Source organism: Xanthomonas populi, assembly GCF_002940065.1.
Taxonomy (GTDB): Bacteria; Pseudomonadota; Gammaproteobacteria; order Xanthomonadales; family Xanthomonadaceae; genus Xanthomonas; species Xanthomonas populi.
In genome coordinates this window covers 1-57,671 of sequence record NZ_MDEJ01000006.1, presented here as the reverse complement: position 1 = coordinate 57,671, position 57,671 = coordinate 1, and the positions used below count along the sequence as shown (strand labels likewise).

34 protein-coding genes, 2 other RNA genes, 10 pseudogenes and 1 riboswitch (1 of these 47 running past the window's edge) are annotated in these 57,671 nt (G+C 64.6%); of the genes and pseudogenes, 23 read left to right on the top strand and 23 right to left on the bottom strand.

The window, feature by feature from the left end; translation table 11 throughout:
* Window positions 1-2,480 carry the 3' portion of an ATP-dependent RNA helicase HrpA gene (hrpA, locus tag XpopCFBP1817_RS02005; RefSeq protein WP_128415759.1) on the top strand. The gene continues 1,642 nt to the left of window position 1, outside the view, so the window shows 2,480 of its 4,122 coding nt (coding positions 1,643-4,122); the start codon falls outside the window, past its left edge; the stop codon is at window positions 2,478-2,480.
* Between the two features lie 32 nt (window positions 2,481-2,512).
* Here hrpA and XpopCFBP1817_RS02000 read toward each other — a convergent pair.
* The 7 genes and pseudogenes from XpopCFBP1817_RS02000 to pqqA form a co-directional block, all read right to left on the bottom strand.
* Window positions 2,513-3,562: pseudogene (locus tag XpopCFBP1817_RS02000) on the bottom strand (glucokinase family protein).
* A 218-nt stretch (window positions 3,563-3,780) separates the two neighbouring features.
* Complete coding sequence (locus tag XpopCFBP1817_RS01995) at window positions 3,781-4,293, bottom strand: hypothetical protein (RefSeq protein WP_128415758.1); 513 nt, start codon at window positions 4,291-4,293, stop codon at window positions 3,781-3,783.
* 62 nt (window positions 4,294-4,355) lie between these two features.
* A pseudogene (gene pqqE / locus XpopCFBP1817_RS01990) lies at window positions 4,356-5,494 on the bottom strand (pyrroloquinoline quinone biosynthesis protein PqqE).
* Window positions 5,491-5,769: a pyrroloquinoline quinone biosynthesis peptide chaperone PqqD gene (pqqD, locus tag XpopCFBP1817_RS01985; protein ID WP_128415757.1), complete on the bottom strand. Its 279-nt coding sequence runs from the start codon at window positions 5,767-5,769 to the stop codon at window positions 5,491-5,493. Before pqqD ends, pqqE begins: the two are co-directional and overlap by 4 nt.
* Window positions 5,766-6,518 carry a pyrroloquinoline-quinone synthase PqqC gene (gene pqqC / locus XpopCFBP1817_RS01980; protein WP_128415756.1) on the bottom strand — a complete coding sequence of 251 codons (753 nt, stop codon included), beginning with the start codon at window positions 6,516-6,518 and terminating at the stop codon, window positions 5,766-5,768. Before pqqC ends, pqqD begins: the two co-directional genes overlap by 4 nt.
* A complete protein-coding gene (gene pqqB, locus XpopCFBP1817_RS01975) occupies window positions 6,515-7,414 on the bottom strand; it encodes a pyrroloquinoline quinone biosynthesis protein PqqB (protein WP_128415755.1) in 900 nt (299 codons plus the stop codon). Before pqqB ends, pqqC begins: the two co-directional genes overlap by 4 nt.
* 66 nt (window positions 7,415-7,480) lie before the next feature.
* Window positions 7,481-7,561, bottom strand: a complete 81-nt coding sequence (gene pqqA / locus XpopCFBP1817_RS01970; protein ID WP_002812057.1) for a pyrroloquinoline quinone precursor peptide PqqA — start codon at window positions 7,559-7,561, stop codon at window positions 7,481-7,483.
* Window positions 7,562-7,836: 275 nt separating this feature from the next.
* Here pqqA and XpopCFBP1817_RS01965 point away from each other — a divergent pair, with 275 nt between their 5' ends.
* Window positions 7,837-10,038, top strand: coding sequence for a RelA/SpoT family protein (locus XpopCFBP1817_RS01965; RefSeq protein ID WP_425479038.1), 2,202 nt, complete (start codon window positions 7,837-7,839; stop codon window positions 10,036-10,038).
* A 301-nt stretch (window positions 10,039-10,339) separates the two neighbouring features.
* Window positions 10,340-11,769, top strand: a pseudogene (locus tag XpopCFBP1817_RS21765) (hypothetical protein).
* A gap of 42 nt (window positions 11,770-11,811) precedes the next feature.
* Here the strand turns inward: XpopCFBP1817_RS21765 and XpopCFBP1817_RS01945 are convergent.
* Together XpopCFBP1817_RS01945 and XpopCFBP1817_RS01940 are read right to left on the bottom strand one after the other, a co-directional pair.
* Window positions 11,812-13,914, bottom strand: a complete 2,103-nt coding sequence (locus XpopCFBP1817_RS01945) for a glycosyltransferase (RefSeq protein WP_128415751.1) — start codon at window positions 13,912-13,914, stop codon at window positions 11,812-11,814.
* 27 nt (window positions 13,915-13,941) lie between these two features.
* A non-coding RNA gene (locus XpopCFBP1817_RS01940) (sX9 sRNA) lies at window positions 13,942-14,015 on the bottom strand.
* Between the two features lie 140 nt (window positions 14,016-14,155).
* Here XpopCFBP1817_RS01940 and mrcB point away from each other — a divergent pair.
* The 4 genes and pseudogenes from mrcB to tsaB all read left to right on the top strand — a co-directional run bounded on the left by mrcB (window position 14,156) and on the right by tsaB (window position 20,183).
* Window positions 14,156-16,602: pseudogene (gene mrcB / locus XpopCFBP1817_RS01935) on the top strand (penicillin-binding protein 1B).
* Between the two features lie 13 nt (window positions 16,603-16,615).
* Window positions 16,616-17,143: a hypothetical protein gene (locus XpopCFBP1817_RS01930; RefSeq protein ID WP_128415750.1), complete on the top strand. Its 528-nt coding sequence runs from the start codon at window positions 16,616-16,618 to the stop codon at window positions 17,141-17,143.
* Between the two features lie 282 nt (window positions 17,144-17,425).
* Window positions 17,426-19,432: a DNA repair helicase YoaA gene (gene yoaA, locus XpopCFBP1817_RS01925; RefSeq protein ID WP_128415749.1), complete on the top strand. Its 2,007-nt coding sequence runs from the start codon at window positions 17,426-17,428 to the stop codon at window positions 19,430-19,432.
* Window positions 19,433-19,460: 28 nt separating this feature from the next.
* Window positions 19,461-20,183 carry a tRNA (adenosine(37)-N6)-threonylcarbamoyltransferase complex dimerization subunit type 1 TsaB gene (gene tsaB, locus XpopCFBP1817_RS01920; RefSeq protein ID WP_128415748.1) on the top strand — a complete coding sequence of 241 codons (723 nt, stop codon included), beginning with the start codon at window positions 19,461-19,463 and terminating at the stop codon, window positions 20,181-20,183.
* A 585-nt stretch (window positions 20,184-20,768) separates the two neighbouring features.
* Here tsaB and XpopCFBP1817_RS01915 read toward each other — a convergent pair.
* Window positions 20,769-21,605: an energy transducer TonB gene (locus XpopCFBP1817_RS01915; RefSeq protein ID WP_128415747.1), complete on the bottom strand. Its 837-nt coding sequence runs from the start codon at window positions 21,603-21,605 to the stop codon at window positions 20,769-20,771.
* Window positions 21,602-22,552 carry a glutathione synthase gene (gene gshB, locus XpopCFBP1817_RS01910; RefSeq protein WP_128415746.1) on the bottom strand — a complete coding sequence of 317 codons (951 nt, stop codon included), beginning with the start codon at window positions 22,550-22,552 and terminating at the stop codon, window positions 21,602-21,604. The genes XpopCFBP1817_RS01915 and gshB overlap by 4 nt, the downstream gene beginning before the upstream one ends.
* Window positions 22,553-22,766: 214 nt before the next feature.
* Here gshB and pilG point away from each other — a divergent pair, with 214 nt between their 5' ends.
* The 9 genes and pseudogenes from pilG (at window position 22,767) to XpopCFBP1817_RS01865 (ending at window position 35,963) form a co-directional block, all read left to right on the top strand.
* Window positions 22,767-23,168, top strand: coding sequence for a twitching motility response regulator PilG (pilG, locus tag XpopCFBP1817_RS01905; protein WP_128415745.1), 402 nt, complete (start codon window positions 22,767-22,769; stop codon window positions 23,166-23,168).
* A 17-nt stretch (window positions 23,169-23,185) separates the two neighbouring features.
* Window positions 23,186-23,548 carry a response regulator gene (locus tag XpopCFBP1817_RS01900; protein WP_128415744.1) on the top strand — a complete coding sequence of 121 codons (363 nt, stop codon included), beginning with the start codon at window positions 23,186-23,188 and terminating at the stop codon, window positions 23,546-23,548.
* Window positions 23,548-24,078: a chemotaxis protein CheW gene (locus tag XpopCFBP1817_RS01895; protein ID WP_128415743.1), complete on the top strand. Its 531-nt coding sequence runs from the start codon at window positions 23,548-23,550 to the stop codon at window positions 24,076-24,078. Before XpopCFBP1817_RS01900 ends, XpopCFBP1817_RS01895 begins: the two co-directional genes overlap by 1 nt.
* A gap of 39 nt (window positions 24,079-24,117) precedes the next feature.
* Window positions 24,118-26,156: pseudogene (locus XpopCFBP1817_RS01890) on the top strand (methyl-accepting chemotaxis protein).
* Between the two features lie 115 nt (window positions 26,157-26,271).
* On the top strand, window positions 26,272-33,375 hold the full coding sequence (locus XpopCFBP1817_RS01885; RefSeq protein ID WP_128415742.1) for an Hpt domain-containing protein: 7,104 nt from the start codon (window positions 26,272-26,274) through the stop codon (window positions 33,373-33,375).
* 7 nt (window positions 33,376-33,382) lie between these two features.
* The gene (locus tag XpopCFBP1817_RS01880) at window positions 33,383-34,633 is read left to right on the top strand and encodes a chemotaxis protein CheB (RefSeq protein WP_128415765.1); all 1,251 of its coding nucleotides are present in this window, start codon (window positions 33,383-33,385) and stop codon (window positions 34,631-34,633) included.
* Window positions 34,634-34,667: 34 nt separating this feature from the next.
* Window positions 34,668-35,144, top strand: a complete 477-nt coding sequence (locus tag XpopCFBP1817_RS01875; RefSeq protein WP_128415741.1) for a chemotaxis protein CheW — start codon at window positions 34,668-34,670, stop codon at window positions 35,142-35,144.
* A gap of 50 nt (window positions 35,145-35,194) precedes the next feature.
* Window positions 35,195-35,767 (top strand): GNAT family N-acetyltransferase, encoded by a 573-nt coding sequence (locus XpopCFBP1817_RS01870; RefSeq protein ID WP_128415740.1) that lies wholly within the window; start codon window positions 35,195-35,197, stop codon window positions 35,765-35,767.
* 119 nt (window positions 35,768-35,886) lie between these two features.
* Window positions 35,887-35,963, top strand: a non-coding RNA gene (locus tag XpopCFBP1817_RS01865) — sX9 sRNA.
* A gap of 17 nt (window positions 35,964-35,980) precedes the next feature.
* On the opposite strand, the pseudogene XpopCFBP1817_RS01860 reads toward XpopCFBP1817_RS01865, so the two are convergent.
* Both XpopCFBP1817_RS01860 and XpopCFBP1817_RS01855 read right to left on the bottom strand, forming a co-directional pair.
* Window positions 35,981-36,730 (bottom strand): annotated as a pseudogene (locus XpopCFBP1817_RS01860) (IS5 family transposase); the annotation flags it as partial.
* A gap of 11 nt (window positions 36,731-36,741) precedes the next feature.
* Window positions 36,742-37,056, bottom strand: a pseudogene (locus XpopCFBP1817_RS01855) (transposase); the annotation flags it as partial.
* 312 nt (window positions 37,057-37,368) lie between these two features.
* Here XpopCFBP1817_RS01855 and XpopCFBP1817_RS01850 point away from each other — a divergent pair.
* Together XpopCFBP1817_RS01850 and XpopCFBP1817_RS01845 are read left to right on the top strand one after the other, a co-directional pair.
* Window positions 37,369-38,433 (top strand): glycosylasparaginase, encoded by a 1,065-nt coding sequence (locus XpopCFBP1817_RS01850; protein ID WP_128415738.1) that lies wholly within the window; start codon window positions 37,369-37,371, stop codon window positions 38,431-38,433.
* Window positions 38,430-39,161 carry a copper homeostasis protein CutC gene (locus XpopCFBP1817_RS01845; protein ID WP_128415737.1) on the top strand — a complete coding sequence of 244 codons (732 nt, stop codon included), beginning with the start codon at window positions 38,430-38,432 and terminating at the stop codon, window positions 39,159-39,161. The genes XpopCFBP1817_RS01850 and XpopCFBP1817_RS01845 overlap by 4 nt, the downstream gene beginning before the upstream one ends.
* Before the next feature lie 261 nt (window positions 39,162-39,422).
* Here the strand turns inward: XpopCFBP1817_RS01845 and XpopCFBP1817_RS23860 are convergent.
* The 5 genes and pseudogenes from XpopCFBP1817_RS23860 to XpopCFBP1817_RS01815 form a co-directional block, all read right to left on the bottom strand.
* A pseudogene (locus XpopCFBP1817_RS23860) lies at window positions 39,423-39,854 on the bottom strand (transposase); the annotation flags it as partial.
* Window positions 39,855-40,315: 461 nt separating this feature from the next.
* Complete coding sequence (locus XpopCFBP1817_RS01830) at window positions 40,316-42,280, bottom strand: AsmA family protein (protein ID WP_128415735.1); 1,965 nt, start codon at window positions 42,278-42,280, stop codon at window positions 40,316-40,318.
* Window positions 42,281-42,329: 49 nt separating this feature from the next.
* Entirely contained in the window at window positions 42,330-42,974 is a 645-nt protein-coding gene (trhA, locus tag XpopCFBP1817_RS01825; RefSeq protein ID WP_128415734.1) for a PAQR family membrane homeostasis protein TrhA, read from the bottom strand.
* Window positions 42,975-43,049: 75 nt separating this feature from the next.
* Window positions 43,050-44,654 (bottom strand): peptide chain release factor 3, encoded by a 1,605-nt coding sequence (locus XpopCFBP1817_RS01820; RefSeq protein ID WP_128415733.1) that lies wholly within the window; start codon window positions 44,652-44,654, stop codon window positions 43,050-43,052.
* 136 nt (window positions 44,655-44,790) lie between these two features.
* Window positions 44,791-45,702, bottom strand: a pseudogene (locus tag XpopCFBP1817_RS01815) (M23 family metallopeptidase).
* 129 nt (window positions 45,703-45,831) lie between these two features.
* A riboswitch (SAM riboswitch) is annotated at window positions 45,832-45,953 on the top strand.
* Window positions 45,954-46,023: 70 nt separating this feature from the next.
* On the opposite strand from XpopCFBP1817_RS01815, the gene metX reads away from it, so the two are divergent.
* Genes metX through XpopCFBP1817_RS01800 form a run of 3 tightly spaced genes read left to right on the top strand, consistent with a single transcriptional unit; the run spans window position 46,024 to window position 49,354 of the window.
* On the top strand, window positions 46,024-47,055 hold the full coding sequence (gene metX / locus XpopCFBP1817_RS01810; protein WP_128415732.1) for a homoserine O-succinyltransferase MetX: 1,032 nt from the start codon (window positions 46,024-46,026) through the stop codon (window positions 47,053-47,055).
* Entirely contained in the window at window positions 47,052-48,269 is a 1,218-nt protein-coding gene (locus XpopCFBP1817_RS01805) for an O-succinylhomoserine (thiol)-lyase (RefSeq protein WP_128415731.1), read from the top strand. Before metX ends, XpopCFBP1817_RS01805 begins: the two co-directional genes overlap by 4 nt.
* On the top strand, window positions 48,266-49,354 hold the full coding sequence (locus XpopCFBP1817_RS01800) for a homoserine dehydrogenase family protein (protein WP_167393785.1): 1,089 nt from the start codon (window positions 48,266-48,268) through the stop codon (window positions 49,352-49,354). The genes XpopCFBP1817_RS01805 and XpopCFBP1817_RS01800 overlap by 4 nt, the downstream gene beginning before the upstream one ends.
* 200 nt (window positions 49,355-49,554) lie before the next feature.
* On the opposite strand, the gene XpopCFBP1817_RS01795 is transcribed toward XpopCFBP1817_RS01800, so the two are convergent.
* The gene (locus tag XpopCFBP1817_RS01795; RefSeq protein ID WP_128415730.1) at window positions 49,555-50,550 is read right to left on the bottom strand and encodes an alpha/beta fold hydrolase; all 996 of its coding nucleotides are present in this window, start codon (window positions 50,548-50,550) and stop codon (window positions 49,555-49,557) included.
* Window positions 50,551-50,748: 198 nt separating this feature from the next.
* Window positions 50,749-52,124: pseudogene (locus XpopCFBP1817_RS01790) on the bottom strand (L-serine ammonia-lyase).
* Window positions 52,125-52,209: 85 nt separating this feature from the next.
* Between XpopCFBP1817_RS01790 and XpopCFBP1817_RS01785 the strand changes: the two are divergent.
* On the top strand, window positions 52,210-52,443 hold the full coding sequence (locus XpopCFBP1817_RS01785) for a glutaredoxin family protein (protein WP_128415729.1): 234 nt from the start codon (window positions 52,210-52,212) through the stop codon (window positions 52,441-52,443).
* Window positions 52,444-52,622: 179 nt separating this feature from the next.
* On the opposite strand, the gene XpopCFBP1817_RS01780 is transcribed toward XpopCFBP1817_RS01785, so the two are convergent.
* From XpopCFBP1817_RS01780 to XpopCFBP1817_RS01770, 3 genes are read right to left on the bottom strand one after another with little or no spacing between them, the layout of a single operon-like run.
* Window positions 52,623-53,192 (bottom strand): YceI family protein, encoded by a 570-nt coding sequence (locus XpopCFBP1817_RS01780; protein ID WP_128415728.1) that lies wholly within the window; start codon window positions 53,190-53,192, stop codon window positions 52,623-52,625.
* An 11-nt stretch (window positions 53,193-53,203) separates the two neighbouring features.
* Window positions 53,204-53,767 (bottom strand): cytochrome b, encoded by a 564-nt coding sequence (locus XpopCFBP1817_RS01775; protein ID WP_128415727.1) that lies wholly within the window; start codon window positions 53,765-53,767, stop codon window positions 53,204-53,206.
* Window positions 53,764-54,432, bottom strand: coding sequence for a YceI family protein (locus XpopCFBP1817_RS01770; protein ID WP_128415726.1), 669 nt, complete (start codon window positions 54,430-54,432; stop codon window positions 53,764-53,766). The genes XpopCFBP1817_RS01775 and XpopCFBP1817_RS01770 overlap by 4 nt, the downstream gene beginning before the upstream one ends.
* 95 nt (window positions 54,433-54,527) lie before the next feature.
* Here XpopCFBP1817_RS01770 and XpopCFBP1817_RS01765 point away from each other — a divergent pair.
* A partial coding sequence (locus XpopCFBP1817_RS01765; RefSeq protein ID WP_244171039.1) for a sensor histidine kinase occupies window positions 54,528-57,671 on the top strand: 3,144 nt, incomplete at its 3' end.

Here is a 57,671-nt window from a genome sequence, read left to right as displayed (position 1 = left end):
CCGATAACGCGCATACGTTGTTTGCCGATGCGCGCTCCGAATTCGTCGGCATCCTGCGCTTGTGGGAGGCGTATCGACAGGTGCACGAAGAGCTCACCCAGTCCAAATTGCGCGACTGGTGCAACCGGCATTTTCTCGGATTTTTGCGTATGCGCGAGTGGCGCGAACTGCATCGGCAGTTGCGCTTGCTGTGCGAAGAGCTCGGTTGGAGCGAAGAGCCGGTCGGCGCGATGATGGGGCCGTTGCTGGCTGGCGCCAGTGCGCCACAGCGCGAGGACGGCCACAACGCCAACCGGCTCACACGCGGGCAGTTGCATCGCGCCGCACGGTTGGCGCGTGAAGGCAAGCCTGATCCAACTGCGCCACCTGCACAAACCACGTCTGCGGCTGCGAAAAAGCAGGCCGATGCCGCTGAGGTGTCGGCACGCACCAGCGAGCGCGAACGCGCTGCGGCGTATCAGGCACTGCATCGCGCGCTGTTGGCGGGCTTGCCCACGCAGATCGGCCATCGCACCGAAAAAGGCGACTTCCTCGCCGCGCGGCAACGCCGGTTCGTGCCGTTCCCCGGGTCTGCGTTGGCACGCAAACCGCCGCCGTGGATTCTTGCCGCTACGCTGTTGGACACGCAAAAAGTGTGGGGCATGACCAATGCTGCGATCGAGCCGGATTGGGCGATCGCCGAGCTTGCGCATCTGCTGGCGCGCAAGCACTTCGACCCGCATTGGTCGCGTGCGCAGGGGCAGGTGGTCGCCTCCGAGCAGATCAGTCTGTTTGGGTTGGTGCTGGCACCGAAAAAGCCGGTGCATTTCGGCAAGATCGACCCGGCCGCCGCGCATGACTTGTTCGTGCGTCAGGGCCTGGTGACCGGCGAAATCAACACGCGTGCAGCGTTCGTTGCCGACAACCTCAAGGTGCTGGAGCAGGCGCGCGAAGAAGAAGCCAAGCTGCGTCGCGCCGGCATCGTGGCCGACGAAGACTGGCAGGCGCGCTGGTATCTGGATCGCATTCCGTCCGAACTGCATTCTGCCAGTGGGCTGGATGCGTGGTGGAAGACCTTGCCGCCGGACAAGCGCCGCAGCCTGCATTGGTCGTTGAACGATCTGCTGCCCGGCGAAGGCAGCGAGGCCGATCGTTTTCCGAAGTATTTCCCGCTCGGCGATGCGCGGCTGCCGTTGCACTATCGCTTCGAGCCGGGCGCCATCGATGACGGCGTCACGTTGGATGTGCCGTTGCATCTGCTCAACGCGCTGGATCCGACGCGGCTGTCGTGGCTGGCGCCCGGTTTTGTTGCAGACAAGGCATCGGCATTGATTCGCAGCCTGCCCAAGGCGCAACGGCGCAACTATGTGCCTGCGCCGGACTTCGCACGCGCGTTCTACGAGGCCTACAGCATTGCGTCTGCCGACGATATTCGTGGCGAGCTGGCGCGTTTTCTGACCAAGGCCACCGGCACGCAAGTAGCGGCTCTGGACTTCGACGAAGAAGCGCTGGACACGCATCTGCTGATGAACCTGCGTTTGCGCGATGACGACGGCAAGGTGCTGGCCGAATCGCGCGATCTGGACGGGCTGCGTGCGCGTTTCGGCGCGCGTGCGGGCCAGGCGTTCGCCGCGCGAGCCGGCCGTGCCTTGGCCGCCGAGGGCTTGCGCGATTTCCCGGACGCCCCGATTCCCGAGCAGGTGTCAGGCGAGGCCGGCGTGCCGGCGTATCCGGCACTGGTGGACCAGGGCGACGATGCAGCGCTACGCATCTTTGCCGACCGTAACGAGGCGGCGCAGGCGCATCCGCGCGGCGTGCGCCGGCTGCTGGAAATCGCGTTGGCCGACAAGATCAAACAGGCACGCAAGCAACTTCCCGTGTCGCCCAAGACCGGGCTGCTGTACGCGGCGATTGAATCGCAGGAGCGTTTGCGCGGCGATCTGGTTGATGCCGCACTCAACGCGGTGTTGGCCGAAGGGCTAGGCGCGATTCGCGACCCGGGCGCGTTTGCGCAACGCCGCGACGATGCGACCAAGCGGCTGTTCGGTGAGGCGATGGAACGGCTGACGCTGGCCGAGAACATTCTTGGCGCAGTAGTCGAACTCAAGCCCTTGCTGGAAGCGCCGTTGATGGGTTGGGCGCGCGGCAATCTGGACGATATGGAACAGCAACTGCGCGCATTGGTGCATGCCGGCTTCCTGCGCGAGACCCCTGCCGAGGCGCTTGCCAACTATCCGCGGTATCTCAAGGCGATGATTCTGCGCACCGAGCGCGCCAAGCGCGATCCGGCCCGCGATCAGACGCGCATGCTCGAACTCAAGCCGTTCGTGGATGCGTTGGGCGATGCGGCCGCACGCGGCTTGCAGCAGCGCCCGGAGTGGGAGTCGCTGCGCTGGGATCTGGAAGAGCTGCGCGTCTCGGTGTTCGCGCAGGAGCTTGGCGCGAAGTCCGGCGTGTCTGCGAAGAAGTTGTCGCAGCGGGTAGCTGCGTTGCGGAGCTGAGTGGCGTGCGTGCGCACACGTGCATGCATCGCTTACGACACCTCGGCACGTTGTTGCAGATACCAGGTGGCCGCGCCGAGCACGCCCAGTTGCCCGCGCTCGACCAGCTTGACCGGGATGCGCTCGAGCACTGCACGCATGTTTCCTTTCGCTAAAAAACGTTCGCGAAACGCGCTGCTGGCCAGAAACTGCCCGATCGTCGGCAGGATCCCGCCGGCCAGATAGATGCCGCGGGCAGCGCCGTAGGCCAGTGCCATATCGCCGACGGCGCTGCCCAATACTGCGCAGAAGGTGTGCAGGCAATCGCGCGCTACCGCATCGTCTTCGTGCAGCGCTGCATGCGTGATCGCGGCAGGCAGGCGATGGCGGGGCGGCACCGCGTGCAGTTCGCATACTGCGTTGTAGAGATTGAGCAGACCGGGGCCGGACAACACATATTCAATCGGGAGATAGTGCCGGCCTCGAAGCAGAATCCGCAGCAGCTGCAGCTTCTTCTCGTCGATGCTTGCCAACGCCACCTGGCCGGCCTCGGTGGCGAGCACGATCGGACGGGGCTTGGCATCGATCCACACCGCAGCGCCAAGCCCGGTGCCGGGGCCGACCACCAGGATCGGGCCTGCGGCCTGCGTATGCCGTGGCGTCGGCCCGCTGAGCTGCAGCACGGCATGGTGTTGCATCTACGGAGCGGCGTAGGCGACCGCTTCGAAATCGTTGACCAGATGCACGCTGCGCACTGCAAGCGCGTTACGGAGAGTGCCGCGCGAAATCGTCCATGGCAGGTTGTTGCTGATGAAGCTGCCATCGTCCACCGCGACACCGGAACTGGCGATCACCACCGCATCGACACCACGCACATGCTGCAAAAAGTCGCCAAGGATCGCATCCAGACTGGCGTGCTCGGCGCACCGATACGTGCGGTAGTGCGACAGCTCGGTCGCTGCAGTGCTCGCGTAGGAATTGCTCGCGTAGGAGGCGTGACCAACACGCACATGCGTAACTCCCACATCGGCCGCGATAAAGCCGGTGGCCGCGGGCACGGCGAGCGAGGGAGACGCATCAGCAGAGCGCGAAGTTGCAGCCACCTTCCATCCTTTGGGTCCGCCGATCGGCCAATGCCGTCAGCGAATACGGGCCTGTGTAGGAGTTAGTGACAATGCTGTCCATGGTTCAGTCGGGTTGGATCTTTCTTGTCGACGTATTCACGCGCACACAGGCGCTTTCGCCGGCATGTGCGCAGTGCGCGCGGCGCTGCGGGAAATACGGCAGCCAGCATTTGCGTCAGCGCCGAGACATGACCTGCTTACTTGACCCGACGCACCTTGGCAGGCGTGTTGTAGCCTTCGATCTGCAGATACCACACGCCGACCAGGCCGGGCTTGATCTTGACCTTGGGCGCGTCCTTGCGAACGCCCGACAAGTTGGCGGTATCGCTCTGCTCCCAGTCCTGACCATTGGCCAGCGTGTACACGCGGCCCTTGGAGAAGCCCTTGAACTCGCCAACAATCGTGCTTTCGATCGGCTCCTTGCTGCCGAAATCGAAGAAGCCGCGGTTCTTGACGATCACTTCCTGGCGGCCGGCTTCCTTGGCCTGTTCGACTACCACGGCGGCTTCTTTGGCGACCTTGCCCTGCAGCCAGTCGTTGAGCGCGGCCAGCTCGCTGGCGTTGAGCTTGTCCAGGCCGGCGGTCTTGAACTGTTCGGTACTCATCTGCGACTGCAGATCGCCTTGCACCACGCGCTGCGCCAGGGCCGGGACAGCGGTCAACGCGAGGGTCAGGCAGGCCATCAGGGCAATGCGGCGCGCAAGCGACATGGAGGCGATCCGGAACAAGGAGGTCGCTAGTGTAGACGCTAGTCAGCGCCTGCCGCAGCTGGCTAGTCCGCCTCGGCCGTCAGCGTGTCTGCGGTGGCCGATGCTGCGCGTTCGGGGCGGCTGGGGCGGCGATAGATGAACTGCGGTGGCGTCGCTGCGGCCTCGCGTTCGGCGGTGGCGCGCACCTCGGCGTGCACCGGCGAGCGTTCGCAGACCGGATCCAGCGTGGCGGCATCGCCGCTGAGCGCCAGGGCCTGGCAGCGGCAGCCGCCCCAGTCGATCTCGCGCTTGGGGCAGCCCTGGCACACCTCCGGCATCCACGCCGTGCCACGGAAGCGCACGAATGCCTCGCCGTTGTTCCAGATATCGGCCAGCGAACGTTCGCGCAGATTGTCGAAGCGCATGCCCTCGATGGTTTCGGCCGCATGGCAGGGCAGCACGTCGCCGCGCGGGGAAATATTGACGAATCGCTGGCCCAGCCGCCCATGCAGGGTTTGGGCTGGCGCGCGTAATAATCGGGGGTAACGAAGTCGATCGCCAGGCGGTCGCCGAGCTCGCGGCGCGCGGTTTCCACTGCGGTAATGGTGGCTATCAGTTGCTCGCGGCTTGGCATCAGCGCGGCGCGATTGCGCAGGCCCCACCCGTAGTACTGGGTGTGGGCCACTTCGATGCGCTCGGCCTGCCATTCCAGCGCCAGCGCGATCATGCCCGGCACGCGTTCGGCGTTATGGCGGTGCAGCACGGCGTTGAGCGTGAGCGGCAGGCCACGCGCACGCACGGCGGCGGCGAACTCACGCTTTTTGGACAGACTGTTGCGATAGCCGGCGATGCGGTCGGCACCGGCCGGGTCGACGTCCTGCACGCTCAGCTGCACATGCTCCAATCCTGCGGCCTGCAATTGATCCAGCATCGGCTCACCGCCGGCCACGCCGGAGGTGATCAGATTGCTGTACAGCCCGAGCCCGCGCGCATGCGCCACCAGTTCGGGCAGGTCCTTGCGCAGCATCGGTTCGCCACCGGAAAAATGCGCTTGCAGCACGCCCATGTCGGCGGCCTGCTGCAGCAGCGAGCGCCAGCCGGCGGTGTCCATTTCTTCGCGCAGCGCTGCCAGTGCGATCGGGTTGGAGCAGTAAGGGCACGCCAACGGGCAGCGGTGGGTCAGCTCCAACAGCGCGGACAGCGGTGGCTGGGCGATGCTCATAGCCGTAACAAACGCTTTTGGTGCAGGGTATGAGTGAGTTCGATCACATCGAGCTCGATATCGGCCGCGTCGGCATCGAATTCGGCAGCCAATTCCTGCGCGATCTGCGCCAGCGAACGCGCGCCGTCGTAGCGCTGCGCCACCACCAGCGCGATCTCGTCCAGCTCGACCACGCGTTCTGGCGCCAGCAGCACCCACTGGTCGCGTGCGCGGTCGTGCTGCAAGCGCACGCCTGCGCGCAAGGCTGGCTGGCTATCGCGGGTGATGCTGCTCACGCAGCGGCCCGGCTGGCGTCGCGGTCGGGCACGAACGCATCCGGCCACACGATGCCAGGAGTGACGTAGGCCACGTGCAACGCATCCAGCTGCGCCCACAACACCGAACACTTGAAGTGCAGCGCGGCCTTGACCAGCTCCTGTTTCTCGAAGGTATCGGCGTGCTGCTTGACGTAGTCGAGCGCGAAATCCGAATCGCGTGGCGCTTCGGTCAGACGATGCTCGAAGTAGGCTAGCGCTTCGGGCGAAACGAAGTCGTAATGCTTGAGCATGCCGGCCACGCGCCGGCCGATGATGTTGGGGGCGAACAACTCGGTGAGCGAAGAGGCGATCGCTTCGATCAGGCTTTTTTCGCGCACGAAATGCAGGTAGGCCTGCACCGCAAAGCGCGTGCCGGGCAGCAGCGCGCGCCCGGATTCGACCAGGCCACGATCCAGGCCTAGCGCATCGGTCAGATGCAGCCAGCGCGCGATTCCGCCATCGGTGGCGCTATTGCCATCGTGATCGAGAATGCGCTGACGCCAGATCCGACGCAGCGCCGGGTCTTCCATGCGCGCCAGAATCGCGGCGTCTTTCAATGGGATGCAGCGCTGATACTCGAAGCGATTCAAGGCCCAGGCCTGGACCTGGCCACGATCGAGTTTGCCGTCGTGCAGCAGCGCGTGAAACGGATGCTGGTCGTGGTACAGACGTGCGCCGATGGCGCGCAATTGCGCTTCCAGCTGGTCGGGTGTGAGCAGGGCGGTCACAGCGTGACCTCCAGCCCGTCGTGCGCGACCTCCCAGCCGCTGGCACGCGCGCTGGCGTACTCCGGCGAGTGGGTGTCGAGCACGGGATTGGTGGTGTTGAGATGGATGAAAATCTTGCGCGCCACATCCAGCGGAGCGAGTGCCGCGATGGTGCCGTCGGGGCCATCGATGCTCATGTGGCCCATGCGCTGGCCGGTCTTCTTGCTGATGCCCAGTTGCACCATTTCATCGTCGCGCCACAGTGTGCCGTCGAAAAACACCAGTTCGGTGCCTTGCAGGCGCGCGCGCAACCCATCAGTCATTGCCGCGCAGCCGGGAATGTAATGCACGCGGTGCTGACCATCTTCGATGGTGAGCCCGAGGGTTTCTTCATTGGAGCCGGCCAGATCGCCGCCGCTGCGCGATTCCATAAACAACGGCACCTTGCCGGGCACCGAAAACGGCGTGAACTGCAACCCCAGCAGCGACAACGGCGTGTCGAGCGCAAACGGTTGGCGCTGCACATACCGCGGATTGACCGCATCGAAGATGGGGTTTTGCGAGAGCAGATCCAGCACGCGACTGCTGGCATGCAGCGAGAAGGCCTGGCTTTCGCGCATCGACAACAGCCCGGCGATGTGGTCGATCTCGCCGCTGGTGAGCAACACGGCTTCGACCGGCGAGTGCCTTAAGCCATGCTGCGGCCAAAGAACGGGGGTTGCGAGAATTTGTTGGCGGAAATCGGGTGAGGCGTTGATCAGCACCCAGCGTTGGCCATCGGCACTGACGGCGATACTGGCCTGGGTACGACGTTGGGCACCGTCTGTTTGTTGCCACGCCCGTTGACTCGCGGGTATGTGGCAATTCCACTGCGGGTGCCCACCGCCGGCCGCCGATCCCACAACGATGATGCGCATGGAGAACTGTTACCTATCTGCCGGCAGCAGCCGGTCATGCATCGGGAGGAAGGGCGGCAGTTGAGCTCAGAATTCGCCGGAGACGTAGCAGTTGATCTCGGCGCCACAATTGACTTCACGAACGACAGGCTTCTTCCAGGTCTTCATCGGCTACCTCGCAGTTGGTTGGACTGACGTTATCGCAGCACTGGGCAGCGACGAGGCCAATGAGCATAGGCAGCCGGTTTGGGCGAGTTGTAAAGAGCATGTAAAAAGCCGCCGATGTGGCCGATTTCATATGCAGTATTGCACGGGAATCAGCGCAGAACGGTTGCGAATCAAGGCGTTGGCGGGTTAACCGAGCGTAAGCGCGACCGTGCCGGATGATTGTAGCTGCGCTGCGATTGCGCGTTGTGGAGAAGGTGACGCGCACGTTACCGTAGCTGTCAGACCCCTGTTATTGCCCAACGCCCGTGTCCACCGCTGTAACCAGTTCCTCATCCGACCGCTTGCATGCCGTGCTGCAGCGTCCTGCTGTCGCGTCGATCGCGCCCGCCTTGCGCGACGCATTGGCGCAGGCCTGGCAGAACGTGCCGCCAGCGCAGGCCGAGAGCGTACTGCGGGCCTTGCTTGCCGACACGCTGGATGCGCTGGCGTTGCTGGCGGCCGATGAGGCCACCTTGATTGCCGCATTGCTGTTCGACCTGCCCGCATTGCGCGGCGTGGTTGCCAGCCTGCCATGGCAACCGGCGGAACGGCGTGCGGTGGTGGAGGGTTTGCTGGACGGCCTGGATGCCGCCGACCAGGTCTGGGCGCTGCATGCCGGGCGCGAGGCCGGGCGCAACAGCGAAGGCTTGCGGCGGCTGCTGCTCTCCATTATCCATGACCTGCGAGTGGTGCCGATTCTGCTGGCGCGGCAGTTGGCGCGCATGCGTGTGGCCGACCGCATGAGCGAAGAACAACGCCGCGCGCTTGCCCAGCTCACCCGCGACATCCACGCGCCGCTGGCCAACCGGCTGGGCATCTGGCAGGTGAAGTGGGAGCTGGAAGACCTGGCGTTCCGGCATCTGGAGCCGGAGACCTACCGCCGCATCGCCCGCGAGGTGGACGAAACCCGCGTGGCGCGCGAGCGCTATCTCGAAGCGGTCAAGCGCACCTTGTCGACGACGCTGACCCAGCAGGGTCTGCGCGCGGAGGTGAGCGGGCGACCGAAGCACATCTACAGCATCTGGCGCAAGATGCAGAAAAAGCGCCTGTCCTTCGACCAGCTGTACGACATCCGCGCGGTGCGGGTGATGGTCGACGACGTGGCGGCCTGCTACGCCGCATTGGGTGCCGTGCATTCGCTATGGGCGCCGGTGCCGAGCGAGTTCGACGATTACATCGCCCGGCCCAAGGCCAACGACTACCGCTCGCTGCATACCGCTGTCTTCGGCCCGGAAGGGCGCACGATCGAAATTCAGATCCGCACCCACGAAATGCATGCGCAGGCCGAGCTCGGCGTGGCCGCGCACTGGAAGTACAAGGAAGGCGGCAAGGGCGGCGAGAAGGCGTTCGACCGCAAGATCCTGTGGATGCGCCAGTTGCTGGAACAGGTGCATGAAGGCGACCACGGCGAGCTGGCCGGGGCGCTGGATGCCGAGCTGATCGAAGACCGCGTGTATGCGCTGACGCCTAAGGGCGAGGTCATCGACTTGCCGCAAGATGCCACCCCGCTGGATTTCGCATATCACGTGCACACCATGGTAGGGCATCGCTGCCGCGGCGCCCGCGTCAACGATCGCATCGTGCCGCTGACGTATCGGCTGCGCAGCGGCGACCGCGTGGAGATTATGACCGCTAAGGAAGCCGACCCGCGCCGCGACTGGTTGCTGGCGTCCAACGGATTTCTGGCCAGTGGGCGCTCACGCGACAAGGTACGCGCGTGGTTCCACAAGCTCGACCGCGCGCGCAACGTGCACGCGGGCAAGGAATTGCTCGATCGCGAGCTCAAGCGCCTGGGGCTGCAGCATGCGGACCTGAGCGTGGCGACGCGCAGATTCCACGCCGAAAATATTGACGATCTGTATATCCAGGTGGCGCTAGGCGATACCGGGCCCAACCAGGTCAGCCGTGCCTTGCTGGAAGCCGAACGTGCCGCCTCGCGGCCTGCCTTACCGCCGCCGCCCCGGCCCACGGCGCGGCGCGAGGGCCTGGGTAAGTCCAAATTCACCGTGCAGGGCGTAGGCAATTTGCTGGTGCAACTAGCGCGCTGCTGCCAGCCGGTGGCGGGCGAGCCGATCGCCGGCTATCTGACCCGCGGCCGTGGCATCACCGTGCATCGCACCGATTGCGCGGGGCTGTCGCGTCTGGCGGCCGCGCATCCGCAGCGCGTGCTGCCGGTGGAATGGGGCCAGGCCGGCAGCGGCTACGAAGTGGATGTGCAGGTCCGCGCGGTGGACCGCCGCTGGCTGCTCAAGGACATCACCAACCTGATCGCGCAGGAAGACGCGCATGTGCTAGAGATCAACAGCGACAACGTGCGCGATACCGGCCGCGCGCAGCTGCGTTTGCGCTTGAGTGTCAGCGATTACGACCAATTGTCCGGCTTGCTTGGCAAGCTGGGTGCCTTGCCGGGAGTGAGCGAGGTGCGTCGGCTCGGTTGAGCGCGGGGCAGCGCAGCTTGCGAACAGGCGCCAGATGAGCGTGGGCGTGTGCGTACGACCCAAAGTTGAGGCGCACAAGCCTGCGCTGGTTCGAGCGTCGGTCGGTCGTGCTGGCTTGGTGCGTGCGATCGTTAGGTGGGTCGCGTCGCAAGCACATCGTCTTTGCGGTAGCCGGCTACCATGGCGGGGTGAATCCGTGCCCGTCAGGTCGCGCCAAGGACGCCACCGCATGTTCCCGCTTCCGCGCTGGGCCAGATCGCCCCGCCTCTGGGCGCCGTTACGTAGCCGCGCGCTATGGCGCGTGGTTCTGGTGCTGTGTGCATGCCTGTCGTTGACCGTGGTGATTCTGCGCAAGCCGGTGGCCGATTGGATGTGGCCGGATACGCGCATTCAGCAGCTGCTGCAGCGTGGCGATGCGGCGTTGTCGCGCGGCAAGCTGAGCGCTGCCGATGGCAATGGCGCGCGCGAATTGTTCGCCGCCGCGCTCGCCCTGGATAGCGACCGCAGCGAAGGATAGCGACCGCAGCGAAGCCCGCGCCGGACTGGCACGTACCGGCGCCGCCGCAGTGGTGCAAGCGCGTGCGGCGATCGCGGCCGGCGATACGATCAATGCGCAACGGACACTGGCGCTCGCCAGCGCGCTAGAAGTGCCGCAGGCGCAGATCGCGCCAGTCACGCTACGCTTGCGCGCGCTGCAGGCACGTCGCGCCGGTCTGGATGCCTTGGTCGCGCAGGCGGTGGCCGCGCAGCAACAAGGACGCCTGGATGGCACCCCGGACAGTGCGCTGCCGTTGTACCAGCGCATCCTGACCCTGGCGCCGGACCGCACCGATGCCTTGGAAGGCCGCGAAGATGCCTTGACCGACCTGCTGGCGCAGGCCCGCCACGCACTCGCGCGCGACGCGCTCGACGATGCGGCGATGTTGCTGGCCGCCGCCAAGCGCTATGACGCCGGGCATGCCGATGTACCGCTGACCGAAGGCCACTACCACCGCGTGCTGGAACAGCGCCGTCAGCGCGCGGAAGGCTTGTTGCGGCGTGGTCGCCCGGCGCCCGCCGCACGTGATTTCAATGCCGTGTTGGCGGCCGAGCCAAAGGATGCCGCAGCGCATCGTGGGCTCGATCAGGTTGCAGGCGAGTACGCCGCGCAGGCCAGCCGGCAGGCGGCGAATTTCCACTTCGACGCTGCATTGCAGTCGCTACAGGAGGCGCGCGCCCTGGTGCCCGGCGCTGCATCGATCGCCCAGGCAGAGCAGGCGATTGCGCGCGCACACGATGCACAGCGCAGTCCCGAAACTGGCTTGTCGCGTGGTGCACGCGAGCGCCGTCTGCGCGCGCTGCTGCAACGGGTGAGAGTTGCCGAAGCGCAGCAACACTGGATGACCCCGCCTGGCACCAGCGCCTACGACGCGGTACGTGCAGCGCAGGCCCTGGCGCCGCGTGGAGCTCGCGAGTCAGCGTTGTTTCGAGGACGAATTGCGCAATAACCGCTTGCGTGCCGCGCGCTGTTGCCTGGATGCCTGGCAGGCACTGACGCCGAATGGTGACGCGCTAGCTGGCGCGCGCCGACGCCTGGCGCAGCGCTGGATTGCGGTGGGCAGCGAACGCTTGGGGCAGGAGGATGCGGCGTTTGCCCGGCGCGCGCAGGACGAGGCGCATCAGCTGGATCCGGGGCTGCCGGAATTGGCCGAGTTCACACGGCGGGTCAAGGCAGTGACGGAGCAGCGTTAGGGCATAGTGCTCTACGCGCGACCAGTGCGCACAGGCGCCTAGTCAATCCTCGATAAACAACTCGCGCACCGTGCCGCGCGCCGCATCCAGCGAAAAATGCTGGGCCACGTTGCGCAATCCGTTGTCGGCCAGGCGCTGCCATAGCGCTGCATCTTGATACAGGCGCACGATCGCATCGGCGAACGCGTCGGCGGTATCTGCCACGCACACGTCCTGGCCATCGCGCAGATGCATGCCTTCCACTGCGCAGGTGGTGCCGACCACCGGCTGCCCATGCGCCATGCTCAGATTGATCTTGCCTTTGACGCCAGCGCCGAAGCGCAATGGGGCCACCGCGATGCGCGCAGCGTCCATATAGGGCACCAAGTCAGGCACATGCCCGTGCAATCGCACGCCCGGGCAGTCGTCGGCCAATAGCTTGAGCGCCTCCTGCATATCGGCGCCGATGCAATGAAAGATCACCTCAGGCAATTGCGCACGCACCTGAGGGAAGATCTCGCTGATGAACCACTGCACCGCATCCACATTGGGCGGATGCCGGAAGCCGCCGACGAACACCAGGTCGCGACGTTGCTCGAAGCTGTTACCGCTGCCGGCCACTTCATGCAGATTGGAGAGCAGCGCGGTGCGGATCTGTGGCGCGTCCGCCTGCAACTGCGCCTGTTCGGCCGCCGACACCAGCAAGGTGACGTCAGTGGCAGCCATGATGTCGAGTTCGCGCAGGCGCGTGCGCGCTGCGGCGCGCAGCAGATTGGCATCGCCGGCCAACGCCGCACCGCGGCGTTCGCGCAGGTAATGCAGATCGACGGTGTCGAACAGGGTGCGCGCCTGCGGTGCGTATTGTTTGAGCAACGGCAGGCAGGCATGCGCAACGTGGTGACGCACCAGCAGCACCACTGCAAAGCGCGGACCGTGCGTGCGCAGCCAGCTGCCGATGCCCTCCAGGAACGGTGCGTACCAGACTTCCACGCCCAGCTGCTGCAGTGCATGCGTATGTCGCTCGGCGTGTTCGCGGCGGGTGGGCACGAACACCACATGCGCGCCTTCTTCATACAGCAGGCGAATCAGATTGAACTGCCGCAACGAGCCTGAATCGCGGTCTGGCTGCGGTACGGATTCGTCCAGGATCAATACCTGGCGTTGGTTGCGATGCAGCAGCGCAGGCGCAGGCACGGTGCCGACCGGCAACTGCGTCGCCACGGCCTGCTGCCATTTTTCGGCGAACACGCCTTGATTGCGGACCTGGTACGCCTTCACCCCGGTGCGGGTGTCGGTGCCGTTGCTGGTGCCTTCATCATGCACCACCACACTGGTCGGCTGCACCAGTACCCGGTACCCGGCTGCATGCACCGCAAACGCCAGATCGGTGTCTTCGTAATACGCAGGCATGTAACGGCGATCCAGCCCGCCCAAGGTCTGCAATAACGCGCGCGGCAGCGCAATTGCTGCGCCCGAGCAATAATCCATCGCACGCACATATGCATAACGCGGGTCGTCGGCCGATTCGAAGCGGCCGTAACTCCACGCGCTGCCATCGGCGAACACCACGCCGCCGGACTCCTGCAACCGCCCATCCGGGTACACCAGTTGCGCGCCGACCAGGCCGGCGGTGGGATGCTGGGCAAAGGTGTCGATCAGCCGATCCAGCCAGCCGGGCTGCGGAATGGTGTCGTTGTTCAGCAACACCAAGAAATCGCCGCGCGCCAGCGCAATGCCGTCGTTGCAGGCAGCAATGAAGCCGCCATTGCTGGCGCGACGGTGGTAGCGCAATCCCTGCACCTGCGGCAACTGCGCTTCGGTGGCATCGCTGCTGCCGTCGTCCACCACGATGATTTCCACGTCCAACTGCGGCGGATGCGCAGCCAGCGCACGCAAGCAGGCCAGCGTATGTGCGATGTGGTTGTAGACCGGAATCACCAGCGTCACGCGCGGCGTGGCGCTATGCGGCACGGCAAACGCGGCAAACGGCGCAGCATCCGGCAACCACAGCGGCGTACCGAGCGCGACCGGCGGCGCCTGCGTGTGCACGCGAATGCGCTGCCAGGTGGCGCGCCAGCCGCGTGTGCGCATGCTCGCCACGCTGCGGTGGATCAGCCCAAGCACGCGATTGAACAGATAGCGCGCATCGGCCAGGGACATCGACATTGCGTTGGAACTCCAGCGTAGAGCGGCGAATAAAAACCTGGCGAACAGTCGTTACATAGGCGTGGACGGCGCGGAGGAACAGCAGGGTACGAGTGGTGCATGCCGGTTCCCAGCATTGTCCGCGCCCGCCTGACGGTCAGCGCGGCAGTTTTGTTAGCCGCTCTTAAGTCAAACGGCCCGGCTGACCACAACCACCACAGCGCTGCGCTAAACTCGCCTGACTCTACATTCTCGCATCACTGTGCCCCGACGCCACGACGACCACGACGCTCCCGACGATTTCGAGGACGACACCAACAAGCAAGGCTCCCGCTGGCAACGCAGACTGATCATCTGGGGCTTTGCAGCGATCGCGCTGGCGCTCGGTTTCCTGATTCCCTATACGGTGTATCTGAACAAGCAGGTCACCCAGCGTTTCGGTGAGTTGCGTTGGCAGATCCCCACCCGCGTGTACGGGCGGCCGTTGGTGTTGGTGCCTGGCGATGCTCTGGATGCGGCCACCTTGAAGACCGAGCTGGATGCGGCCTCGTACCGTGACGATGGTCAAGCCAAACTGGCCGGTACCTATCAGCAGGACGGCAGCCGTTTCACCATTGCCAGCCGCGGCTATATCGATGTGGACGGGCGGGTGCCTGCGCGGCGCATTGAGGTCAGCGTGTCGGGCGGGCGCGTTGCCAGCCTGCGCGACTCCGGCGACCGCAAGGCGCTGAAAAGCGCCCGGCTGGATCCGGCACGTATCGCCACGCTGTACGGGCAGAAACAGGAAGAGCGCCGTTTGGTGCGCATGGAAGAAGTGCCAGAGTTGCTGGTCACCGGCTTGCAGGCGGTCGAAGACCGCGACTTCAACAGCCATCACGGCATCGATCTCAGCGGCATGGTGCGTGCGGCCTGGATCATGGCGCGCTCCGGCGGTCAGGTTCGCCAGGGTGCCAGTACCTTGACCCAGCAGCTCGCACGCAGCGGCCTGCTCGGCATCGGCAAGGAACAGACGGTTACCCGCAAGTTCAACGAAATTTTGTATGCGTGATCATGGAGGCGCGCTACGACAAGCGCACCATCCTGGAGGCCTATCTCAACCAGGTCTATCTGGGTCAACGCGGCGGGCAGGCGATCCACGGCGTGTCCTCCGGTGCGGAGCTGTGGTTCGGTCGCGAACTCAATTCGATGACCACCGAGCAGATCGCCTTGCTGATCGGGTTGGTGAAGGGTCCATCGTATTACGACCCGCGGCGTAACCCGGAGCGGGCGCTGGATCGGCGCAATTTCGTGCTTGGCAAGCTGCACGAAAATAACCTGATCGACGCCGCCGAATACAAGCGCGCACTGGCCGAGCCGCTGGGCGTGCCCAAGGAACCCGGCCTGGTCGCCGCCAACCGCTTCCCGGCCTACGTGGATCTGGTGCGGCGCCAGCTGGCGCACGATTACCCGGAAGGCGTGCTGCAAGGCGCCGGCATGAGCGTGCTCACCGGCATGTCGCCGTCTGCGCAGGCCTATGCCGAAGGCGCAGTGACCGGCACCATCAAAAGGCTGGACAACAAGAAGCGCCCGCCGCTGCAGGCCGGCCTGGTGCTCACCGATGTGCATAACGGCGATGTGTTGGCAGTGGTCGGCAGTCGCGACGTGGCCAAGCCGGGCTTCAATCGTGCAGTCGAAGCACAGCGGCAGGTTGGCTCGTTGCTCAAGCCATTCGTCTACCTGTTGGCGCTGGCTTCGCCGGATCGTTGGGCGTTGTCCAGCTGGGTCGACGATGCGCCTGTGACGGTGCAGCTCAGCCGCGGCAAGACCTGGTCGCCGGGCAATTCCGACAACCGCAGTCATGGCACGGTGCGGCTGATCGATGCGCTGGCGCATTCCTATAACCAGGCCACGGTGCGCGTGGGCATGCAAGTCGGCCCGGAACGTGTCGCGCAGCTGATCCAGGTGCTGGCCGGCATCAAGGCCGAGACCAATCCCTCGCTGATCCTGGGTGCTACAGACCAGAGCCCGTACGGCATGGCGCAGCTGTATCAGTTCCTGGCCGCCGGTGGCGAGATCCAGCCGCTGCATGCGGTGCGTGGCGTGCTCGACCCGCAGGGCAAGCTGCTCAAGCGCTACGACAAGACCCCGGCACCGGCGCAGGAAGGCGATTCGGTGGCTGCCAACCTCATCAGCATCGGCCTGCAGCAGGTGGTCAGCGGCGGTACCGCGCGGCAGCTGCTGGGCGATGGCCTGGGCCGGTTATCGCCGGCCGGCAAGACCGGTACCTCCAACGACGGCCGCGACAGCTGGTATGCCGGCTACACCGGCGACCATCTGGCAGTGATCTGGATGGGCAACGACCAGAACGAGCAGACCGGCCTGTACGGCGCCACCGGCGCGATGCGGGTGTGGTCGAGCATCTTCGCGCGGCTGCCGAGTGCGCCGTTGAAGGTCAGCGGCAAGGGCCTGGACTGGCAGTGGGTGGACGCGGCCGGCACCGGCGTGACCGACCCCGGTTGCCCGGGTGCGCGCCAGTTCCCGTTTGTGGTCGGGTTCACGCCGGCCTACGCGCCGTGTGCCGGCAATGCACCGTCGATCGAAGGCGCCCCCGGCGATCCTGCAGCGCCTGCCGAACAATCCGGCGGGGGTGGCTGGCGTCGCTTCTTCGGTCTGGAAAAAAAGCCGGAAGACCCCGCGCCAGCGCCTGCCTCGCGCCCGCCCGCGCATTGATTGGAGTGACCTCATGAACCGACTGCACCGCCTCCTTGTTCTCGTCGGCGTGCTTGCCGCGCTGTCTGCCTGCGTCAGCGCGCCGCCCGCACCGCCGCCGCCGACACCTGTGGACCCGACCACCCCCACACAACGGCTGTTGCTGATCGAACGCGAAGCCGGCGTCGAAGACACCGAACTGTCGGTACAGCCGCTGCGCGACCCGCAGGTGGACGATCTGCGCGAGACCGCCAAGAGCAAGCGCCAGGCCGGCGACACGGTCGCTGCGGCAGCGGCGCTGGATCAGGCGTTGGGCCTGGTTGCCGGCGACCAGGCCGTGCTGCAGGAACGTGCGGAAATTGCCGTGCTGCAAGGCGATTTGCCTGCCGCCGAACGCTTTGCCCAGCAGGCAGTCGAACTGGGTTCCAAGACCGGCCAGCTGTGCCGTCGTCATTGGGCCACCATCGAGCAGTCGCGCATCGCGCGTGGCGAAAAAGAAAACGCCGCCTCGGCCAAGGTGCAGATCGCCGCGTGCACGGTGCCCGGTGTGAAGCGGTATTAAGAGCGGCTATCAAAACGACTGCGCTCGCCGCTAGGCGGGCACGGGTGACGCCTGGTGTGGCTTGTGTCATTCGCGTGCATCGGTGGTTGGAAAGCTGTCTATGCCGACGTGAGTACTGCTCGCTGCGTTATGCAGGCCGTCTTAGGAGATGCAAGCACGCGACGTGGCCGTTGCTGGCGCAGGTGGCGCGCTTATCCGCAATCCACACAAGCGCAATCCAGGCAGCATCACCGCGCACGCGCTAGGCTGTTGCGCTTCTGTGTCCCGTATCCGTTTAGTCTCATGTCCCAACTTGCCACTGCCAGCATCGAGGCGCTCAGCGAGGGCGGGGTGCTTGCGCGTCAGCTCGATGCGTTTGCGCCGCGTGCTGCGCAGTTGCGCCTGACCGGCGCCATCGCCGAGGCCTTCGAGCAGCGCGATGTGCTGTTGGCCGAGGCCGGCACCGGTACCGGCAAGACCTACGCCTATCTGGTGCCGGTGCTGCTGTCCGGGCTCAAGACCATCATCTCGACCGGTACCCGGGCGCTGCAGGATCAGTTGTTTCACCGCGATCTGCCGCGCGTGCGCGCCGCGTTGGGCGTCGGTCTGCGCAGTGCGCTGCTGAAGGGGCGGGCGAACTATCTGTGCAAATACCGCACCCAGCAGGCACGCGGCGAACCTCGCTTTGCCACGCCCGAGCAGGTCTCGCAGTTCCAGCGCATCGTGGCCTGGAGCGGGCGTACCCAATTCGGCGACATGGCCGAGATGGAAGCCTTGCCGGACGACTCGCCGCTGCTGCCGCTGGTGACCTCCACCGTCGACAACTGCCTGGGCACCGAATGCCCGTTCTACAGCGAGTGTTTCGTGGTGCAGGCGCGTCAGCGTGCGCAGGCGGCCGATCTGGTGGTGGTCAATCACCATCTGCTGCTGGCTGATCTTGCGCTCAAGCAGGAAGGCTTCGGCGAGATCTTGCCCGGCGCGCAGGCCTTCGTCATCTACGAAGCGCATCAGCTGCCGGAACTGGCGGCGAATTTCTTCGGCGAAAGTTTCGGCATGCGGCCCTGGCAGGAACTGGCACGCGATTGCATGGTCGAAGCACGCCTGGTGGCCGGTGCGCAGGCCAGTTTGCAGGAGCCGATTCTGGCCCTGGACGAAGCCTTGCGCGGTCTGCGCGCGGGCATGGAAGGCCTGCCGTCACGCGGCACACAATGGCGTGCATTGGCCAAGCCGCAGGTACGCGAAGGCTTCGATGCGGTGCTGTCGTCGCTGGCGCGATTGGGCGAGTCCCTGTTGCCGTTGCGCGCGGCCTCGCCCGGTTTCGACGGCTGCTCTGCACGCGCGCAGGAAGCGCTTGCGCGGCTGTCACGTTGGCTGGGCGAAGACGCGCCGGTGCTGGATTTTGCGCAGGATGTGCCGGACACCGTCGATAACGATGTACTGTGGTACGAGCTAAGCCCGCGCGGATTCCGCTGCCAGCGCACGCCATTGGATGTGTCCGGCCCGCTGCGCGAACACCGCGAAAAATCCCAGGCGGCCTGGGTGTTCACCTCGGCCACGCTGGCGGTGGGTGGCGAGTTCGACCACATCGCGCAGCGCCTGGGCTTGAGCGATCCGGTGACCTTGCTGCAACCCAGCCCCTTCGATTGGGCGCGCCAGGCGCTGTGCTATCTGCCGCCGAATCTGCCCGATCCGGCCGCGCGCGGGTTTGGTACGGCGTTGATCGCGGCACTGACGCCAGTGCTGGAAGCCTCCAACGGTCGCGCGTTTGTGTTGTTCGCCTCGCACCGCGCGCTGCGCGAAGCGGCCGAAGCATTACGTGGCGCGCCGTGGCCCTTGTTCGTGCAAGGCGAGGCGCCCCGTGCCACGTTGCTGCAGCGTTTTCGCAATTCCGGTAAGGGCGTGCTGCTGGGTTCGGCCAGTTTCCGCGAGGGAGTGGACGTGGTCGGCGATGCCTTGAGCGTGGTGGTGATCGACAAGCTGCCGTTAGCCGCGCCCGACGACCCGGTCTTCGAAGCGCGCCTGGATGCGATCCGCCGCGACGGCGGCAACCCGTTCCGCGACGAGCAATTGCCGCAGGCGGTGATCGCGCTGAAGCAAGGCGTGGGCCGGTTGATTCGCAGCGAGACCGACCGCGGTGTGCTGGTGCTGTGCGACCCGCGGCTGTTGAACAAAGGGTACGGCCGCACCTTCATGAACTCGCTGCCTCCGTTTGCGCGCACCCGCGAGATCGGCGATGTGCGCGCGTTTTTTGGCGTCGCCGAGCCGGTGGGCGACAATGGCGTGCTCGCGTTGCCGCTCGGCGACGAGTGATCTTCCCCTTTCTGCCTGCGGTCCTTCTATGAAAGTCCTCGCGTTCGAGACCTCCACCGAAGCCTGTTCCGTCGCGCTGCATGTGGATGCCCGCGTGCTCGAGCGCTCTGAACTGGCGCCGCGCCGCCATGCCGAACTGGCGCTGCCGTGGGCCGAGCAATTGCTGGCCGACGCAGGCATCGCGCGCCGCCAACTGGATGCGATTGCGGTCGGTCGTGGCCCGGGCGCCTTCACCGGCGTGCGCCTGGCGATCGGTATCGCGCAAGGCATCGCCTTGGGACTGGACGTGCCAGTGCTGGCCGTTTCCACGCTGCAGGTGCTGGCTCTGCGCGCGCCGGCCGAGGCAACGCGCGTGATGGCCTGCATCGATGCACGCATGGGCGAGGTATATGCAGGCGTCTTCGCGCGCAGTGGCGACACGTTGCTGGCGCTGGCGCCGGAAGTGGTCTGCGCACCGGATGCATTTGTTCTGCCGGACAAGCTGCATAGCTTTGCCGGTGTCGGCACTGGATTCGCTGCTGCCGAAGCACTGCTGCAACAGCGATTCGCAACGCAGCTGACCAGCATCGATGCAGCCGCGCTGCCGCATGCCGCCGATCTACTGACACTCGCCGTGCCTGCGCTGCTGCGCGGCGAAGGCACAGCGCCGGAGCGGGTCGAACCGGCCTATCTGCGCGACAACGTTGCGCTGACGCTGATCGAGCAACAGGCCGCACGCGCAGCGAAGGCCGCTGACGCTAAGAGCGGCTAACAAAACCTTTTTTTGAACGCTGTATTGACGGCGGCAAGTTGTGAAGATGAAAAGTTGCAAACAACTGTCCAACCATTCCAATACAACCAAGATTTCGAGTCGTAGTGGCGTTTAGATGCAGTCAAAAACTGAGTCGGTCGAGGGCGCGATGCCCTCACCGCTCGCGGGACACGCCGTGAATACTTCTGTGGAGGCTCAGTGGCGGCATCCATGCCGCCACAGGGTCCTGCAAGCGGCGATGACACCGCGCCAGACAGTGTGCTGGCTGCTTTATTGAAAAACAGGCACACCGACACTCTCGACTGGTCCTTGCCCGCTCAGCGTCGCGGGACCTTATGCGGCATGGATGCCGCATAAGAGCCTACATGGACGTACTTGCGGCGTGTCACGCGAGGGTGGGTGGGCGGACCCTGCAGCAAAGCCGCAGATCATCCGCTCTGCAATCGACGTATGCATAGCGCCCAATCCCCCAAGACAACCAAGGTTTCACAGTCCTAAAGTGGCTGCCAAAACGTCGCGAGCATCATCGATTGAGCACACCAAACCTCACCGATCGTCGTGCAGCTCGCCGCCGGGCAAAAACAACTACGTCCGCGTGACCTGCAGGATATCCACGTCGTCCTTTGTCCTGGGCAGCGGCGGGAACGGCTGCGCCAGCTGCACCACGCGCAGCGCCGCCGCATCCAGCGCTGGGGTGCCGCTGGAGATCAGCACGCGGCTGCTTTCCACGCTGCCGTCGCGGCGTACGCCCACGCTGATCACCACCTTGCCGCCGAGTCGGCGCCGGCGCGCTTCATCCGGGTAATTGAGATTGCCGACGCGCTCGGCGCGGTCCACCCACGCACGCAGATAGTTGGCGTACGCATATTCGCGCGTACTGGCCGAGACGAACTTGCGATTGGGACGCTTGGCGTATTGCTCCGAGCGCAGATGCACCTCTGCCGCGAGCCGGGCCATTTCCGCGTCGCGCTGCACGCGTTGCGCATCGGCCGGGGTGAGCGGGTCGGTCTGCGGATTCGGTTGCGGGGTCGGCACGGTCTGCTCGCCGCGGCGACTGGCGACCACGCGGGTCTGCGTTGGCTCGGGCGCCTGCACCGTGGTGGCGCGCTGCGCCTGCGCTGCCAGTCCACTGCGATCCTGCGGCACCACGCCGGGCTGGCTGTCGCGTGGGCGCTGCGCGGTGGCGTGATTGCCGCCGCCATGCTGATTGGCCTGGGCCAGGAAGTCCGCCTGCTTGGGCGTGAGCGGGGTGCTGGTCTGGCTGAAGATCACATCCAGCGTCGGCACCAGCGGCGCGTCTTCGCTGACCGCAAAGCCCACGCCCAGGATCACAACGCCGTGCAGCAGCAACGAGATTACCAGCGTCGTGGTCAGCCGCCGGCGCTCGTCCATGGGGGCCGGCAGTGCCGCGACCGTGCTCATTGCGCAGGGCCGGCCTCGATCGCGTCGAACAACAGCCCGGCGATGTTCAAACCGAACTGCGCATCCAGCTCGCGCACGCAGGTGGGGCTGGTGACGTTGACCTCGGTCAGATAATCGCCGATCACATCCAGGCCGACGAAGCGCATGCCGCGACGGCGCATTTCCGGGCCCACTTGCGCTGCGATCCAGCGGTCGCGTTCGGACAGCGGCCGGCCTTCGCCACGTCCCCCGGCGGCCAGATTGCCGCGGAATTCGTCGCCTTGCGGAATCCGCGCCAGGCAGTAGTCCACCGGCACGCCATCCACCAGCAGAATGCGCTTGTCGCCGGCAGTGATGTCGGGAATAAAGCGCTGCGCCAGGGTCAAGTTGCGGTTGCCGTCGGTCAGCGTTTCCAGGATCACGTTGAGGTTGGGGTCGCCGGTGCCGCTGCGGAAGATCGAGCGCCCGCCCATGCCGTCCAGCGGCTTGAGCACCGCCTGGCCATGTTCCAGCACGAACGCCTTCAATGCCGCCGCATCGCGGCTGACCAGCGTCGGCGGGCAGCACTGGGGAAACAGCAGCGCCGCCAGCTTTTCGTTGTAATCGCGCAAACCCTGCGGGTCGTTGAGCACCTGTGCGCCAGCGCGCTGGGCGACGCTGAGCACCTGGGTGTCGTAGACGAACTCCGCATCCACGGGTGGGTCCTTGCGCATCAGCACCACCTGGCCGGGTCCGAATTCCAGCTCGGCGAATTCGCCCAGCGTGAACCAGCTGGAGGTGTCTTCGCGCACGCTCACGGGCGCGACCTGCGCCACCGCGCGTCCTTCGCGCAGGCTGAGCCCGCCGGGTCGCACATACTGCAAACGGTGGCCACGACGCTGGGCTTCCAGCAACATAGCGAAGGTCGTGTCTTTGGCAATCTTGATGGAGGCGATGGGATCCATCACCACAACGACGTCGAGCGACATGGGGCTAAACCTTTCGAACAGGCTACCGATGGTAACTTCAAGCAGTGGGCGATGGCGCGCCTGGCGGGCCGTCGTGCGCGACTGGCCGGTCTTGACGCNGGGGGGGGGGGGGGCGGCAATGCGCCCTTGACAGTCAATGCGGGTCTTGGGATATACATGCAGTTTAGTAGCGACGGCGGATAGTAAGAGGCGTTGCACGTCCGGGGATATTTGCATGAGTGAACACATTGCTGCGGGTGGGGAACTCGCAGGACTGAAGGTGATGGTCATCGACGATTCGAAGACGATTCGCCGCACCGCCGAAACGCTGCTCAAGCGAGAAGGGTGTGAAGTGGTGACAGCAATGGATGGTTTCGAGGCACTGGCCAAAATTGCGGACCAGCAACCTCAGATCATTTTTGTCGACATCATGATGCCGCGCCTGGATGGGTACCAGACGTGCGCGTTGATCAAGGGCAATCAGCTCTTCAAATCGACGCCGGTGATCATGTTGTCGTCCAAAGATGGCCTGTTCGACAAGGCACGCGGCCGCATCGTCGGATCCGAGCACTATCTGACCAAGCCCTTCACTCGTGAAGAACTACTGAGCGCGATTCGCACGTACGTCCACGCCTGACCACGGGGAAAGGCAACATGGCTCGAATTATATTGATCGAGGACTCGCGCACCGACCGGGCAGTCTTCAGTCAATGGCTGGAAAAAGCAGGCCATACGGTCGTGACCACCGACAACGCCGAAGAGGGACTTGAGCTTATTCGCAGCCAGGCGCCCGATCTTGTGTTGATGGATGTGGTGTTGCCCGGCATGAGCGGCTTCCAGGCAACGCGTGCACTCGCACGCGACCAGGCCACCAGGGACATCCCTGTGCTGCTGGTCAGCACCAAGGGCATGGAAACCGACAAGGCCTGGGGTTTGCGACAAGGTGCCAGCGACTACATCGTCAAGCCGCCGCGCGAAGACGATCTGATCGCCCGTATCAAACAACTGGTGCGTTGATGCGTTCTCCATTCGACATTCTTGAAGACTACGAGCGTCGTAGTCTTGCGCACGCCGCGGCGCTGCCGGAACGCCAGTTCTCGGCCGATATCTGGCGTGGCGTCGGTTATCGCGTCGGTACCCGGCGATTGGTCTCTGATTTCCGCGAAGTGGCGGAAATCGTGCCGATGCCGCCGGTCACCCCGGTGCCGGGCGCACAGCCCTGGCTGCTGGGCGTGGGCAACCTGCGCGGCAATTTATTCCCGGTGATCGACCTGAAGCAGTTCCTGGAGGGCCGGCGTACGGTGCTGCAGGAAGGCCAGCGTGTGCTGATTATGCGCCAGAGCGGCGGTGACGTCGCACTGACCATTGATGAGTTGTACGGCCAGCGCAGCTTCGAGCAGGTCCAGGCGGTCGAACCCGGCGAACTGGCGCAAGGCCGCTACGCCCACTTCATCGACCGTGCCTTTCGCAACGAGACGCAGGACTGGGGTGTGTTCTCCCTGGCGTTGTTGTCGCGCACTCCTGAATTCCGGCAGGCTGCGGCCTAAGCCGCGACCCCGCCACGTCATACAGATCGAGGTCGAACCATGAGTACCGCTCCGGACACCCGCAAGACCAACAAGCTCGGCAGCGTCAGCACTAGCTTCTGGCTTGGCTTGCTGGTGTTGTCGATGATCGTGTTCGGCGCAAATACCGGCGTCGCCACCTGGCAGGGCAGTCGCCTTGCAGGCGCCGGCACCGGCGCGGCCGATCTGCAGGTGCTGTCGCAGCAGCTGGCCAACCAGGGCCGCGAAGCGGTCTCCGGTGACGCCAAGGCGTTTGCGACGTTCAAGGAGACCAAGAGCCGCATCGACAGCACGGTCAGCGAACTGGATGGCCGCTACGGCCAGGAAGGCTCGGTGGCCAGTGCGATGGCGCAGCTCAAGGCGACCTGGGTGCCGCTCAGCAAGAACGCCGATCAGGTCATCGCCAGCGAACCAGCGGTGCTTGGCCTGGCCGGCAACGCCGAACGCTTCTCCGGCAGCGTGCCGCAGTTGCAGGCGCAGTTGAATGAAGTGGTTCGCGCGATGACGGTCAGCGGCGCGCAGGCCTCGCAGATCTACAACACGCTACAACAGGTGGTGGTTGCCGGCACCATGGCGCGCCGGGTCACTGAAATGCGCGCCGGTGGCGCGCCAATGCCGCCGCCTCCGGCGATGCGCTGGCCCGCGACTCGGTGGTGTTCACGCGGATGCTGGAAGGCCTGCGCACCGGCAACGACGAATTGGGGATCGCCGCAGTGCGCAACCCGTCTGCGTTGTCGGCGCTGGAGCAGTCGCAGGCGCAGTGGACGACGATGAAGAAGGACATCGACGCCATCCTCGCCACCTCGCGCAATCTGTTCGCCGCGCAGTCCTCCGCTGCCGCGCTGACCGTCGGTTCGAACAAGATGCTCGACGACAGCAAAAAGCTGTTCGATGCATTTTCGGCCTTCGGTTCGGTGCGCGACACGCGCCTGTTCCCGAATTTCTGGCTGGGCGTGGTGTCCGGCCTGGTGGCGCTGCTGGCGATTATTGGTTTCGTCTGGAGCTCGGTGCGGGTGCGTTCGCGCGAACAGGACGTGCGCTACCAGGCGCAGGTGGAATTCAACAGCCGCAACCAGCAGGCGATCATGCGGTTGCTGGATGAAATCAGCTCGCTCGGCGAGGGCGACCTGACCGTCAAGGCCTCGGTGACCGAGGACATGACCGGCGCGATCGCGGACGCCATCAACTATGCCGTGGACGAACTGCGCCACCTGGTGACCACGATCAACGACACCTCGGCGAAAGTTGCGGTGTCGACCCAGGAAACCCAGGCAACCGCAATGCAGCTGGCCGAAGCGGCCGGCCAGCAGGCCAACCAAATCACCACCGCCTCCGAGCGCATCAGCGAAATCGCCGCCAGCATCGAACAGGTCTCGCGCAATTCCACCGAGTCGGCCGAAGTGGCGCAGCGCTCGGTGGTCATCGCCGCCGAAGGTGCCGGCGTGGTGCGCGAGACGATTCAGGGCATGGACCAGATTCGCGACCAGATCCAGGAAACCTCCAAGCGCATCAAGCGGCTGGGCGAATCCTCGCAGGAGATCGGCTCGATCGTGGAACTGATCAACGACATTTCCGAGCAGACCAACATCCTCGCGCTCAACGCCGCGGTGCAGGCCGCCTCGGCGGGCGAGGCCGGTCGCGGTTTCGCCGTGGTGGCCGACGAAGTGCAGCGCCTGGCAGAACGCACCTCCAGTGCGACCCGGCGGATCGAAGTCCTGGTGCAGACCATTCAGGCCGATACCAACGAAGCGGTTAGCTCGATGGAGCAGACCACCTCCGAAGTGGTGTCCGGTGCACGCCTGGCCGAAGACGCCGGTACCGCGCTGACCGAAATCGAGCGCGTGTCCAACGCACTGAATAATTTGATCAAGAACATCTCCATCGCCGCGCATCAGCAGTCGGCGGCAGCGACGGATATCACACAGACCATGGGCGTGATTCGTCAGATCACCAGCCAGACATCGCAGGGCGCGGAGAAAACGGCCGAATCGATCGGCAACCTGGCCGAGCTCGCCGCCGATCTGCGCCGTTCGGTCGCCGACTTCAAGCTGCCGGCGTGACCACGGCGCGGAACGGGAAGGGATCACAGCAGATGGCGCGTAGTCGCGTTACGTCGATGCAGGAACAGACCGGTGGCCGCGTGAGCGGTGCGTCGGTCGTAGGCAGGGGGCCGCAATGAGTGCGCTTCGCGATGCGATGAGTCACGCCGCGCTGGGCTGGGTCAAGCCGGAGCTGGACGAGACGTTGCGCCAGGCGCGCAACGAGATCGAGTACTTTGCCGAAGAACCGTCCGACACCAGTCGGATGCGTTTCTGCGCCGGCTATCTGCACCAAGTGCAGGGCACGCTGCGCATGGTCGAGTTGTACGCGCCGGCAATGGTGGCCGAAGAACTCGAGTTGCTGGCCCACGCCGTGCAGGTGGGCGAGGTTGCCGACCGCGACGAAGCCTGCGCCGTGCTGATGCGCGGCACCGTGCTGCTGCCCGATTATCTGGAGCGCCTGCAGAACGGCCATCGCGATATTCCGATCGTGCTGCTGCCGTTGCTCAATGAAATTCGCGCCACGCGAGGTCAACCTGGCCTCAACGAGAGCGTGCTGTTTGCGTTGGATCCGCAGGCCAGTGTCGCCACCGAAGCGGAGCTGGATCACGCGCGCGGCAGCCTGAGCGGGCGCAATCGCGAGTTGCTCGACACCGTGGGCAACGCAGTCAAGGAAGAATTGTTACGCGTCAAAGATGCGCTGGATCTGCACCTGCGCACCGGCGGCGCCATCGCCGAGCTGCAGACCCAGGTCAAGGATCTCGGCAGCGTTGCCGACACCCTGGGCATGATGGGCCTGGGCGTGGCGCGCAATGTGGTCGTGCAGCAGCGCGATGCGCTGGCGCGCGTGGTCGATGGCCAGGTGCAGATGGACGAGGGCGTGCTGCTGGATATCGCCGGCGCGCTGCTGTATGTGGATGCTTCGCTGGACGATCAGGTGGCCAGTCTGGGCGCCGACTTCGGCGAGAACGAAGACGGCAGCAGCAGCGCCACCTCGGCGGAAGTGCGGCGCACCGTAGACGTACTGGCGCAGGAAGCGATCGCCAATTTCGGCGCGGCGCGCGAGCATTTCGTCGCCTTCATCGAAACCAATTGGGATCACGCGCGTCTGAGCAATGTGCCGCATCTGCTGGGTGAAGTCGGCGGTGCCTTGCGCATCCTCGAATTGCAGCAGGCGGCCGATTATCTGGAAGGTGTGCGTCGTTACGTCGACCTGGAATTGATCGGCAAGCAGCGCGTGCCCAGCGGTCGTCAGCTGGATACGCTGGCCGACGCGATGGCCAGTCTGGAGTACTACCTGGAAGCCCTGCGCGAGCGCCGTCCCGGCCGCGAAGACATCCTGGACATCACCCGCAACAGCCTGGAAACGCTGCGCTATTGGCCGCTGCCGTCAGGCCAGCCGTCCGAATTGCCGGTGGGTGCCGATCAGCCGGGCAACGTGGTCGAGCCGCAGCCGGTTGCCGCCGCGTTCGCACCGCTTGCCGCTGCGCCGGGCGTCGTGGCCACCAACGATATTGCGCCCACGCCGTCGCTGGAATGGGCCAACCAAACCGTGATCGAGGCGCCGTTCGCTGCCAGCGTGGTGCACGACACCGGCGCTGCTGCCACCGATACGGTGTTCTCGTTCGACCCGGTTGCCGCCGAAGAAACCGCGTCCGGTCAGTCGCACGTGCCGTTGACGGTCGCGCCGCTGGACCTGTCCGACGACGGCGCGCAGGCGCCTGGCGATTGGCAGCTGGAAACCACCGAGCAAACCGCGCCAATCGCCACCCCCGCGTTCGACCCGGTGTCGGCCGAACAGGACGGCACTGTGCCGGCCGAGGTTGCGCAGGTCAGTTACACCGTGGATCTGAGCGCGCTGGAGCACGACGACATCGCCGCGCCTGTGGTGGCCGAGCAGGCGCCGCTGCAGATAGAGCAGATCGCTCTGCCTGGCGATACGGATCAGACCGAGGTGCCATTGGACTTCATCGCCGAGGCCGAGGCCGAAGCCAAAACCGAGGCCAAAACCAACACTCGCCGCGCGCAGATCAGAATCGACGATGCGTTCTCGCCGCCGCCGTTGCCGCCACTGCCGCCACAGGAACTGGACAACCCGTTCGTCGAATCCGCGCCCGAGCCGCTGGCTCCGCTGGTGGAAGACACCGCAGAGCCGGGCACGCCGCGTGTGCAGCAGGCCGTGGTCAGCGCGTTCGAACTGGACGACGCCTCGGCCGCGTTTTTGGCCCAGCTCGACGCTGCCGCTGCGCAGTTCGACGTGAATCGTCCGCAGGCACCGTCGACGACCAATACCACGATCTACACCCCCGCCGTCGCCGACACCCACGCAGAGCCCCACACTGCGCAAGCAGCGCCGGTGCAGGCCTCGAGCGAACCCGTCCAGGCCACTGCGGACGTCGGCATCTTCGGCGGGTTCGGCGACAGCGATATTGATGACGATATCCGTGACGTGTTCCTGGAAGAATTCGACGAAGAACTGGTCAATCTCGGGCAGCTGTTGCCGGTGTGGCGAGCCACACCGAACAGCCCCGAGACCATGCGTCCGATCCGCCGTGTCTTCCACACCTTGAAGGGCAGCGGTCGCCTGGTCGGTGCGCATGTGCTGGGCGAGTTCAGCTTGAAGATCGAGAGCATGCTCAACCGCGTGCTCGACAACTCGCGGCCGGCCAGCCCGGCGGTCGTGGCGATGGTGCAGCTTGCATACGACGTGTTGCCGCACTTCAATGCGGCGCTGCGCGATGAGGGCCGCATCAGTGCAGATCTGCCTGAAATCCAGGCAGTTGCCGAGCGCGTTGCCGCCGGCGAAGAACTCTATTACGTGCCTGCGCCGGCGCTGCCATCGACGTCTGGAGTTGCAGATGTTGCAGTCATTCCAGGCATTCCAGCAAGTGCAGGCGTGCTGCCCGCAACAGGCGGCACGCCCGCGTCGGTCGACAGCGTGCTGCGCGAAATTCTGGAAGCAGAAGTTGCGATCCACCTGGAAACCGTCAACGCCTGGCTGCAGGCCACTCAGGCCCAGCCGCAGTTGGTCAGCGAACAGTTGCTGCGCGCCGTGCACACGATGAGTGGCGCGTTCGCGATGACCGACGTGCCCGAAATCACCCTGGTGACGACGCCGGCCGAAAGTTACGTCAAGCGTCTGCTTGCCGCCTCAGCGACGCCATCGGCCGACGGCATTGATGCCATCAAGGCGACCGCCGCCGCGATCGCCACCACCGTGACGGCGTTGCGCGCCGATGCGCCGCTGATTCCATCGTTCGTGCCATTGACCGAGCGCTTGCGCGCGCTGGTGGACACGCTGCCGGAAGCGCAATGGCAGCCACAGGTGCTCCTGCAGGAGTTGGACGATCTCGACGCGACGAGCGACGAGGCAATCAGCAACGACACGGCGGTCGAACTGACCGGCATTCAGGACCTGTCGCAGTATCGGGATGCGAGCGCATTGTCGTCGCATCCGGCCGATACCGCCGCGCCGATCGGGGTGGCCGAGCTGGCCGAAGCGCAAGCCGAAGACACCTCGGCGCTTGCTTTGGAAGCGCCTGCACCAAGCGAAGAACACGAGACGGCCGATGTTGCGTCTGCAGAGCAGAAGGTTGCATCGGTAGAGCAGCAGATTGACGATTCGGCCGAGATCGCGCATGCATCGACCGGTGAGGCGTTCGCATCTGCCTCCGAGTCGGAGCAGGTCGTTGACGAGTTGCAGGGCGATGTTGCGCAGCACGAGCACGCAGACGAAGCCGCATCGCACACCGCCGACGCGCACGACACGCCGGCCGATGCGCCGGTGGTCGAAGCCGACGCCTGGGATGCGACCGAACTGCAGCACTCCGAGACTGCCGACACGGCGTCGGATGAAGAAACACGCGACGTGCCGGAAGCGAAGGTGCACGTTGCGGTGGACGAATTGGTCGAGGCAGAAGCTGCGTTGGGTGTTGCGCAGACGCTTGTTGTGCCGGAAGCCAAGTATGCAGATGTGGAGCATGCAGAGGCCGAGCATGCAGATGGCGAGCAGCAGGCGCTGACTGAGCACGGTGCAGTGCACGATCAGCACAATCAGCAAGGCCACATCGCTGGCGACGCGACGGCGCAGGATGCCGGCGCGCAAGTGGTCGACGGCACATCGTTCGCTGATGAAAAGCCTGTCGAGACCATCGGAGCTTTGGAAGCAGTGCATGCGCAGGCTCCGTTGGCGGACCAGGCCCATGCATCGACCGCCGAAGGCTGGACGCCGGAAACTACCGCACTGGATAGCGTATCGACCGAGCAGGACGAGCAGGGTGCCGCACCGCACGACCACGCTGCCGTCGCCGCGCAGGAGCACCACGCAGAGCAGTCTGCTGACGAGTTAGCGCAGCAAAGCGATGCAGCGTTGCCGCACGATTCGAACGAGCAGGCGCAGTCGGACGCACAAGCGCACGAGCATGCTGCCGAAGCCGAATACGCTGTGGAACTAGAGCAGACTGCACAGGCACAACAGACAGCAGAACCCGAACAAACTGCAGAGATCGAGCACACAACCGAAGCTCTACCCGAGCACAGCGTCGAGTCGTTGCAAGCCTTCGAGATGGCGAAAGTGGCCGATCAGGTCGAAGAGACTGGCGATCCACAGTCCGAAATCGCACGCGAGCTGCATGCTGACGCGGTTGCTGATGCAGACGCCGATGGCAACACGTACGCCAACGCCAGCGCACAACACAGCGACGAACACACAACGCTCGACGCGGCCGCCGTGACCGATCACGTTGAACCCGCCGATCACGTCGAACCCATTGAGCCAGCCGAACACGTCGAGCACATCGAACCGGCTAGCGAACAAGAAGATGCTGCAGCTACAGCCTTCAGCGCACCCGTGGAAGAAGCCACACCGGCCGATACCACCGCCAACGATGCCGGCGCAGCCTTCGATATCGGCCCGCTCAACTTCGATCAGCTCGATGGCGAATTGGTCGACATCTTCGTCGAGGAAGGGCGCGATCTGCTCGACCATTGCGATGGCCTGATCGCTCGCATGCGCGAAGTGCCCGAAGACCGCGATGTCCTCAACGGACTGCAGCGCGATCTGCACACGCTCAAGGGCGGCGCACGCATGGCCGGCATCAACGCCATCGGCGACCTAGGCCATGCGATCGAATCGCTGCTCGAAGCCGTGGCGGCCAACCGCACCGACATCGATCGCGACGACGTGCGCCTGTTCGAGCGCGGCTTCGACCGTCTGCATCAGTTGTTGACCCGCACCGGCATGCACCGCGCCGTTGCGATGCCGGCCGACCTGGTGGAAGCCTTCGAAACCCGTACCCGTGGCCGCAATGCGGCACCGCCCAGCGACGCTGATGTGCGTGCGATCGCCAAGGCCTCGGTGGAACCGGCACCGTTGTCGGCACCGGTTCCGGTCGAAGGTCAGAGCGAAGGAGATTTGCTGCCGCGCGTGCAGCAGGAACAGGTGCGAGTGCGCGCCGACCTGCTCGATCGCCTGGTCAACCATGCCGGCGAGGTGGCGATCTACCGTTCGCGCCTCGAGCAGCAGTTGGGCGCATTCCGCGGCGCCATGGGCGAGCTGGATCGCACCAACACGCGTCTGCGCGATCAGTTGCGCCGTCTTGATCTGGAAACCGAAGCGCAAATCGTTGCGCGGTATCAGCGCGAGCAGGACCAGGGCGATCGCACCTTCGATCCGCTGGAACTGGACCGTTTCTCCACCCTGCAGCAGCTCAGCCGCGCGTTGAACGAATCGGCTGCCGACTTGGGCGGTCTGCAAGGGGTGCTGGACGATCTCTCTCGCCAGTACGACGGCCTGCTGCAACAGCAGTCGCGCGTCATCTCCGAACTGCAGGATGGCCTGATGCGCGCGCGCATGGTGCCGTTCGACGGCCTGGTGCCGCGTCTGCGCCGTGTGGTGCGCCAGGCGGCCAGCGACACTGGCAAGCAGGTGCATCTGCTGCTGGAAGGCACCCACGGCGAACTGGATCGCAACGTGCTCGATCGCATGGTCGCGCCGTTGGAACACATGCTGCGCAACTCGGTGGCGCATGGCCTGGAAACGCCGGACCAACGCCGCGACGCAGGCAAGCCGGAAGAAGGCAGCATCGCAATCCGTCTGCGTCGCGAAGGCTCGGAAATCGTGCTGGACGTGGCCGACGACGGCGCCGGGCTGGACCGCGAAGCGATCCGTCGCCGCGGCGAACAGCGTGGCCTGATCGAACCCGGCCAGGAGCTCAGCGATGCCGAACTGGATGGGCTGATCTTTGCTTCCGGGTTCAGCACCTCCGAGCAGGTCAGCCAGCTGGCTGGCCGTGGCGTGGGCATGGACGTGGTGCGCAACGAAGTGCGTCAGCTCGGCGGCTCGGTGGACATCCACTCGGTGCGCGGCCGGGGCGTCACCTTCACCCTGCGCCTGCCGCAGACGCTGGCGGTCACCCAGGCGGTTTTTGTGCGGATCGGCGACACCACCTTCGCGGTGCCTGTGGGGTCAGTCAGCGGTATCGGCCGCATCTCGCGCACCCGTTACGAGTCGGGCGAGGGTGGTTACCACTACGCTGGCGAAGCGTACGTGCTGCACGACCTTGGCGCGCTGGTCGGACAGGTCGCCGCGCGTGCCGATGGCCAGGCGCAGGTGCCGTTGCTGCTGGTGCGTGCGGGCGACCTGCGCGCGGCGGTGGCGATCGACCAGGTGCTGGGCAACCGCGAAATCGTGGTCAAGCCGGTGGGCCTGCAGATCGCCTCGGTGCCTGGTATCTACGGTGCCACCATCACCGGCGATGGCCGCGTGGTGGTGATCCTGGACGTGGCCCCGCTGGTGCGTCGCTATCTCAGCCAGCCAGCGCGTCGGGCGCTGGAAACGCCGGCCGAAGCACAGCGCCAGGTGCCGTTGGTGATGGTGGTCGACGATTCGCTGACCATGCGCAAGGTCACCAGCCGCGTGCTGGAACGCCACAATCTGGACGTCACCACCGCACGCGATGGTGTGGAGGCACTGGAGCTGCTCGAAGAGCGCGTGCCCGACCTGATGCTGCTGGATATCGAAATGCCGCGCATGGACGGCTACGAACTGGCGACCGCGATGCGTGCCGACTCGCGCTTCAAGGCGGTGCCGATCGTGATGATCACCTCGCGCAGTGGCGAGAAGCATCGCCAGCGTGCCTTCGAGATCGGTGTGCAACGTTATCTGGGCAAGCCATACCAAGAGTTGGATCTGATGCGAAACGTGTATGACCTGCTGGGGATCGCCCGTGTCCGAGAATAATGGCGCAATGGGAACGCCGGTCGCCCTGCTGGGCCGGCCCGGGCCGGCGCGTGAGCGCCTGCGTGAAGCACTCGGTCTGGCCGGCGCGCATGTGGTGCTGGAAGACGAGCCGTCGGCGGTGGACGTGCAGATGCTGCGCGATGCCGAACCGGTAGCAGTGCTGGTCTCGCTGGAGCCCTCGATCGAAGACGCACTCGAAGCGCTGGAGCCGGCCTTCAACATGCCGGGCGTCACGGTGATCTTCGAGGAGGCCGACCTGACCGTGCGCCGCGAAGGCTGGGAAGCGCAGCGTTGGGTGCGCCATCTGGCCGCCAAGCTGCACGGCCATGCCGACGTGTTGCCACCGGGCACCGAGAGCGAGCCGTCGCTGCAGCCCGAGCCGGGCCTGGAATTGGCACCGCGCCAGCATTCGGATCTGCAGCTGGATCAGCATCTGGAAGCGGCCGCTCAGATCTTTGAACGCATTCCCAGCGATGGATTTTTCACGCGTGCAGGCGGCACTGCCGATGCTGCGGCCGTTGACGGCAAACCGGGTCTGTCGCTGGGCGATTCCAGCACCTGGGGCCTGGTCGATGAGGTCGCCGTGCTAGTGCGCCCGCGCGCCGAGCTGGACGTGGCGGCGCTGTCGACCGGTGGTCTGTCGCTGGTGGAGTTGGATCAGACCGGCCAAGCCACCGGTGCGGCGCTGTCGACAGGCGGTCTGTCGCTGGTGAAGTTGGATCAGACCGGCGAAACCACCGGTGCGGTGCTGGTGATGGCCGGCATCGGTGGCCCGGATGCGATCCGGCGCCTGTTGGCCGCGCTGCCGCCGCAGTTTCCGCGCGCCGTGCTGGTGCGCATGACGCTGGATGGTGGCCAGTACGGCAACCTGGTGCGGCAGATGGGGCGCGTGTCTGCGTTGCCGGTCGAACTGGGGGAAGTCGGCCAGGTGATCGTGGCGGGCAAGGTGTATGTGATGCCTGAAGAAGTCGGTGTGCGGCAGCATGCGGGTGCCTTGGCCTTTATCGCGCAGAGCGACCCTGCCGCGCTGGTGGCAGCGCTGCCGCCGGCCGACAGTGCGTTGCTGATGCTCAGCGGTGCCAACGAGGCGCTGGTCGATGCGTCGCTGGCGCTGGCACAGCAGGGCGGTTGGTTGGCGGGTCAGTCCGCCGATGGTTGTTACGACCCGGCCGCGGCTGCGCGTCTGGCACGCCAAGGCATTTTGACCGGCGACCCTACGCAGTTGGCGCAGGCGTTGGCACAGCGCTGGCCGGCATAAGCCGGGCGCTTCCTCTTAGATCGGAACACGTGCGATGAGCTACGCCAACAATGACGAAATCCGCGGCGTCCTGATCCAGGCCGGACAGGAGCGCGTGCTGCTGCCGAATGCCACGGTGGCCGAGGTGATGTCTCGGGTAGCGGTCGAGCCGATGGCCGACATGCCGCGCTGGGTGGTCGGGCGCATCGACTGGTACGGCTGGAAAGTGCCGTTGCTCTCGTTTGCACGCCTCAGCGGCATGGGCGAAGAGCCTGCTGCGGTCAACAACAAGGTGATCGTGCTGAAGGCGCTGGGTGGCAATCCGGCGCTGCCGTACTTCGCTTTGCTCACCGCATCGTTCCCGCAACTGATCTCGGTGCCGCGCGACGGCTTGCTGGCCGACGCATCCGAAGACGCGCTGCCGGACGGCGTGCACATGCGCGTGCTGCTGGGCGAGCAGAGCGCACTGCTGCCGAATCTGGACGCCATTGAGGCACAGGTCGCGCAGGCGCTTGCGGCGGTTGCCGCTTAAGCGCTGCTGGCAGGACGACTGCGCGGCCGGCAGCTGCACGCGCATTCGGCATGAGTCTTCCCGTCTTCGCACCAGTTCATCATGCCGACGCTGTTGTGCTTTGCGATCTGGCGGTTGTCGATCCGGCTGCGATGGCCGAGTACCACGCCCGTAATCGCGCGCATCTGTCTGGTGCGATGCCACTGAGACCGCCCGCGTTCTACACCACCGATGGCTGGCGGCGCCTGAGCATCGCCTATCGCACCGCGCTGCCCGGCCAACGCGAATTGCAATTGGTGTTGCTGCGCGACGCACAGGTGATCGGCACTGTCGGCTTCACCCAGATCCAGCGCGGCGCCTTCCAGGGCTGCCATCTGGGCTATGGGCTGGATGCGGAGCATCAGGGGCGCGGGTTGATCCAGTGGGCGGCCACGCAGGGCATCGCATTTGTGTTCGGCCCGCTTGGCCTGCATCGGGTGATGGCGCAATACGTTCCGGACAATCTGCGCAGTGCGCGTGTGCTGCAGCGGTTGGGATTTGAGATCGAAGGCTACGCGCGGCGTTATCTGCAATTGAACGGCGTGTGGCGCGACCATGTGCTGACCAGCAAGTTGCGCGATGACGATCAGCCTGCTGGCGCGTAGAACCTGTGGTATGCAGGTTGAGTCGCTGCTGGCCGCGGTCGATGTGCTAAGCGGCTTAGAGCAGCTAACAAAACTACTGCGCAGCTGCCAGGCGGGCGCGGCCGGTGCTCGGAATCGGCATGTACCACTCGTACACTCCGGTTCTGAGCGCGCCGTCCGCACCCACCTGACGACTGCTCGCTACGTTTTGTTAGCCGCTCTTAGAATCTGTCGGTAAATTATATGACTCTTCGAAGGTACCTTTCGGAAGGCGATGATCGCGGCAGCCAGATGGTTGAGTGCCAAGACACGACGCGCCAGCTTTTCGTCGCGCACCAGAAGTTTGCGCAAGCGGTTGAACCAGCGGTGGCTGACCTCCACGACCCAGCGCCTAGCCTTCTTTTCGGGGAGAGCGCCGTTTGAGATCGGCCTCCGTGCGGCGATCCACGACGTGCGGGATGTAGCCGTGCCTGTCGATGGCGCGCAGGCAGGGCGTGCCACGATAGCCTGCATCGGCGCACAGATGCTTGCTGCGCCGATAGCATGGTCTCTGAACGCTTGATCACGATGGAATCCAGTACCGACTCCAGCGATTTGCTGTCGTGCACGTTGGCCCCGGTCACGACGATCGACCACGGGACGCCACGCCCGTCCAGCAACAGGCGGCGTTTGCTCCTTTTTTCCGTGAATCGATCGGGTTTGGTCCGACCGCTTCCTTGGCCATTGGTGCCTTCACCATGGCAGCGTCCACGCGCTACCGGCGCCAGGCAATGCAAGCCATATCTGCTCGTCCTCGGCCAAGCCGGCCTTCCACAGCGCCTCGAAAAACCCCGATGACTGCCATTCAAGAAAGCGTTTGTGGATGGCGCTGGCACTGCCAACGCGCTGCTTGGGTAGCGCTTTCCACTGGATGCCGGTCCGCAACACAGACACACTCGCTGCGAATACCTGTCGCACCGGCAGCGGCGGACGACTGGCTGCTGGGTGGGGCGGTATCAGTTGCTCCGTACCCTCACCCAACCCCTCTCCCCCCGGGAGAGCAACTGTCTTGAGCAACCGGCGGCGCCAGCCGCCAGTTGGTCTGGCATCTCGGCGTTGAGGATGACCAGCAATTTGCGCATCGCCGCTACGAGGGCGACCTTGCCGGCCTGGCCTTGTGTGCGTAGCCGTTGGTAAAAGTGGCGCAGTGCCGGGGTGAAGCGCACCGCCATCAGCGCCGCCATGTACAGTACCTGCCGCATGCAGGCTCTGCCGCCCCAGATGCTGCGTGCACCTCGCACCCCGCCGCTGTCGCGCGCCAGCGGCGCCACCCGACCAACTTGGCGATCGTGACGAGCGCCTACTCCAGCAACTGTTCGGGTGTTTGCCAGGAGATTCCGGCGTGGCGACCTCGCTCTCCCGCGGTCGTTTAAACCTGTGGGTTATCGGTCGACCACGCCGGCTCTCGACGCCTGATCTGGCAGATCGGCAAGAGATAAGGAGCTTTACAGCCTTGACCGCGCGTTGTGCGCGGATCCGCATATGACAGCGCCGCAATACGGTTTATCCGAACGCAGTGCTGCCGCATGATGGAAGGCTGTCGCCGTGCAGTGCGGCTGCCTGTCTCTTCATGGAGTTCCCGGATGATCCAACGTCGTCACTTCCTCAAGAGCGCCACGCTTGCTGCGATCGCTTCCGGCCTGGCTGGGTGGGGCGCACGTGCGCAGGCGGCGACCGGTGCTGGCACCGGCGGTCGCGTTGCGGTGTTGCCGAGTGGCGCGGCGCGGGTGATTTCCACTTGGGATTTCGGCATTGCCGCCAACCAGGAGGCCTGGAAGATCCTTAGTACCGGCGGTATCGCGCTGGATGCGGTGGAAGCTGGCGTGCGTGTGCCCGAAGCAGACCCGAGTAATCCCCCCGTCGGGCTGGGCGGCTATCCGGACCGAGATGGGCGGGTGACGCTGGACGCTTGCATCATGGATCACCTGGGCAATTGCGGCTCGGTGGCGTCGCTGGAAGATGTGGTGCATGCCATCTCGGTGGCGCGCGCGGTGATGGAGAAAACCCCGCACGTGATGTTGGTCGGCGATGGTGCGCGTCAGTTCGCGTTGGAGCAGGGCTTTGCCAAGACCAAACTGCTGACGCCCAGCTCGGAAGCAGCGTGGAAGCAGTGGCTGAAGACCTCGAAGTATTCGCCCGAGGCTAACGTCGAAAACCGCGCCTGGCGCGATGCCAAGTTGCCGGGCGGCAAGGACAATCACGACACCATCGGCATGCTCGCGCTGGATGCGCACGGCAACTTGTCCGGCGCGTGCACCACCAGCGGCATGGCGTGGAAGATGCACGGCCGCGTCGGCGACAGCCCGATCATCGGTGCGGGCCTGTATGTGGACAACGAGGTCGGTGGTGCCACCTCGACCGGCGTTGGCGAAGAAGTGATCCGCAATGTCGGCAGTTTTGCGGTGGTGGAAATGATGCGCCAGGGAAAGTCGCCGGCAGAGGCCTGCCGCGAAGTGGTCATGCGGCTGCTACGGCGCAAGCCCGAACTCACCCGCAGCTTGCAGGTAGGGTTTTTGGCGATGAACAAGCGTGGTGAGGTGGGTGCGTTCGCGATCCAGAAGGGTTTTAGTTACGCGGTGTGCGATGCGCAGCGACAGGACCTGCTGCTGCCCGGCGAAAGCCATTACACCAGCGAGCCTGCGGCATGAGCGCGTTAGGACTGGAAGTCGCTGCCGATTCGGTGGGTTCGGCATTGGCCGCGCAAGAAGGCGGTGCAATGCGTGTCGAGCTCTGCGGTGGCCTGGATGGCGGCGGGCTGACCCCATCGTTCGGCACGCTGGCGGTGGTGCGTGAGCGATTGCAGATTCCGCTGTATGTGTTGATCCGTCCGCGCGTTGGCGATTTCGTGTTCGATGCGTCCGAGGTCGAGGTGATGCGGCGCGATGTAGAGCAATGCGTGCGACTGGGCTGCGATGGTGTGGTGTTGGGCGCGCTGGATCCGGATGGGCAGGTCGATATGGCCACGATGGGTGTGTTGATTGAGGCAGCAGGTTTGCTCGGTGTGACCTTCCATCGTGCGATCGATGTCAGTGCCGATCCGTCGTGCACGCTGGAAGATGCGATCACGCTGGGTTGCGAGCGGGTGCTGACTTCGGGTGCGCGTGCGAGCGCGCTGGAAGGTGTGGACACCATTGCGGCATTGGTGCGTCAAGCGGGCGAGCGCATCAGCGTGATGCCGGGCGCCGGTGTGTCCGAAACCAATGTGCTTGCGTTGCGTGCCAATACCGGTGCGCGCGAATTTCACGCCTCATCGCGCGGCTCGGTTGAAGCGCAAGTGCATGCGCCGCATGCGTACATCACCGACCTGGGCGGCGATTACCAGCGTACCGATGTGGCGCGTGTGCGGCGGATTGTTGGTTTGCTGCAGGGGACGTGAGGTGAAGCAGCGGCTCAGCTGTAGAGCGGCTGATCTGCGGCTTGGCTGCAGGGCCATTGTCGGCCCACCATCGCGGGACACGCCGCACGTACGTCCCTGTAGCAACTGTGTTGTTGGAGGGGGCTCTGGCCGTTCCGGAAGCGGTGCACGGCAGTGCCGGCCGCTGGTCGGCAGCCATCGGACCGGTCTTGTGACTGGGGGAATCACCTCGTAGCGGCTTGATCCTCTCTGGCTCGGGCGTTGAGGATGACGATCATCTTTGTTGGCCTGCAGCGCTCGGCGCAAAGTCGTGTCCTTCACCTGTTCCAACTGGTTTTCTGCGCTGGTTGCCAGCTCTACGAGCTGCTGTCGCGCACGCACGCAGCCGTCGCCGCCGCCAAGGTTCCATCGGTTGAGAGGGACCTAGCTCCAGCGTGGCAGCCATGCAGGCGAAATTGACCGCATCCAGACGATCTGTGTGTGCCGGCAGGCCGATGGCAGCGGCGAACGCATGGCAGCGGCGCGCATTGGGCATCCAGCACTGCCTGTTCGTATCCGCCAGAGGCCTCCAGGACAACCTGACCAGCCTCACGTTGTGCCAGCCAGGAAACAGCTTGCTGTGGCCCGCGGGTGAGTTGTGAAACTGCGCGAAGGGCCGCGGTGGACGGCCACATCCAACATCGCCTTGCACACATCAATCCCGATGCCGTTCATGCGCGAACTCCGTTAGGCTTGAAGGCTCCGCTCCCCTGCTGCCCAGCCTTACGTCTACGCGCGGCAACTCTCGCAACTGTTCGGGCCAAATATGGCAGAAACCGACTTGGACACCCGGCTACACGACGACGGTAACGATCCAGGCTCTCACGGTGGCCGGCGTCGGCTCTCGACACCCACCCCCGACAGAATCCGAACAGAGAAGGCGCTTTGCCGGCATCCATGCCGCAGAAGGTCCCGCGACGGTGGGCGGGCAAGGACCAGTCGATGGGGTCGGTGTGCATGGTTGCGAGCAGTGGATGCGGCGCGGCCGTCCGATGAGGTGCGGTCTGATCAATGAGCTCCTTTCGATCCGAGCAATGTCGCTGCCATTCGCCAACATGCGCATGTGGCCAACACGTTGCCACCATCGATACAGCGTTCGAGAGGGTTTTGCAGTCGCTCTAAGTCGCGCAGTGAGGTTACTGCGCGAACTTGCCGCCGCAGTCGCTGTCCTTGCCGGGGCCCGGTTCGAAGGTCGCCAGCAAGGCGGCGGGCGGGGCGATCATGCCCAGACCGACGGCAAGCGCGCCGCGCAGACCCAGTGCTTTGAAGTCTGGGCGGAAGCTGGGATCTTTGAAGGTGCCGCCGATTCGCAGCGGCGAGCGCAGGCTCAGAATGCTGCGGTCTTTCGGGCGCGGGCTTAGCAGCAGATCCAGCGTTTCGTCTTTGAGGCTGATGCTGCCTTCGCCAATGATGATGGTGTCGGTGCTGTCGAAGGCCAGCGCGCGCGATTGCATCAGACCGTCTTTCACGCCGAAGTCACCGAAGATGCAACGCACTGGAATCTGACGATCCTTGGTAAACAGATATTTGAGCGACTCGGCGATATCCAGGCCGGCCAGTTCCATGATCAGATTGCCGACATGGCCACGGCCCATGCCGACGCCGATCGTGCCGTCGGCGGTGCCGAGCATCGCGGCGATCGAGTTGCCGCGACCACGCAGATCGAACTCACCACCGATGGCACCCGAGGCTTGTTGTGCGAGCGCGGTATCGGGCAATAGCTGATCCAGTCGAATGCCGCGAAGACCTGCCTTGAGTTGCGTGGTGATCACCTCGTTGCGCGCGTCCATGCGGATGGTGGAGCGGATATCGCCGCCGGCAACGCCGAAGTTGAGCGGGTCCAGTTGCAACAGGCCGTCCTTCAAGGTCAGCGAAGCGTCCATGTCGTCCAATGGCCATGACGGCGCATTGATGCGCTGCGCCCGCCAACGTACCTGCGCATCCATCGCACGCAGTTTGGACGGATCGTAGGGAGTGATCGGCAGCACGCGCGCGCCGGCAGCGAGTTGTGCCGCCTGTTTTTTCTGCTCCGCGTTTGCGGACTCGTTCGCGCCGGTCTTCGGTGGCGCGCCGATGAAACCTGCCAGATCGTCGAAATCCAGGCGTTTCGACGCCAGATCCGCACGCAGGAACGGACGCTTGTTGCGTAGGTCCACGTCGGCAGTGCCGGCCAGATCGCTGTCGCCAGCGGTGCCGGTGAACTTTTCGTAGCGCCAGATCTTGCCGTTACGGCGCAGATGACCATCGAGTTTGTATGGCGGCGTCGACGGCATGGCAACGCCGATCAACGGATACAGATCCTGCATGTCCTGGCCACTGAGCGCCATCTGCAGATCGAAGACCTGGAACTGGAAGGGATTGGTCAGCGTGCCGCGCACGTGGGTGCGGGTGGCGCCTGCGCTGCCGCGTAGATCGATGCGGAACGGGTGCTCGCTCTGGCTCAGCTCCAGTGGCGATGCGGTGTCGCCCTTGAGTATGAAGGGGTAGCCCTTCCAACGGCCTTTGCCGTCGATGCCGATCGGCGCTGCGCGCTGGTCGTTGCGTGGCGGCGCGAGGCTGTTGATCGCCACATCCACATCCGAGCGGTTTGCTGCATCGATGTATTGCAAGCGTCCATTATCGATCAGCAGGCGCCCAAGCCGCGGCATCGTGCCGTCGCCATCGCCCTGATCGAACACCCAGTTGCCAGGGTGCGTCTCGTCGCCCGCTTCCAGCAGTACGGTCGGATGATCCAGACGAATTTCCGGCAAGCGCACATTGCCGCGCAGCAATGGCCACAACGCGACGTCGATCTCGGCCCAATTCAATTCGGCCATCGGGCCGCGCTTTGACCACTGCGCGTTGGCCAGACTGACCCGGTTGCCACGCACGGTGGTCGTGCGGCCCAACGTCACATCCAGATAGCCGAGATGAAATTCGCGACCGGTCTTGGCGCTGACCGCGCGCTCGACCGGGCCGCGTAGCCAGTTCCACTCGAACACCATCACGAAGATCAGCACAATGACCGCGACGATGCCGAGCCCGATCAACCAGCGTCGACGAGGTGATGTGGGAGAAAATGAGCCAGCAGCAGTATTGGTCGCAGTGTCCACGCGGGCCATGGTTGGCGATGCCTCGTGCACGGCGCGCGAACGCGCCGTCAATCGCAGATCATACAACTTGCGCGATCACCGCAACGAAGTGGCAAGCGCTGCCGGCAAGCACGAACAGATGCCAGATCGCATGGAAATAGCGTTGGGTGTCGCGCTGGTAGAAATACGTACCCAAGGTGTAGGAGAGTCCGCCAGCCAATAGCCAGCACAGCGACCAGGTATCGACCGAACGTAACAATGGCTGGATTGCCACCAGGATCAGCCAGCCCATCGCCAGATACAGCACCGTCGACAACAGGCGGAAAAGACCGGTGAAAAACAGTTTGAAGATCACCCCGGCGGCGGCAATCGTCCAGATGGCGGCGAACAATCCCCAGCCCCAGGAGCCACGCAGATTGATCAACGTAAACGGCGTGTAGGTGCCTGCGATCAGTAGATAGATCGCGCAATGATCCAGTATTTGCAACCGTGCCTTTGCACCCGGATGCGGGATGGCATGGAACAGCGTGGAGGCGACGTAGAGCAATACCAGCGTGGCGCTGAAGACGATGGAGGTGGCCAGCTGCCAGCCGTCGCCATAGATGGTAGCCAGCGTGATCAGCACCGAGCCACCGGCCAATGCGGCAATTGCACCCAGGCCGTGGGTCACGGCACTGGCTATCTCGTCGCGCAGGTCGGTCGAGGGGGAGGCGTCTGCGTTCATGCCAAAAAGGTACCGCAACTGCGAGCAATCCGCATCGCCGGCAGGTGCATTTTCATGCGTCGTTGCAAGCCGCGCTCAATCGATCGCCCTGGCATATGCATGCTCACGCGTTGCCGAGAAGCGCACGTCCGGCGCGCGTTCCTGTGCCAGCTGCAGATTCACCCGGGTCGGTGCGAGATAGACCAGCTGACCGGCCGCATCGATGCCGAGATTGCCGGCATTTTTCTCGCGGAACTCTTCCAGCTTCTTCGGGTTGTCGCACTGCACCCAGCGCGCGGTGGTGACGCCCACCGGCTCGAAGATCGCATCCACACCGTATTCGTCCTTGAGCCGGTAGGCCACTAGGTCGAACTGCAGCACACCGACCGCGCCCAGGATCAGATCGTTGCTCATCAGCGGGCGGAAGAATTGCGTGGCGCCTTCTTCGGACAGCTGCGCCAGGCCCTTTTGCAGCTGCTTGAGTTTGAGCGGGTCGCGCAAGCGCGCACGGCGGAACAGCTCCGGCGCGAAGTTGGGAATGCCGGTGAACGACAGCGGTTCGCCTTCGGTAAACGTGTCGCCGATGGAAATGGTGCCGTGGTTGTGGATACCGATCACATCGCCCGGCCAGGCTTCGGCCGCGATCTCGCGATCGGAGGCCATGAAGGTCAGCGCGTTGGCCAGCTTCACGTCCTTGCCGCTGCGTACGTGCAGGGTCTTCATGCCGGCGGTGAACCTGCCGGAGCACACGCGCATGAAGGCGACGCGGTCGCGATGCTGCGGGTCCATATTGGCCTGGATCTTGAAGACGAAGCCGCTGAGCTTGGACTCAGCCGCCTCGACGCGACGGCCGGTGGTGTCGCGCGCCTGCGGGGGCGGTGCGTGTTCGATGAAGAAATCCAGCAGCGGTTGTACGCCGAAGTTGTTGACGCCCGAACCAAAGAACACCGGGGTCTGCTGACCGGCGCGATAGGACGCAAGATCGAACGGATTGCTGGCGCCTTGCACCAGTTCGAGCTCGTCGCGCAGCTCGGCCAGTATTTGCGCGCCGATCTTCTCGGCCAGGCCGGGCGCATCCACCGACGGGAAGATGGTGGAATCCTGGCGGGTGAAGTTGCGGCCCTGTTCGTACAGGTGCACCTCGCCGGTGATCAGATGCACCACGCCTTTCAAGCGCTGTCCCATGCCGATCGGCCAGGTCACCGGCGCGCACTGAATGCCCAGTACGGTTTCGACTTCATCGAGCAGATCGATCGGGTTCTTGCCCTCGCGATCGAGCTTGTTGATGAAGGTCATGATGGGCGTGTCGCGCAGCCGGCAGACTTCCATCAGCTTGATGGTGCGTTCTTCCACGCCCTTGGCCACGTCGATCACCATCAGCGCCGAGTCCACCGCGGTCAGCACCCGATAGGTGTCCTCGCCGAAGTCGGCGTGGCCGGGGGTGTCTAGCAGATTGATCACCTTGCCCTCGTACGGGAACTGCATCACCGACGAAGTGACCGAGATGCCGCGCTCTTTTTCCAGCGCCATCCAGTCCGAGGTGGCGTGACGTGCGGCTTTACGGCCTTTGACCGAGCCGGCCATCTGGATCGCGCCGCCGAACAGCAACAGCTTTTCGGTCAGCGTGGTCTTGCCGGCATCGGGGTGGGAAATGATGGCGAAGGTGCGGCGGCGCGCGGCTTCGTTGGAGATGTCGGACATGGGCTGAGCGCGCCCGGTCGGACGCCTGCGAAAACTGAGGAAGCCGGTGATTATAGCGGCTTCGGTGCGGCGGGCTTGTGCGGCCCTGGCCTGGGGCTGCGTGCCAGCAAGCCGATGGTCCTTCGGCGCCCGCAACTCACGGCGCTGGCGAGGGAAATTGCAGCTCGCCCTGCGGGCCGATCATCCGGAACGGCAGCGAGATCAGGCGCCTGTCCGCATTGCGCTGGACTGCGAAATGCAGGTGCGGGGCGGAGCTGAAGCCGGTATTGCCAGAGGCGCCCAGGCGCTCGCCGGTGCGTACTATCTGGCCGGCACGCACCGCTACCCCATCGGGCGCCAGGTGGGCGTAGATGGCCATGCTGCCGTCGGCGTGCAGCACTCGCACCAGGTTGCCGCCGCCGGTTGCCAGGTCATGCAGGCCGTCCTCAATGACATCGCGCTGCACCTGCATGACCATGCCCTCGCGCGCCGCCAGCACCGGCGTGCCCTGTGGCAAGGCGAAGTCCACCGCGTACCAGTTGGGCGCATCGGTGTGGCTGAAATTCCCGCCGAAGCCTTGTTCTACCTGCACCGGCGCATCGTTGAACGGGAGTTGGTAGCGCACTGGCTGCGGGCGTGCCTGTGGATCGCCGGGTACCACGTCGAGCTTGAGTCAAAGCCCGGCCAAGCTGCGCTGGTTGCTGGCCGGGTAGAGCCGCGCGAGCAGGCGGCGCTCGTGCGCGGCCAGTTGTACTGTCAACGGCAACTGCGGCACGGCGCGGTAATCCTCGCTGGGCGGTGCGCTCAGGTGGACCTGCGCAGGTCCGGCCAGCGTGTTGTTTACCCAGGCCAGATAGGCCGGTGCCTGCCATTCCAGTTGCAGCGATAGGCCAGGGCCGGCCGCTGCGAGCGCTGTCTGCGCAGTTGCTGTTCCTGGCGAGGTCGCGGCACCGGCGCCGGGCCAATGCCAGCGTTGCAGCGCGTTGGCCGGTGCCGCACAGGCCAGAAGCGCAACGACAAGCGGCCATGCGACGGCCGGCAGGGCTTGGCGAGACACGTGATGGCGCACGCGATCGGCTCGAACGTGAGGGTGCGCAAGTATGCGGCTCATCACAGGCTGTAGTGGTATCGGATGAAAATTTATCTTTCCATCCGCATGAAGAGATTGACATCGCAAAAAAGCGCTGGCATCTTAGCGCTACCATCGAGACCGGCGGAGGGACAGGCCCTTTGATGCCGGGGCAGCCAGCGGAGCGCGCAAGCGCCCGCGTTTGGTGCCAAATCCTGCGGGGACCTGTCGCGTCTGCCGAAAGATGGTTCGATTTGCGCCTTGTGCACGTCGAACGCGAGCTCCGCGAAGCTCGATGGCCGATCCACCCCGGATATCGCCATGAGCCTCGTGAATACAGCATCGCCGTCACCTACCGATTACGCCTATACATCCGCCGTCTCCGATGACGGTTCGATTGCCGTGCGCGGCGATCTTGTCATTGCCTTGCCAATGCGCCATGCCGGCATGCGCGAGCTGCGGCTGCGCTATGAACTGGTCGGCGCCGCCAATGCGCCTGTGGTGTTCGTGGCCGGCGGGATCTCCGCGCATCGCCATCTGGCCGCCAGCGCGCTGTTTCCCGAAAAGGGCTGGGTAGATGGCCTGGTCGGAACGGGCCGCGCACTGGATCCTGCAACGCGCCGTCTGTTGGCGTTCGATTTTCTTGGCGCCGACGGCACGCTGGACGCGCCGATCGATACCGCCGATCAGGCCGATGCGATCGCCGCGCTGCTGGATGCGCTAGGCATCGCGCGCCTGCACGGCTTTGTGGGCTATTCGTACGGCGCCCTGGTCGGCCTGCAATTGGCCACCCGCCATGCCGCTCGCGTCGGTACCTTGGTGGCAGTGAGCGGTGCGCATCGCGCGCATCCATATGCCGCCGCCTGGCGCGCACTGCAGCGCCGCGCGGTGGCGCTGGGCCAACTGCAATGCGCAGAAAATCACGGGCTGGCGTTGGCACGGCAGTTCGCCATGCTCAGCTATCGCACACCGGAAGAATTCAGCGAGCGCTTCGACGCGCCGCCGGAAGTGATCAATGGCCGCGTGCGTGTGGCGGCCGAAGACTATCTGGACGCCGCCGGTGCGCAGTACGTGGCGCGCACGCCGGTAAACGCCTACTTGCGGCTGTCCGAATCCATCGACCTGCATCGCATCGACCCTGCGCAAGTGCGCGTGCCCACCGTCGTGGTTGCGGTGGAGGGCGACCGCCTGGTGCCGCTGGCCGATCTGGTCACGCTGGTCGAAGGCTTAGGCCCGCGCGGCAGTCTACGTGTGCTGCGCTCGCCGTATGGCCACGACGCCTTTCTGAAAGAAATCGATCGCATCGACGCGATTCTCACCACTGCCCTTCGCATCACCGGAGAAACCGCATGAGCTTTCGTGACCCTGCCCACGCCCCTTGTACCGCTGCCACCGCCGCCGTCCGCGCCGGCATTGATCGCGACACTGCCTATGGCGCGGTAACGCCGCCGATCGTGCTGTCGTCGAACTTCTCCTTCGATGGTTTCGGCAACAAGCGGCAATACGATTACACCCGCAGCGGCAATCCCACCCGCGATCTGCTCGGCGAAGCGCTTGCTGAGCTGGAAAGCGGCGCTGGCGGGGTGATCACCTCCACCGGCATGGGTGCGATCAATCTGGTGCTCAACGCGTTGCTGCAGCCCGGCGACACGCTGGTAGTGCCGCACGATGCCTACGGTGGCAGCTGGCGCCTGTTCAATGCGTTGGCCAAGAAGGGCCACTTCGCGCTGATCACCGCCGACCTCACCGACCCGCGTTCGCTGGCCGATGCGTTGGCGCACGCGCCCAAGCTGGTGCTGATCGAAACACCATCCAATCCATTGCTGCGCATCACCGATCTGCGCTTCGTCATCGAGGCGGCTAAGAAGGTTGGTGCATTGACGGTGGTGGACAACACCTTCCTGTCGCCGGCACTGCAGAAGCCGCTGGAATTCGGTGCGGATCTGGTGCTGCATTCCACTACCAAGTACATCAACGGCCACAGCGACGTGGTGGGCGGCGCGGTCGTTGCGCGTGACGCCGAGCTGCATCAGCAGCTGGTGTGGTGGGCCAATGCCTTGGGCCTGACCGGTTCGCCGTTCGATGCGTTCCTCACGCTGCGCGGTCTGCGCACGCTGGATGCGCGCCTGCGCGTGCATCAGGAAAACGCCGATCTAATCGCCGAATTGCTGGACGGGCATGCGGCCGTCAATCAGGTGTATTTCCCGGGTTTGGCATCGCATCCGGGGCATGCATTGGCGGCGCGTCAGCAGAAGGGCTTCGGGGCGATGATGAGCTTCGAGCTGGAAGGTGGCGAAGCCGCAGTGCGCGCGTTTGTCGATGGCTTGCGTTACTTCACCCTGGCCGAGTCGTTGGGCGGTGTGGAAAGCCTGATCGCGCATCCGGCTTCGATGACGCATGCTGCGATGACGGCCGAAGCCCGCGCTGCGGCCGGCATTTCCGATGGTTTGCTGCGCTTGTCGATCGGTATCGAGTCTGCAGACGACCTGCTGATCGATCTGCGCGCTGGTCTGGCGCGTGCCGAAGCGACGCTGAGTACCGCAAGCCGCAAACAGGTCGACGCGTGAGCAGTGTGCTGCCTGTTTCGCGTCGCGCTTCGGTGGCAGCGGTGACAGCGAAGCCACGCCTGGGCTTGTTGGGCACCGGCACCGTGGGGCGCGCCTTCGTGACGCGCTACAGCGCGTTGCAGAAACGTCAATTGCGCTTGCCGCGCTTCGACTGGCTGGCCAATTCGCGCATTGCCCATGACTGCGGTACCAGTGCGGAACAGGCGTTGCAGCAGGCCAACGCCGCGCCGCGCGGCCAGGCCGTGTTGCAGCCGTGGGCGGAGACCACTGCGCTGCGTGCCGGCGATGTGCTGGTGGACGCCACTGCCAGCGACGTGGTGGCCGATTGGCATGTCGAATGGTTGTTGCGTGGTGTGCACGTGGTCACTGCCAACAAGTTGGGCCAGGGCACCGCGTTGTCGCGTGCGCAGGCGCTGCACGCGGCGCGTCACGCCAGCGGTGCGTACTATGGCGATAGCGCGACGGTGGGGGCAGGGTTACCGGTATTGAGCAGCGTGCGTGCGCTGGTGGCGGGCGGCGACCATATCCATTCGATAGAAGGCGTGTTGTCCGGATCGCTGGCATGGCTGTTTCATCGCTACGACGGCAGCGGCGCGTTTTCCGAGTGCGTGCGCGAAGCGATGGCGGCCGGTTACACTGAGCCTGATCCACGCATCGATCTATCAGGCGAGGATGTACGGCGCAAATTGCTGATTCTGGCACGCGTGGCGGGGTGGCAGCTCGAGGCCGAGCAGGTGCATGTGGAATCGCTGGTGCCGGCCAGCATGGCGCGATTGCCGCGTGTCGCATTGGATGCGCAGCTGGGCGCGCTCGATGAGGTGGTTGGCGCGCGTTGGCAGCAGGCACGTGCTGCGGGGCGCTGCCTGCGCTTTGTCGGTCGCCTGGATGCGCATGGTGCAAGTGTGGGCTTGCGCGAGTTGGCGCTGGATCATCCGCTGGCCGGTGGCGCGGGCACCGATAACCGCGTCGCGATCAGCAGCGATCGTTATCGCGAGCAGCCGTTGTTGATCCAGGGCCCGGGTGCAGGTGCCGAAGTGACTGCTGCCGCGTTGCTGGATGACGTGTTGCGGATTGTGGCTGGGTGATTGGTTGAAAAAGTGGACAGGTGTGACCGCTTTTTGAACTCGGTTGCCGGTGCGCGTGTCGTCGGACGCGTCGTTGCGTGCACTGATGACCTGCTGCCCGCGCTGCGCGTTGAAGCGCATCCGGCTGCAGCGCGCCTGTTGGCGAGCTGCAGCTTTCACGGACGCGTAGGCCATGCCAATCGTATTGCCGCTGGCACTCCTTACTGCGCAATCGCCTTCAATAACGCCGCATTGAAACGCTTCGTGTCCTGCACCTGTGGCGAATGCCCAAGGTCGGCAAACTCGACGAGTTTCGCATTCGGAATCGCCTCGGCGGCACGCTTGCCAAGCGTGGTGTAGTCACCGACGCGTGCCTTGACCTCCGGCGGCGCGGTGTCCTTGCCGATCGCGGTGCGGTCCTTGAGTCCGATAAACAACGTGGTCGGTACGGCAAGTTTGGGCAGTTCGTAGACCACCGGCTGGTTGAACACCATGTCGTAGGTCAGCGCCTGATTCCAGGCGACGGCCTGCTTGCCGTTGCCCAGCAACATGCCGGCCTGCATGCGCGCCCAGCGTTCGAACTCGGGCTTCCATTGGCCAGCGTAGTAGGCCTCTCTCTGATACTTCTTGATCCGCTCGAAACTGATTTTCAGTTCGTTGTCGTACCAGGCATCGACGCTACGCCACGGAATGCCTTCGGCCTTCCAGTCTTCCAGGCCGATCGGGTCGACCAGCGCCAAATGGTCGGCGGCCTGCGGATACATCAGCGCATAACGGATGGCGAGCATACCGCCCATCGAATGACCGACGACTACCGCACGTTCGATGCCCAAGTTTTTCAGCAATGCCTGCGTGTTGTCGGCCAGCTGCGCAAAGGAAAACTGATAGGCCGCCGGCTTGCTGGATTTGCAAAAGCCCACCTGGTCCGGGGCGATGACGCGGTAACCGGAGTTGCTTAATGCTGCAATGGTCTGCTCCCAGGTGGCGGCGCAGAAGTTCTTGCCATGCAGCAGCACTGCGGTACGCCTGTTGGGTTTGCCGGTTGGCGCGACATCCAGGTACGCCATTTCCAGCGGCTGCTGTTGTGAAGTGAACGCGAAGGTCTTGACCGGGTACAGGTAGTCGAAGCCTTCCAGGCGTGGGCCATAGCTGGCTTCCTGTGCCATCAATGGGCCGCAGGCCATGGCCAGGGCGAGAGTACAAACACGCTGTCGCATCGCGATCTCCGTCGAAATTCAGTCTTCGACGTTACACGGCCGGATGTGGTGGAGACGTACAGCGTGCGAGGCGATTGCGTCAGCGGACGCTGCGGTAGATCGCCTCGGTTCGTGTTGCTGCGGGTGGCATCGCTTGCGAGTGCGGCACGCTGTTACCGCCGCACCGCTGCTGCGCTTAGGCGATGACACAGACCAGGCTCAGCATTCGATCACGTTCACCGCCAGTCCGCCCCGACTGGTTTCCTTGTACTTGTCCTGCATATCGCGGCCGGTGTCGCGCATGGTCTTGATGACCTTGTCCAGCGATACCTTGTGCTTGCCGTCGCCGCGCATGGCCATGCGGCTGGCATTGATCGCCTTCACTGCGCCCATCGCGTTGCGTTCGATGCACGGGATCTGCACCAGGCCACCGATCGGGTCGCAGGTGAGACCAAGATTGTGTTCCATGCCGATTTCCGCCGCGTTTTCGATCTGTCCGGGATTGCCGCGGCGACCAGGCCGCCAGCCGCCATCGAACAGGCCACGCCCACTTCGCCCTGGCAACCGACCTCGGCGCCGGAAATGGAGGCATTTTCCTTGTAGAGAATGCCGATGGCCGCAGCGGTGAGCAGGAAGTCGAAGATGCGCTGCTCGGATGCGCCGGGGCAGAAGCGATCGAAGTAATGCAGCACCGAGGGAATGATGCCTGCCGCACCGTTGGTGGGCGCGGTGACCACGCGGCCACCGGCGGCGTTCTCTTCGTTGACGGCGAGCGCGTACAGGTTGACCCAGTCCAGCGTGGTCAACGGATCGCGCATTGCCGCTTCCGGTTTGGACGACAGTTCGCGATACAACGCCGGTGCACGCCGCGAGACGTTCAGGCCACCGGGGAGCGTGCCTTCCTGGCCGATGCCGCGCTCCACGCAGGACTGCATCGCCGCCCAGAGTTCGCGCAGGCCGGCGCGAATGTCGTCTTCGCTGCGCCAGCTCTTTTCGTTTTCGAACATCAGTGCGGCGATGCTCAAGCCGCTGCGCGCGCATTGCGCGAGCAGTTCGTCGCCACTGAGGAAGGGGTAGGGCAGCGGGGTTTCATCGGCCACGATGCGATCGTCTGCGGCATCTTCCTGGTTGACGACAAAACCGCCGCCGACCGAGTAGTAATCGCGCGTGGCGATCACAGCCTCATTGGCGTCGTAGGCGGTAAAGCGCATGCCGTTGGTGTGGTACGGCAGTTTCTGCCGCTTGTTCATCGGCAGATCGCGTTTTTCGTCGAAGCCGATGGCGTGCTGGCCCATCAAGCTGATGCGCTTGCTGGCGCCGATGCGATCGAGCGTTGCGGGGATGGTGTCCGGGTCGATCAGGTTGGGGCGGTGGCCTTCCAGTCCGAGCAGCAGGGCCTTGTCGGTGCCATGGCCGCGGCCGGTCAACGCCAGCGAGCCGAACACCTCGGCGCGGATGCGTACCACCTCTTGCAAGCGGCCGGCGTCGAGCAGCCAGCGATGCACGAAGCGCTCGGCAGCGCGCATCGGCCCCACGGTGTGGGAGGAACTCGGACCGATGCCGATCTTGAACAGGTCGAACGTGCTGACAGCCATGCTTGCCGAAGAGGTGAGCGTAAAGGCCGCTATTCTAGTCGGTCGGCGATTGCGGCACGGCTGCAGCGCAGCATAGGACCTTCCGATGGCCTTGATCCTCTACCAGCGCGACGATTGCCACTTGTGCGACCAGGCTGTGGAACTTCTGGCGCAGGCGCGCGCGGGCGAGTTCAGCAGCGTCTTTATCGATGGCGATGCGGCGCTTGAGTCCGCTTATGGCGAGCGTGTTCCGGTGCTGCGCGAGGCGGACGGGCGCGAGTTGGAGTGGTCGTTCGACAGTCGGCGTTTGCGAGAGTGGTTGAATGCTGCCGTGCGCTGATGCGGCGCTCGCCGACCTGGTCAGCGTCTGGTGATGGACTGAAGGCAGTTATGAAGCGATTGCACGTCAGATGGGCGAGGCCGGTGCGCGCCTGCGCCGCTCGGACACGTTAAGCAGCAGCCACAGGACGTTGCCAAGCGCGACCGAGCGATCGGTTGATAGCGAACGCGCCGGTGGCGTTACTTCGCAGTGAAAACGACCTTGGTGCTGATCGCGGTTTCGTTGGGAATGGTCTTGGTGTCGGCCCAGTCGCCGCCGCCCACGCCGAAGTCCAGCCGCTTCACCACCGCCTTGCCGGCCAGCACCGGCTGCGCGCCGGGTGTCCAGGTGAAGGTCAGCGTGACCGGCTTGCTGACGCCGCGCAGTTCCAGGGTGCCGTCTGCGGCGTACTGGTTGCCGCCGAGTGCGCGGAATGTGTCGGCGCGGTAGCGCGCAGTGGCGAACTTGGCGACGTTGAAGAAGTCCGGCCCCTGCAGGGTGGAATCGCGGTCGCCGTTGCCGCTGACGGCACCGGCCAGCGGGATGCGCATGTCGAGTTTGGCGCCGGCAAGATTGGCGGGGTCGAAACTCAGCGTTGTGTCGAAACCGGGGAACTTGCCGGTGAAGACTTCGCCGTCGTACTTGCTGGCAAACACCAGCGACGAGCCGGGCGCCTGTACATAGTCGGCGGCCAGCCCTGGTGCGGCAGCGAAGGTGGCCACCAACGAAGCAGCGACCAGCAGGGGAGAGACGAACAACCTGGACGACATGGGGGAGTCCTTTAGGGTTTGGAAGAGAGCCAACCGCGCGGCAACATCCGCACCAAGGTGGCATCACGCTGGAACAGGTGGTGGTAAAGCGCAGCGCCGGCATGCGCCAGCACGACGGCAATCAACAACCAGAAACCCCACTCGTGGATGAAGTGCGCAATCGCGCGCAATTGGTCGTCCGGCGGGCTGAGCTTGGGGACGGCAAACAGGCCAAACCAACGGAACGGGCGCAGGCCGCTGGTGGAGTCGTACAACCAGCCCGACAGCGGCATCGCAAAGATCATCGCGTACAGTAACCAATGGGTTAGCCCGGCGATGCGTTCCTGCCAGCGCGGGGTGCCGGCCACCGGCGGCGGCGCGCCCGCGCAGATGCGCCAGCCCAGCCGTACGATCACCAGTGCCAACACGGTCAGGCCCACCGATTTGTGCGCCGTGTAGACCCAGAAGTATTTCGGCGTCTTGGGCAATTCGCCCATGGTCAGACCGACAATGCCCAGCACCAGGATCAGCAGTGCGATCAGCCAGTGCAGGGTCTGGCTGACACCGCCCCAACGTTCGACATTCTTCAGGGTCATGCTCCCGATTCCGGGCTGGTGGCAGGGTCAGGGGCGGCGGGTACGCTTTGTGGTTGTGGTTGTGGCGCGTCGTCTTCAGCGCGGCCTTCGCGCACGGCTTCGGCTTCGATGCGCAGTTCCACCGCGTCGCCGATCATTGATTTCCACGCGTCGATGCCGAACTCCGCCCGGCTCAGTGTGGCAGTGGCTGAGAACCCGGCGGTGCGTCGAAACAGCGGCAGCGGATGACGTTTGAGCGCATTGAGGGTGACGTCCAGGGTGACCGGGCGGGTGACCCCATGCAGGGTCAGATTACCGCTGACCTTGGCCTGGTTTTCGCCGCTGACCGCCACCCGCGTGGAGACGAAATGCGCGTCGGGAAACCGCTTGGCGTCGAGCAGGTTGCGTGCCAGTGTGGCTTCGTTCCACTTGGCGTCGCCCAGGTCGGCGCGGTGCAGCGGCACGGTGACGTCCAGCCGCGCTGCGGCCCAGTCGTCCGGATCGAAGATCAGCGTGCCGCTACTTCCGGAAACGGTGCCCAATGCCTTCGAAAATCCGGCATGTTCGACTGCGAACAGCACCCGGGTATGCACCGGATCCAGCGCATAACGCGCCGGCGCGGCGGTGGCGGCAAGGCTGGTCGTTACCAGAGCAGAAAGGACCAGCAGGCGGGCGATTGTTGTCATTGGCGGATTCTAGGCATTCCCGCTGCGCTGCGCTGGGCTTGCGCTCGCAACGATCCGTTGCGAGCATGCGGGCTGGACGTGGAAAGGATGCCCACATGCGTGCGCTCATTGTTGTGCTGGTCTTGCTTCTGGGCGTCTTGCCCTGTACGGCAAAGATTCCGGAGATTCCGCGTTTCCGGATCGTGGGCCCCAGCGACGGACTCCCATCGACCATGGTGGTTGCGATCCACCAGGATCGTGCCGGCTATCTGTGGCTTGGCACCCTGGATGGTTTGGTGCGGTACGACGGCGCAGGATTCAGGACCTGGAGACACGATCCGTCCAACCCCGCGTCGTTGCCCTGCAACGCGATCCAGGCGCTGCATATCGACGCGCTGGACAGGATATGGATCGGCTGCGGCAAGACGCTGAGCGTCATGGATGCTGGACGAAGCCACTTTCGGCACTATCGCACTGCCGATTATCCAATGCTGAAGGACGGCGAGATCTACAGCATCGCTGCGTTTGACGGTGGTATCTGGGCCGGAACCACGACCGGCGCGCTGGTTCGCATCGATGCTTCAGGGGCGATGTCGTCACTGGATCTAGGTGCGGTCGATGGCGATCTCGACCAGGCCATGGTCATGAATCTTGCGGCGGACAACCGGCAGCGGCTGTGGATCGCAACCAGTAACGGACTTGCCTATTACGACGGGAAACATCTGCGTCGCGAATATGTCCCGGACGAACCGAACCGGCAGTCGGCCATCTTCGGTCTGCAATGGGCCGGGGACCGCCTGTGGTTGGGCAGCGAGTCGGGATTGCATGTCATGGGGCCAGATGATCGATGGCATCCGTTCGCGTGGGGGACTATGTTCGGTCCCGGCAACGAGTTCTGGGGCGCAGTAGCTGCTCCGGACGGCGAATTCTGGCTGGGGAGCGGACGCGGTCTGTGGCGAACGCGCGGCGAGCGTCCACCAGTGCCTGCTTTCAGCGGCGAGGGTCCATTGTCACGTCGCAATGTCATCGGCCTGCTGGGAGCTGCAGATGGCGGGCTGTGGGTTCCGATGCATGGCACCGGTCTTGGGTATTTGCCGGCGGATTGGAAGCGTAGTGCCGTGCTCAAGCCTGCCTTGCCGAATGGCGACGCCATCTATTGCAACCTGGCACCTGCCACACGGTCTGGCGGCTTGTGGCAAGTCGATGCAGAAGGTCGCTTGTTGCGCGTTGATCCAAGCACAGGCGACAAGTTTCAGACAGGTCTGCAGTCGCCACATCTCAAGGGCATGGAGCTGGTGTCGGCGCTGGAGGATCGCCTGCAACGTGTGTGGCTGGGAAATTTGAGTTTTGGTCTTTCACGGATGGATCTGCGCACCGGCGAGTTCATCCACTGGCCGTCCGATGGCCCCGAACCGGCATCCGCGCTATCGGCGCCGGACTGGATCATCGAGCAGGGCGACACGGTGTGGATGGCATTCATCGACATGGTGCAGCAGCGCGATTTACGTAGCGGCCGTGTCTTGCAGCGCATCACTCAGCAAGACTTGCACGGCCTAAGCGACATCGCTGTACAGCAGCTTGAACAAGGCCCGGACGGGCGTGTCTGGGTTGCGGGCGAGGGCGGCATGTTTGCGTGGGACGACGCCTCTGGCCACTTTGTGCCGGTTGCAGGTTTCGAAGGGACGCCGATCCAGGCGTTTGCCAGCCAATCGCCGGAGACGGTGTGGGTGTACCGTGCCACCGGTGCGGAACAATGGGAAAAAACCGCAACACGCTGGACGCGTGTGCGCCAGGTGGGCGAAGCCGACGGTCTGGCGGGGTTCGACGCCTCAGCAATGCAGATCGACCCGCGTGGCAGGGTCTGGATTTCCAGCTTGCGTGGACTCTGGCGGATCGATCCCTCGGTGACGCCGGCACGGCTGCGCAATATCGGCACGCGCGATGGATTGACCAGTCAGGAGTTCGTTCAGCATTGCCTGCTGATGGCGGGCGACACCTTGATCGGAGCAACTAGCGATGGCTCTACCGTGTTGCTGGATACCGCAATGCCCGATATCGCACCGTTTGTTCCGGCATTGCAGTTGGAACATGTCAGCGTGCTACGCAATGGCGCACGCATCGCATTGCCAATGGATCGCCCGTTTCAGTTGGGTCCCGGGGATCGGCAGTTGCAGGTCGTTAGCCGTCTGCTGTCGTACAGCGATCCGCTTTCCAATCGTTATCGTAGTTTCTTGAAAGGCTTCGATACGGAGTGGCAACCGTCGGGCAACGCCGGGATCCGCGAATTTGCCAGTTTGCCTGCTGGGAACTACGAGCTCGCGCTGCAGGGAGTGGACCCCCTAGGCAATCGCTCGCAGGTGCGCTCGCTGCGATTTACGGTCAATCCGCCGTGGTGGCGCAGCGATGTCGGCATCGCGCTGATCTGCCTGCTGGGATTGCTGCTGAGCGCATTGCTTGCCGCCGCCTACCGCCGCCGTGTGCGCATGCGTGCGCAATGGCAACTTGCGCAACACAAACGCGAACTTGCTGAACAGGCATCGCAGGCCAAGACGCGGTTTCTTGCGACGTTGGGGCACGAGGTGCGTACGCCGATGACCGGTGTGCTGGGGATGAGTGAGTTGCTGTTGCAGACGCCGTTGGATGGACGTCAGCAAGGCTATGCCAGCGCGATCCAGTCGGCGGGCAAACATTTGCTGCGGCTGGTCAACGATGCGTTGGATCTGGCGCGGATCGAGGCCGGCAAGCTGCCATTGGATTACCGCGATTTCGATCTGCGTCAGCTGATCATGCAAGTGGCTGAGCTGGTGCGCCCGAGTGCCGAGCAAAAGCAGTTGGCCTTCGAGTGCGAGCTGGATGATGCGTTGCCGCCGGCACTGCATGGCGATGCCAGCAGGGTGCAGCAGATCCTGCTCAACCTGGTGTTCAACGCGGTCAAGTTCACTGAGCGCGGGGGTGTGAGTTTGCGTGTCTCAGTGCTGCCGCAAGGCCACAAGCAAGGCATCCGGATGCAAGTGCGCGATACCGGCCCAGGCATGAGCGCAGAACAGCGCGGGCGCTTGTTCCAGCGCTTTGAGCAGGCCGAGGGCGCGCTCACGCTTGCAAGGCATGGCGGTAGCGGCCTGGGGTTGGCGATCTGTCGCGAACTGGCGGCGGCAATGGGCGGTGAAGTGACGGTCAGTAGTGGGCACCTCGAACAACCAAGTCGTAGCCGTGGTGACACGCACTGGATGATGACCATACCTTCAAAAAATCAGCGATCT

Excerpts from the sequence above, each read along its gene's own strand:
- XpopCFBP1817_RS01995 (WP_128415758.1), bottom strand. The coding sequence starts at position 4,293 with ATGTCGCTTGCGCGCCGCATTGCCCTGATGGCCTGCCTGACCCTCGCG.
- pqqB (WP_128415755.1), bottom strand. The coding sequence starts at position 7,414 with ATGCGCATCATCGTTGTGGGATCGGCGGCCGGCGGTGGGCACCCGCAG.
- pqqA (WP_002812057.1), bottom strand. The coding sequence starts at position 7,561 with ATGAAGACCTGGAAGAAGCCTGTCGTTCGTGAAGTCAATTGTGGCGCC.
- XpopCFBP1817_RS01945 (WP_128415751.1), bottom strand. The coding sequence starts at position 13,914 with ATGTCGATGTCCCTGGCCGATGCGCGCTATCTGTTCAATCGCGTGCTT.
- XpopCFBP1817_RS01930 (WP_128415750.1), top strand. The coding sequence starts at position 16,616 with ATGAACCGACTGCACCGCCTCCTTGTTCTCGTCGGCGTGCTTGCCGCG.
- yoaA (WP_128415749.1), top strand. The coding sequence starts at position 17,426 with ATGTCCCAACTTGCCACTGCCAGCATCGAGGCGCTCAGCGAGGGCGGG.
- tsaB (WP_128415748.1), top strand. The coding sequence starts at position 19,461 with ATGAAAGTCCTCGCGTTCGAGACCTCCACCGAAGCCTGTTCCGTCGCG.
- XpopCFBP1817_RS01915 (WP_128415747.1), bottom strand. The coding sequence starts at position 21,605 with ATGAGCACGGTCGCGGCACTGCCGGCCCCCATGGACGAGCGCCGGCGG.
- gshB (WP_128415746.1), bottom strand. The coding sequence starts at position 22,552 with ATGTCGCTCGACGTCGTTGTGGTGATGGATCCCATCGCCTCCATCAAG.
- pilG (WP_128415745.1), top strand. The coding sequence starts at position 22,767 with ATGAGTGAACACATTGCTGCGGGTGGGGAACTCGCAGGACTGAAGGTG.
- XpopCFBP1817_RS01900 (WP_128415744.1), top strand. The coding sequence starts at position 23,186 with ATGGCTCGAATTATATTGATCGAGGACTCGCGCACCGACCGGGCAGTC.
- XpopCFBP1817_RS01895 (WP_128415743.1), top strand. The coding sequence starts at position 23,548 with ATGCGTTCTCCATTCGACATTCTTGAAGACTACGAGCGTCGTAGTCTT.
- XpopCFBP1817_RS01885 (WP_128415742.1), top strand. The coding sequence starts at position 26,272 with ATGAGTGCGCTTCGCGATGCGATGAGTCACGCCGCGCTGGGCTGGGTC.
- XpopCFBP1817_RS01880 (WP_128415765.1), top strand. The coding sequence starts at position 33,383 with ATGGGAACGCCGGTCGCCCTGCTGGGCCGGCCCGGGCCGGCGCGTGAG.
- XpopCFBP1817_RS01875 (WP_128415741.1), top strand. The coding sequence starts at position 34,668 with ATGAGCTACGCCAACAATGACGAAATCCGCGGCGTCCTGATCCAGGCC.
- XpopCFBP1817_RS01870 (WP_128415740.1), top strand. The coding sequence starts at position 35,195 with ATGAGTCTTCCCGTCTTCGCACCAGTTCATCATGCCGACGCTGTTGTG.
- XpopCFBP1817_RS01850 (WP_128415738.1), top strand. The coding sequence starts at position 37,369 with ATGATCCAACGTCGTCACTTCCTCAAGAGCGCCACGCTTGCTGCGATC.
- XpopCFBP1817_RS01845 (WP_128415737.1), top strand. The coding sequence starts at position 38,430 with ATGAGCGCGTTAGGACTGGAAGTCGCTGCCGATTCGGTGGGTTCGGCA.
- XpopCFBP1817_RS01830 (WP_128415735.1), bottom strand. The coding sequence starts at position 42,280 with ATGGCCCGCGTGGACACTGCGACCAATACTGCTGCTGGCTCATTTTCT.
- trhA (WP_128415734.1), bottom strand. The coding sequence starts at position 42,974 with ATGAACGCAGACGCCTCCCCCTCGACCGACCTGCGCGACGAGATAGCC.
- XpopCFBP1817_RS01820 (WP_128415733.1), bottom strand. The coding sequence starts at position 44,654 with ATGTCCGACATCTCCAACGAAGCCGCGCGCCGCCGCACCTTCGCCATC.
- metX (WP_128415732.1), top strand. The coding sequence starts at position 46,024 with ATGAGCCTCGTGAATACAGCATCGCCGTCACCTACCGATTACGCCTAT.
- XpopCFBP1817_RS01805 (WP_128415731.1), top strand. The coding sequence starts at position 47,052 with ATGAGCTTTCGTGACCCTGCCCACGCCCCTTGTACCGCTGCCACCGCC.
- XpopCFBP1817_RS01795 (WP_128415730.1), bottom strand. The coding sequence starts at position 50,550 with ATGCGACAGCGTGTTTGTACTCTCGCCCTGGCCATGGCCTGCGGCCCA.
- XpopCFBP1817_RS01785 (WP_128415729.1), top strand. The coding sequence starts at position 52,210 with ATGGCCTTGATCCTCTACCAGCGCGACGATTGCCACTTGTGCGACCAG.
- XpopCFBP1817_RS01780 (WP_128415728.1), bottom strand. The coding sequence starts at position 53,192 with ATGTCGTCCAGGTTGTTCGTCTCTCCCCTGCTGGTCGCTGCTTCGTTG.
- XpopCFBP1817_RS01775 (WP_128415727.1), bottom strand. The coding sequence starts at position 53,767 with ATGACCCTGAAGAATGTCGAACGTTGGGGCGGTGTCAGCCAGACCCTG.
- XpopCFBP1817_RS01770 (WP_128415726.1), bottom strand. The coding sequence starts at position 54,432 with ATGACAACAATCGCCCGCCTGCTGGTCCTTTCTGCTCTGGTAACGACC.